This is a genomic window from Pseudomonas californiensis (assembly GCF_021147775.1).
Taxonomy (GTDB): domain Bacteria; phylum Pseudomonadota; class Gammaproteobacteria; order Pseudomonadales; family Pseudomonadaceae; genus Aquipseudomonas; species Aquipseudomonas californiensis.
The window spans coordinates 283,438-341,108 of the sequence record NZ_JAGTPK010000001.1 but is presented as its reverse complement, the minus strand read 5'-3'; the positions used below and the strand labels follow the sequence as shown (position 1 = coordinate 341,108).

The 57,671-nt window shown below is 60.0% G+C and carries 51 protein-coding genes and 2 pseudogenes (2 of these 53 only partly in view); 44 read left to right on the top strand and 9 right to left on the bottom strand.

All coding sequences use genetic code 11. The annotated features are described in order from the left end of the window. From argS to KDX37_RS01585, 9 genes are all read left to right on the top strand, one after another. Window positions 1-347: the end of an arginine--tRNA ligase gene (gene argS / locus KDX37_RS01625; protein WP_231650889.1), read on the top strand. It extends 1,390 nt beyond the left edge of the window; the window shows 347 of its 1,737 coding nt (coding positions 1,391-1,737); the start codon falls outside the window, past its left edge; the stop codon is at window positions 345-347. A 1-nt stretch (window position 348) separates the two neighbouring features. Next, complete coding sequence (locus tag KDX37_RS01620; protein ID WP_231650888.1) at window positions 349-1,044, top strand: SPOR domain-containing protein; 696 nt, start codon at window positions 349-351, stop codon at window positions 1,042-1,044. Window positions 1,045-1,264: 220 nt separating this feature from the next. After that, window positions 1,265-1,795 (top strand): ATP-dependent protease subunit HslV, encoded by a 531-nt coding sequence (hslV, locus tag KDX37_RS01615; RefSeq protein WP_231650887.1) that lies wholly within the window; start codon window positions 1,265-1,267, stop codon window positions 1,793-1,795. A 65-nt stretch (window positions 1,796-1,860) separates the two neighbouring features. After that, window positions 1,861-3,198, top strand: a complete 1,338-nt coding sequence (gene hslU / locus KDX37_RS01610) for an HslU--HslV peptidase ATPase subunit (protein WP_231650886.1) — start codon at window positions 1,861-1,863, stop codon at window positions 3,196-3,198. A gap of 62 nt (window positions 3,199-3,260) precedes the next feature. Continuing rightward, on the top strand, window positions 3,261-3,638 hold the full coding sequence (locus tag KDX37_RS01605; RefSeq protein ID WP_231650885.1) for a gamma-butyrobetaine hydroxylase-like domain-containing protein: 378 nt from the start codon (window positions 3,261-3,263) through the stop codon (window positions 3,636-3,638). A 465-nt stretch (window positions 3,639-4,103) separates the two neighbouring features. Next, the gene (gene phaC, locus KDX37_RS01600) at window positions 4,104-5,783 is read left to right on the top strand and encodes a class II poly(R)-hydroxyalkanoic acid synthase (RefSeq protein ID WP_231650884.1); all 1,680 of its coding nucleotides are present in this window, start codon (window positions 4,104-4,106) and stop codon (window positions 5,781-5,783) included. A 153-nt stretch (window positions 5,784-5,936) separates the two neighbouring features. Continuing rightward, the gene (gene phaZ / locus KDX37_RS01595) at window positions 5,937-6,794 is read left to right on the top strand and encodes a poly(3-hydroxyalkanoate) depolymerase (RefSeq protein WP_231650883.1); all 858 of its coding nucleotides are present in this window, start codon (window positions 5,937-5,939) and stop codon (window positions 6,792-6,794) included. A 164-nt stretch (window positions 6,795-6,958) separates the two neighbouring features. After that, window positions 6,959-8,644: a class II poly(R)-hydroxyalkanoic acid synthase gene (gene phaC / locus KDX37_RS01590; RefSeq protein ID WP_231650881.1), complete on the top strand. Its 1,686-nt coding sequence runs from the start codon at window positions 6,959-6,961 to the stop codon at window positions 8,642-8,644. A 123-nt stretch (window positions 8,645-8,767) separates the two neighbouring features. Beyond that, on the top strand, window positions 8,768-9,382 hold the full coding sequence (locus KDX37_RS01585) for a TetR/AcrR family transcriptional regulator (RefSeq protein ID WP_231650879.1): 615 nt from the start codon (window positions 8,768-8,770) through the stop codon (window positions 9,380-9,382). 78 nt (window positions 9,383-9,460) lie between these two features. Here KDX37_RS01585 and KDX37_RS01580 read toward each other — a convergent pair whose 3' ends face one another. The 3 genes from KDX37_RS01580 to KDX37_RS01570 form a co-directional block, all read right to left on the bottom strand. Then, window positions 9,461-10,267 (bottom strand): phasin family protein, encoded by an 807-nt coding sequence (locus KDX37_RS01580; protein ID WP_231650877.1) that lies wholly within the window; start codon window positions 10,265-10,267, stop codon window positions 9,461-9,463. A gap of 10 nt (window positions 10,268-10,277) precedes the next feature. Continuing rightward, a complete protein-coding gene (locus KDX37_RS01575; protein WP_231650876.1) occupies window positions 10,278-10,751 on the bottom strand; it encodes a phasin family protein in 474 nt (157 codons plus the stop codon). 153 nt (window positions 10,752-10,904) lie between these two features. Then, window positions 10,905-11,183 (bottom strand): polyhydroxyalkanoic acid system family protein, encoded by a 279-nt coding sequence (locus KDX37_RS01570; protein WP_231650875.1) that lies wholly within the window; start codon window positions 11,181-11,183, stop codon window positions 10,905-10,907. 144 nt (window positions 11,184-11,327) lie between these two features. Between KDX37_RS01570 and ubiE the strand changes: the two genes are divergently transcribed. From ubiE to KDX37_RS29640, 13 genes and pseudogenes are all read left to right on the top strand, one after another. Continuing rightward, the gene (ubiE, locus tag KDX37_RS01565; RefSeq protein ID WP_231650874.1) at window positions 11,328-12,098 is read left to right on the top strand and encodes a bifunctional demethylmenaquinone methyltransferase/2-methoxy-6-polyprenyl-1,4-benzoquinol methylase UbiE; all 771 of its coding nucleotides are present in this window, start codon (window positions 11,328-11,330) and stop codon (window positions 12,096-12,098) included. Further along, a complete protein-coding gene (locus KDX37_RS01560) occupies window positions 12,098-12,721 on the top strand; it encodes a ubiquinone biosynthesis accessory factor UbiJ (protein ID WP_231650873.1) in 624 nt (207 codons plus the stop codon). Before ubiE ends, KDX37_RS01560 begins: the two co-directional genes overlap by 1 nt. Next, on the top strand, window positions 12,718-14,337 hold the full coding sequence (gene ubiB, locus KDX37_RS01555) for a ubiquinone biosynthesis regulatory protein kinase UbiB (RefSeq protein WP_231650872.1): 1,620 nt from the start codon (window positions 12,718-12,720) through the stop codon (window positions 14,335-14,337). Before KDX37_RS01560 ends, ubiB begins: the two co-directional genes overlap by 4 nt. Window positions 14,338-14,404: 67 nt before the next feature. Next, window positions 14,405-14,797 (top strand): phosphoribosyl-AMP cyclohydrolase, encoded by a 393-nt coding sequence (gene hisI / locus KDX37_RS01550; protein WP_003414224.1) that lies wholly within the window; start codon window positions 14,405-14,407, stop codon window positions 14,795-14,797. Between the two features lie 2 nt (window positions 14,798-14,799). Beyond that, window positions 14,800-15,132, top strand: a complete 333-nt coding sequence (locus tag KDX37_RS01545) for a phosphoribosyl-ATP diphosphatase (RefSeq protein ID WP_096767103.1) — start codon at window positions 14,800-14,802, stop codon at window positions 15,130-15,132. A 41-nt stretch (window positions 15,133-15,173) separates the two neighbouring features. Then, window positions 15,174-15,449 carry a twin-arginine translocase TatA/TatE family subunit gene (locus KDX37_RS01540; RefSeq protein ID WP_231650870.1) on the top strand — a complete coding sequence of 92 codons (276 nt, stop codon included), beginning with the start codon at window positions 15,174-15,176 and terminating at the stop codon, window positions 15,447-15,449. 4 nt (window positions 15,450-15,453) lie between these two features. Then, window positions 15,454-15,915, top strand: a complete 462-nt coding sequence (gene tatB / locus KDX37_RS01535; protein WP_231650868.1) for a Sec-independent protein translocase protein TatB — start codon at window positions 15,454-15,456, stop codon at window positions 15,913-15,915. Then, window positions 15,912-16,712: a twin-arginine translocase subunit TatC gene (tatC, locus tag KDX37_RS01530; RefSeq protein WP_231650866.1), complete on the top strand. Its 801-nt coding sequence runs from the start codon at window positions 15,912-15,914 to the stop codon at window positions 16,710-16,712. Before tatB ends, tatC begins: the two co-directional genes overlap by 4 nt. Then, entirely contained in the window at window positions 16,709-17,416 is a 708-nt protein-coding gene (locus tag KDX37_RS01525) for a 16S rRNA (uracil(1498)-N(3))-methyltransferase (RefSeq protein ID WP_231650864.1), read from the top strand. Before tatC ends, KDX37_RS01525 begins: the two co-directional genes overlap by 4 nt. An 88-nt stretch (window positions 17,417-17,504) precedes the next feature. Further along, window positions 17,505-18,566 (top strand): annotated as a pseudogene (locus tag KDX37_RS29985) (methyl-accepting chemotaxis protein); the annotation flags it as partial. Beyond that, entirely contained in the window at window positions 18,558-19,421 is an 864-nt protein-coding gene (locus KDX37_RS29980; RefSeq protein WP_455127247.1) for a methyl-accepting chemotaxis protein, read from the top strand. The pseudogene KDX37_RS29985 and the gene KDX37_RS29980, both read left to right, overlap by 9 nt. 137 nt (window positions 19,422-19,558) lie before the next feature. Beyond that, window positions 19,559-20,713: pseudogene (locus KDX37_RS29645) on the top strand (methyl-accepting chemotaxis protein); the annotation flags it as partial. Then, a complete protein-coding gene (locus tag KDX37_RS29640; RefSeq protein ID WP_406641098.1) occupies window positions 20,696-21,571 on the top strand; it encodes a methyl-accepting chemotaxis protein in 876 nt (291 codons plus the stop codon). The pseudogene KDX37_RS29645 and the gene KDX37_RS29640, both read left to right, overlap by 18 nt. 101 nt (window positions 21,572-21,672) lie before the next feature. Here the strand turns inward: KDX37_RS29640 and mdoH are convergent, their stop codons facing one another. The 4 genes from mdoH to pip all read right to left on the bottom strand — a co-directional run bounded on the left by mdoH (window position 21,673) and on the right by pip (window position 27,889). Continuing rightward, on the bottom strand, window positions 21,673-24,255 hold the full coding sequence (gene mdoH, locus KDX37_RS01510; protein ID WP_231650858.1) for a glucans biosynthesis glucosyltransferase MdoH: 2,583 nt from the start codon (window positions 24,253-24,255) through the stop codon (window positions 21,673-21,675). Further along, a complete protein-coding gene (locus KDX37_RS01505; RefSeq protein WP_319941630.1) occupies window positions 24,248-26,185 on the bottom strand; it encodes a glucan biosynthesis protein G in 1,938 nt (645 codons plus the stop codon). The genes mdoH and KDX37_RS01505 overlap by 8 nt, the downstream gene beginning before the upstream one ends. 257 nt (window positions 26,186-26,442) lie before the next feature. Further along, the gene (dtd, locus tag KDX37_RS01500; RefSeq protein ID WP_231650856.1) at window positions 26,443-26,880 is read right to left on the bottom strand and encodes a D-aminoacyl-tRNA deacylase; all 438 of its coding nucleotides are present in this window, start codon (window positions 26,878-26,880) and stop codon (window positions 26,443-26,445) included. 37 nt (window positions 26,881-26,917) lie between these two features. Beyond that, a complete protein-coding gene (gene pip, locus KDX37_RS01495) occupies window positions 26,918-27,889 on the bottom strand; it encodes a prolyl aminopeptidase (protein ID WP_231650855.1) in 972 nt (323 codons plus the stop codon). A 281-nt stretch (window positions 27,890-28,170) separates the two neighbouring features. On the opposite strand from pip, the gene KDX37_RS01490 reads away from it, so the two are divergent. The 7 genes from KDX37_RS01490 (at window position 28,171) to KDX37_RS01460 (ending at window position 37,831) form a co-directional block, all read left to right on the top strand. Continuing rightward, window positions 28,171-30,618 carry a glycogen/starch/alpha-glucan phosphorylase gene (locus tag KDX37_RS01490; RefSeq protein ID WP_231650854.1) on the top strand — a complete coding sequence of 816 codons (2,448 nt, stop codon included), beginning with the start codon at window positions 28,171-28,173 and terminating at the stop codon, window positions 30,616-30,618. A gap of 233 nt (window positions 30,619-30,851) precedes the next feature. After that, window positions 30,852-33,716 carry a DUF2339 domain-containing protein gene (locus KDX37_RS01485; RefSeq protein ID WP_231650853.1) on the top strand — a complete coding sequence of 955 codons (2,865 nt, stop codon included), beginning with the start codon at window positions 30,852-30,854 and terminating at the stop codon, window positions 33,714-33,716. Between the two features lie 26 nt (window positions 33,717-33,742). After that, entirely contained in the window at window positions 33,743-35,092 is a 1,350-nt protein-coding gene (locus tag KDX37_RS01480; protein ID WP_231651012.1) for a DUF3999 domain-containing protein, read from the top strand. A gap of 146 nt (window positions 35,093-35,238) precedes the next feature. Then, window positions 35,239-36,249, top strand: a complete 1,011-nt coding sequence (locus KDX37_RS01475; protein WP_231650852.1) for a class 1 fructose-bisphosphatase — start codon at window positions 35,239-35,241, stop codon at window positions 36,247-36,249. Between the two features lie 6 nt (window positions 36,250-36,255). Further along, the gene (locus tag KDX37_RS01470; RefSeq protein WP_231650850.1) at window positions 36,256-36,858 is read left to right on the top strand and encodes a DUF924 family protein; all 603 of its coding nucleotides are present in this window, start codon (window positions 36,256-36,258) and stop codon (window positions 36,856-36,858) included. Between the two features lie 135 nt (window positions 36,859-36,993). Next, window positions 36,994-37,248, top strand: coding sequence for an outer membrane protein assembly factor BamE domain-containing protein (gene bamE, locus KDX37_RS01465; protein WP_231650849.1), 255 nt, complete (start codon window positions 36,994-36,996; stop codon window positions 37,246-37,248). A 4-nt stretch (window positions 37,249-37,252) separates the two neighbouring features. Continuing rightward, on the top strand, window positions 37,253-37,831 hold the full coding sequence (locus KDX37_RS01460) for a lipocalin family protein (protein ID WP_231650848.1): 579 nt from the start codon (window positions 37,253-37,255) through the stop codon (window positions 37,829-37,831). A gap of 174 nt (window positions 37,832-38,005) precedes the next feature. Here KDX37_RS01460 and KDX37_RS01455 read toward each other — a convergent pair whose 3' ends face one another. Continuing rightward, window positions 38,006-39,370: a formimidoylglutamate deiminase gene (locus KDX37_RS01455; protein ID WP_231650847.1), complete on the bottom strand. Its 1,365-nt coding sequence runs from the start codon at window positions 39,368-39,370 to the stop codon at window positions 38,006-38,008. Between the two features lie 188 nt (window positions 39,371-39,558). On the opposite strand from KDX37_RS01455, the gene hutC reads away from it, so the two are divergent. The 15 genes from hutC to hutG all read left to right on the top strand — a co-directional run bounded on the left by hutC (window position 39,559) and on the right by hutG (window position 55,685). Beyond that, window positions 39,559-40,269, top strand: a complete 711-nt coding sequence (gene hutC / locus KDX37_RS01450; RefSeq protein ID WP_231651010.1) for a histidine utilization repressor — start codon at window positions 39,559-39,561, stop codon at window positions 40,267-40,269. Further along, window positions 40,266-40,862, top strand: coding sequence for a HutD/Ves family protein (locus tag KDX37_RS01445; RefSeq protein ID WP_231650846.1), 597 nt, complete (start codon window positions 40,266-40,268; stop codon window positions 40,860-40,862). The genes hutC and KDX37_RS01445 overlap by 4 nt, the downstream gene beginning before the upstream one ends. 50 nt (window positions 40,863-40,912) lie before the next feature. Continuing rightward, window positions 40,913-42,088 carry a Na+/H+ antiporter NhaA gene (gene nhaA, locus KDX37_RS01440; protein ID WP_231650845.1) on the top strand — a complete coding sequence of 392 codons (1,176 nt, stop codon included), beginning with the start codon at window positions 40,913-40,915 and terminating at the stop codon, window positions 42,086-42,088. 105 nt (window positions 42,089-42,193) lie between these two features. Further along, window positions 42,194-42,727 carry a DUF3455 domain-containing protein gene (locus tag KDX37_RS01435; RefSeq protein WP_231650844.1) on the top strand — a complete coding sequence of 178 codons (534 nt, stop codon included), beginning with the start codon at window positions 42,194-42,196 and terminating at the stop codon, window positions 42,725-42,727. A gap of 103 nt (window positions 42,728-42,830) precedes the next feature. Beyond that, a complete protein-coding gene (locus KDX37_RS01430) occupies window positions 42,831-43,397 on the top strand; it encodes a sigma-70 family RNA polymerase sigma factor (protein ID WP_231650843.1) in 567 nt (188 codons plus the stop codon). Continuing rightward, window positions 43,394-44,098, top strand: coding sequence for an anti-sigma factor (locus tag KDX37_RS01425; protein ID WP_231650841.1), 705 nt, complete (start codon window positions 43,394-43,396; stop codon window positions 44,096-44,098). Before KDX37_RS01430 ends, KDX37_RS01425 begins: the two co-directional genes overlap by 4 nt. Before the next feature lie 359 nt (window positions 44,099-44,457). Further along, window positions 44,458-46,155, top strand: a complete 1,698-nt coding sequence (gene hutU / locus KDX37_RS01420; RefSeq protein WP_231650839.1) for a urocanate hydratase — start codon at window positions 44,458-44,460, stop codon at window positions 46,153-46,155. Window positions 46,156-46,286: 131 nt separating this feature from the next. Next, window positions 46,287-47,255 carry an ABC transporter substrate-binding protein gene (locus KDX37_RS01415; protein ID WP_231650838.1) on the top strand — a complete coding sequence of 323 codons (969 nt, stop codon included), beginning with the start codon at window positions 46,287-46,289 and terminating at the stop codon, window positions 47,253-47,255. Between the two features lie 74 nt (window positions 47,256-47,329). After that, window positions 47,330-48,181, top strand: a complete 852-nt coding sequence (locus KDX37_RS01410) for an ABC transporter permease (RefSeq protein ID WP_231650837.1) — start codon at window positions 47,330-47,332, stop codon at window positions 48,179-48,181. Continuing rightward, window positions 48,178-49,008, top strand: a complete 831-nt coding sequence (locus KDX37_RS01405) for a quaternary amine ABC transporter ATP-binding protein (RefSeq protein ID WP_231650836.1) — start codon at window positions 48,178-48,180, stop codon at window positions 49,006-49,008. Before KDX37_RS01410 ends, KDX37_RS01405 begins: the two co-directional genes overlap by 4 nt. Window positions 49,009-49,020: 12 nt before the next feature. Next, on the top strand, window positions 49,021-50,544 hold the full coding sequence (locus KDX37_RS01400; RefSeq protein ID WP_231650835.1) for an HAL/PAL/TAL family ammonia-lyase: 1,524 nt from the start codon (window positions 49,021-49,023) through the stop codon (window positions 50,542-50,544). 75 nt (window positions 50,545-50,619) lie between these two features. Then, window positions 50,620-52,167, top strand: coding sequence for a histidine ammonia-lyase (gene hutH, locus KDX37_RS01395; protein ID WP_231650834.1), 1,548 nt, complete (start codon window positions 50,620-50,622; stop codon window positions 52,165-52,167). A gap of 103 nt (window positions 52,168-52,270) precedes the next feature. Beyond that, a complete protein-coding gene (locus KDX37_RS01390) occupies window positions 52,271-53,647 on the top strand; it encodes an amino acid permease (protein ID WP_231650833.1) in 1,377 nt (458 codons plus the stop codon). Window positions 53,648-53,662: 15 nt separating this feature from the next. Then, on the top strand, window positions 53,663-54,868 hold the full coding sequence (gene hutI / locus KDX37_RS01385) for an imidazolonepropionase (RefSeq protein ID WP_231650832.1): 1,206 nt from the start codon (window positions 53,663-53,665) through the stop codon (window positions 54,866-54,868). A 13-nt stretch (window positions 54,869-54,881) separates the two neighbouring features. Beyond that, window positions 54,882-55,685 (top strand): N-formylglutamate deformylase, encoded by an 804-nt coding sequence (hutG, locus tag KDX37_RS01380; RefSeq protein ID WP_231650831.1) that lies wholly within the window; start codon window positions 54,882-54,884, stop codon window positions 55,683-55,685. A gap of 83 nt (window positions 55,686-55,768) precedes the next feature. On the opposite strand, the gene KDX37_RS01375 is transcribed toward hutG, so the two are convergent. After that, window positions 55,769-57,671, bottom strand: partial view of a heavy metal translocating P-type ATPase gene (locus KDX37_RS01375; protein WP_231650829.1) — the 3' portion only. The gene runs 401 nt beyond the window's last position; the window shows 1,903 of its 2,304 coding nt (coding positions 402-2,304); the start codon falls outside the window, past its right edge; its stop codon occupies window positions 55,769-55,771.

Genomic DNA, 57,671 nt, shown 5'->3' with positions numbered 1-57,671 from the left:
ATGCCTACACGCGCGTTTCCGGCGTGTTCCGCAAGCTGGGCACGCCCTTCGATGCCAGCAAGGGTCAGATCGTGCTCGACGCGCCTCAGGAGCAGGAACTGGCTGCGCGTCTGGCGCAGTTCACCGAGACACTGAATAACGTGGCCGAAAAAGGCACGCCACACGTGCTGTGTGCTTACCTGTACGACCTTGCGGGCTTGTTTTCCAGCTTCTACGAAAACTGCCCGATCCTCGGTGCCGAAAACCCTGATCAGCAACAAAGCCGCCTGCGTCTGGCAGCATTGACCGGTCGCACCCTCAAGCAAGGCCTGGATTTGTTGGGTCTGGAAACTCTGGAGCGTATGTAAGTTGGCAGTTGCGAAGAAGAAACCGGCTCCCAAGCGCGGCGCCAGCCGTTACCAGGCCCCCGCGAAGAAGCCGATTCCAGGCTGGTTGTGGCTGGCGATTGGCCTCACCGTGGGCGCGTTCGTCGTCTTTCTGATGAAGCTCGAACCCGGCGGTGAAGACGTCAAGCGGGTCAAGGCTGAAGCCAAGGCGGCTAAAATCGCCGAGGCGAACAAGACGCCGCCGAGCCCGACCGCGCCCGTCAAACCCAAGTACGACTTCTACACACTGCTGCCTGAATCTGAAGTGATCGTGCCGAACGAAGCCGTGCCTGAGAAGACGCCGCCGCCAGTGGCTCCGATTGCGCCGGTTTCGCCAGAGCAAGCGGCGAAGATCGACACGGCGCGCGCTCAAGCCGCACTCAGCGGCCTGACGCCTCCGCCAGCGCCGCCTGTCGCGACCACCAAACCGGCCGCAGTGACCACGTTCTTCCTGCAGGCGGGCTCGTTCCGCAAACAGGCTGATGCCGAGAAAGTGCGTGCGCAGATCATCCTGCTGGGCCAGACCTCAACAGTGGAATCGGGCACAGTGAAGGACGAAACCTGGTACCGCGTACTGGTCGGCCCGTTCAGCAACCGTGAACAACTGACGACTGCACAGAAACAATTGGCCGGCGGCGGATTTAGTAACTTGTTGTTGCAGCAGCGTCAGAGCCGATAAAGGCGCAGCCAGCTGCCTGAGTCGCCCGCGGGCGTTGGACGGGCGGCGTTCAGCTTGCTGACGAAGTGGCCCGTACAGGTGCCAGACATTCAATGTCTGGCACCTGACGCAATAATCAGCCGGGCGGCGCTCATTTGCCGCCAAGGTTGAAATACCTTCACCCACCCCCATATGAGTCTGCATCAGGGCATTTTCGCCCCGCTGCGTGGAGACTCTCCCCTTGACCACCATCGTTTCAGTCCGCCGTCACGGCAAAGTCGTCATGGCTGGCGACGGCCAGGTTTCCCTGGGCAACACCGTCATGAAAGGTAACGCGAAAAAAGTGCGCCGCCTGTATCACGGTGAAGTGATCGCCGGGTTCGCAGGTGCCACCGCCGACGCATTCACGCTGTTCGAGCGTTTTGAAGCCCAGCTGGAAAAACACCAGGGCCATCTGGTGCGCGCCGCCGTCGAACTGGCCAAGGACTGGCGCACCGACCGTTCGCTGAGCCGCCTGGAAGCCATGCTCGCGGTTGCCAACAAGGATGCCTCGCTGATCATTACTGGCAATGGCGACGTCGTCGAACCGGAAGACGGTTTGATCGCGATGGGGTCTGGCGGTGCGTTCGCCCAGGCTGCAGCACGCGCCCTGTTGCTCAAGACCGATCTGTCGGCACGCGAAATTTCTGAAACTGCCCTGCACATAGCCGGCGATATTTGCGTGTTCACCAACCACAACATCACCATTGAGGAGCAGGACCTCGCCGAGTAAGTCCTGACTGGCCGCACACGCTGCGGCCGCGCCGACTTCATCGTGCCAGAGGACCGTCAATCATTATGTCCATGACTCCCCGCGAAATCGTCCATGAACTCAACCGCCATATCATCGGCCAGGACGATGCCAAGCGCGCTGTTGCCATTGCCTTGCGCAATCGCTGGCGCCGCATGCAGCTGCCCGAAGAGCTGCGTGTTGAAGTAACCCCCAAGAACATTCTGATGATCGGCCCGACCGGTGTCGGTAAAACCGAAATCGCTCGTCGTCTGGCCAAACTCGCCAATGCGCCGTTCATCAAGGTTGAAGCAACCAAGTTTACCGAAGTGGGCTATGTAGGCCGCGACGTAGAGTCGATCATTCGTGACTTGGCCGATGCGGCGATCAAGCTGCTGCGTGAACAGGAAATCATCAAGGTACGTCACCGCGCCGAAGATGCTGCCGAAGATCGCATCCTCGACGCGCTGTTGCCACCTGCGCGTGTCGGCTTCAACGAAGACCCGGTGCAGAACAACGATTCCAATACCCGTCAGTTGTTCCGCAAGCGCCTGCGCGAAGGCCAACTGGACGACAAGGAAATCGAAATCGAGATCAACGAGACCGTTGGTGTCGATATTTCTGCGCCACCCGGCATGGAAGAGATGACCAACCAGCTGCAAAGCCTGTTTGCCAATATGGGCAAGGGCAAGAAGAAGAGCCGCAAGCTCAAGGTCAAGGAAGCGCTCAAGCTGGTGCGCGAAGAAGAAGCCGGTCGACTGGTCAACGAAGAAGAGCTGAAAGCCAAGGCACTGGAAGCGGTCGAGCAGCATGGCATTGTGTTCATCGACGAAATCGACAAAGTGGCCAAGCGTGGCAACTCCGGTGGCGTAGATGTGTCTCGTGAAGGTGTTCAGCGCGACTTGCTGCCACTGATCGAAGGCTGCACCGTCAATACCAAACTGGGCATGGTCAAGACCGACCACATCCTGTTTATCGCATCCGGTGCGTTCCATCTGAGCAAGCCGAGTGATCTGGTGCCTGAGTTGCAGGGCCGTCTGCCGATCCGTGTCGAGCTCAAGGCCTTGTCGCCGCAGGACTTCGAGCGCATCCTCAGCGAGCCACATGCCTCTCTGACCGAGCAATACCGCGAACTGCTCAAGACCGAAGGCCTCAACATCGAGTTCAAGCCTGACGGTATCAAGCGCCTGGCCGAGATCGCCTGGCAAGTGAACGAGAAGACCGAGAACATCGGTGCTCGTCGTCTGCATACCCTGCTTGAGCGTCTGCTTGAAGAGGTCTCGTTCAGTGCAGGCGATCTGGCAACCAGCCCGGACGCCGCGCCAATCGAAATCAACGCCGAGTACGTCAATAGCCACCTGGGCGAACTGGCGAACGACGAAGACCTGTCGCGTTACATTCTTTAAGCCGCAAGACCTGGGCTGCAAAGGGCAAACCCCTTGCAGCCCATGGTTCGAGACCGCCTCTCATGCACCGTATTCCTGTTGCCATCCAGCTGCACAAAGCGTCAAAGACTCTGACCCTGAAGTACTCGCCTGACGAGGAATATCATCTGCCAGCGGAGTTTTTGCGGGTACATTCGCCATCTGCCGAAGTGCAGGGCCACGGCCGGCCTATCCTGCAATTTGGCAAACTGGGGGTTGGTCTGACCAAGGTTGAACCGGCCGGGCAGTACGCGCTGAAGCTGGCGTTCGATGACGGCCATGACAGCGGATTGTTCACCTGGGATTACCTGCATGAACTGGGCAAGCGTCAGGAATCGCTGTGGGAAGACTATCTGCAGGAGCTGAAGAACGCAGGCAAATCACGCGACCCTTCCGAGCAGATCATCAAGCTGATGCTCTGATTCTCGCCAGAACCGATTCTCGCCAAAACCGCACCAATCTCGACTGACCGCATCGTAAAAACCAACACCTGCGTTCGGCCAGATTTCCTCTTTCCGTTGCCCCCGAACGGCCACCAACCGCTCTGGCACGCCGCCTGCCGTTTTAGGACGCGCTTTCTAATCGATTTTGTTTCAATGTTCCGCGCAGCGGTCAATGAATGACGCTGCTTGCGATTTTTTGAAATCTCGCGTAACCAATGGCTTGAGCAAGTTCCCTGCATCTGATGGATGCACACAGTGGTACACACGGCAGTGGTCGCATGAAGCGCAGCCGTTGAGGCGCACACGCGGTAGTTTGCAGGAATACGGGGATTTACCGCCAAGCCATCTTAGGTCACACGAGCAGTAGTACTGTCTATTCGCCTGTGCCGCTGTAACACAGGGAAGAAGTGTCAGTACTCGTCTCAGGACAATGGAGCGTCGTAGATGAGTAACACGAAAGACGATGACCTGCAGCGCCAGGCCTCTGAACACACCTTGAATCTCAATCCGGTGGTGGGTTTGCGGCGCAAGGATCTATTGACCACAGCCCGTATGGTCATGCGCCAGGCAATCAAGCAACCCATTCACAGCCTCAAGCACGTCGCTCATTTGAGCAGCGAACTCAGGAAGGTGGTTTTTGGCAAATCGGCCTTGCAGCCGACGCCGGATGATCGACGCTTTTCCGATCCGGCGTGGAGCCAGAACCCGCTTTACCGACGTTACCTGCAGACCTATCTGGCCTGGCGCAAAGAGTTGCACGACTGGATTGGCGGCAGCGACCTCACGCCACAAGACATCAGCCGTGCTCACTTTGTGATCAACCTGATGACCGAAGCCATGTCGCCGACCAACTCGGCGGCCAACCCTGCTGCCGTGAAGCGCTTCTTTGAAACCGGCGGCAAAAGCCTGCTGGACGGCCTGTCCCACCTGGCCAAGGACATGGTGCATAACGGCGGGATGCCGAGCCAGGTCAACATGGACGCCTTTGAGGTGGGCAAGAGCCTGGGCACCACCGAAGGCTCAGTAGTGTTTCGCAATAGCGTACTGGAGCTGATCCAGTACAAGCCGATCACCGAGCAGGTCCATGAGCGCCCGCTTCTGGTGATCCCGCCGCAGATCAACAAGTTCTACATCTTCGACCTCAGCCCTGAAAAAAGCCTCGCGCGCTTCTGTCTGCGCAGCAACGTACAGACCTTCATCATCAGTTGGCGCAACCCGACCAAGGCGCAGCGCGAATGGGGGCTTTCGACCTACATCGACGCGCTCAAGGAAGCGGTCGATGTCGTGCTCGCCATCACCGGCAGCAAGGACATCAACATGCTGGGCGCCTGCTCGGGCGGTATCACCTGTACGGCATTGCTCGGCCACTACGCAGCCCTTGGCGAGAAGAAGGTCCACGCCATGACCCTGCTGGTCAGCGTGCTCGATACCACGCTGGACACCGACGTGGCCCTGTTCGTGGACGAGCAGACGCTGGAAACCGCCAAGCGTCATTCCTATCAGGCGGGTGTGCTGGAGGGTCGTGACATGGCGAAAGTATTCGCCTGGATGCGTCCCAATGACCTGATCTGGAATTACTGGGTCAACAACTACCTGCTCGGCAACGAGCCGCCCGTGTTCGACATTCTGTTCTGGAACAACGACACCACGCGCCTGCCCGCTGCGTTCCACGGTGATTTGATCGAGATGTTCAAGAACAACCCGCTGACACGTCCCAATGCACTGGAAGTCTGCGGGACGCCGATTGACCTGAAACAGGTGACGGCCGACGTATTCTGTCTGGCGGGCACCAACGACCACATCACACCGTGGGCCTCGTGCTACAAGTCTGCGCGGCTGTTTGGAGGCAAAACCGAGTTCGTGCTGTCCAGCAGTGGCCATATCCAGAGCATTCTGAACCCGCCCGGCAACCCCAAGTCACGCTACATGACCAACAGCGAACTACCCGCCGATCCGGCCGTATGGCAGGACAACGGCACCAAGCACACCGACTCGTGGTGGCTGCATTGGCAGGTCTGGCAGACCGAGCGGTCCGGCAAGCTCAAGAAAGCCGCCACGACGTTGGGCAACAAGGCGTTCCCGGCCGGTGAGGCTTCGCCGGGGACCTATGTCCACGAACGCTAGACGCGCGACACAGGTGAAGGCGCTGCCGGCCTGAAGGGATGGACGGCAGCAACCGTCAGGCATAACGACAGTCGTAAGCAAGAGGCAACGCCTCGGTCGACCAGGTAAAAGCAGGACAGCTTTCCCAGCGGTTCAACCAACAGGGCTTTGCGTATGCCTCAACCGTTTGTATTTCGCTCCATCGACCTGGACGGTCATACCATCCGTACTGCGGTGCGGCCGGGCAAGAGCCATTTGACGCCGCTGCTGATTTTCAATGGCATCGGCGCCAATCTGGAGCTGGTGTTTCCGTTCGTGGAGGCGCTGGACCCGGACCTCGAGGTGATTGCTTTTGATGTGCCCGGGGTCGGCGGCTCATCCACGCCAAAACGTCCGTATCGCTTTCCGGGCCTCGCCAAGCTGGCGGCGCGCATGCTCGACTATCTGGACTACGGGCAGGTCAATGCGATCGGCGTGTCATGGGGTGGCGCGCTGGCCCAGCAGTTTGCGCACGACTATCCCGAGCGCTGCAAGAAGCTGGTCCTGGCGGCAACCGCCGCAGGCATGGCCATGGTGCCGGGCAAGCCTCGGGTGCTGTGGCTGATGGCAAGCCCACGTCGCTATATTCAGCCGTCCCACGTGATCCGTATCGCCCCTGAGATCTACGGCGGAGCGTTCCGGCGCGACCCCAATCTGGCTGCCAACCATGCGGCCAAAGTCCGCTCGTCCGGCAAGATGGGCTATTACTGGCAGCTGTTCGCGGGCATGGGGTGGACCAGCATTCACTGGCTGCACAAGATTCATCAGCCGACTCTTGTGCTGGCAGGTGATGACGATCCGCTGATTCCGCTGGTAAATATGCGTCTGCTGGCTTGGCGGATACCCAATGCCCAGCTACACATAATCGATGACGGGCATTTGTTCCTGATTACCCGAGCCGAAGCTGTGGCTCCGATCATCATGGGGTTTCTGCAACAGGAGCGACAACGCGCCGTCATGCACCCCCAACCCACACCACCCAGAACGCGTTGAATCCGTCCTTCACGGTCGCAGGTACTGGGCGCTTCGAGAATAAAACCGCTTCACCGACTGCGCCAGAGACAGGAGTGTCGAACCGCGCAGAACGACGCAGGCCGCCAGAACGGAGGCATGCGCCAGCCCATGGGTTGATGGCTTGACGAAGGAGTGTTCGCCTCATGCAAGAAAAACCAGCGAAGGTGGCCGAAATGACATCGGCCGCTTTCATCAACGCGCAAAGCGCGATGACCGGTCTGCGCGGACGGGATCTGCTTTCCACATTGCGCAACGTTGCCGCCCAAGGCTGGCGACACCCTCTTCGCAGTGCACGCCACGCCCTGGCGCTGGGCACTCAGGTGGGCCGCGTGGTGTTGCTGGGCGAAACGCCCCACTCTCCCAACCCGCGAGATACGCGCTTCGCAGACCCGACCTGGAGCCTCAACCCGGTTTATCGCAGAGGGCTGCAGGTTTATCTGAGCTGGCAACACCAGGTCAAACACTGGATCGATGAAAGCGACCTTTGCGCAGATGATCGCGCCAGAGCGCATTTCCTGTTCACGCTGATCAACGACGCCCTGTCTCCGTCCAACAGCCTGCTCAATCCGCTGGCCCTGAAAGAACTCTTCAACTCGGGTGGCTCCAGCCTGATCAAGGGCCTGAGCCACATGGCCGACGATCTGCTGCACAACAACGGGCTGCCCAGCCAGACCACGCGCAACGCCTTCGAAATAGGTAAAACCGTTGCCGCAACCCCTGGCGCGGTGGTGTTTCGCAACGAGATGTTCGAGCTGATCCAATACAAACCGATGAGCGAAAAGCAGTTCAACCGGCCCATGCTGATCGTCCCGCCGCAAATCAACAAGTACTACATCTTCGACCTGAGCCCCACCAACAGCTTTGTTCAATACGCGCTCAAGAATGGTCTGCAGACGTTCGTCATCAGTTGGCGCAACCCGGACGTGCGACATCGGGAATGGGGGCTTTCCAGCTACGTCGAGGCGGCCGAACAGGCCATGAACGTGTGCCGCGCCATTACCGGCGCCCGCGAGGTCAATCTGGTGGGTGCCTGCGCAGGCGGCCTGACCATCGCCGCCTTGCTCGGTCATTTGCAAACCAAGCGTCAGCTGCGTCGGGTGGCCAGCGCAACTTACATGGTCAGCCTGCTGGACAGCCAGATCGAAAGCCCTGCCACGCTGTTCGTGGATGAGGAAGCGCTGGAAGCGGCCAAGCGCCGCTCGTATCAGCGCGGCGTGCTGGAAGGCAGTGAAATGAACCGGGTGTTTTCATGGATGCGTCCCAATGATCTGATCTGGACTTACTGGATCAATAACTACCTGCTGGGCAAAGCGCCTCCGCCATTCGACATCCTGTACTGGAACAATGACACCACACGCCTGCCCGCCGCCTTGCATGGCGACCTGCTGGACTTCTTCAAGCACAACCCACTCACCCATCCGGGCGGGCTGGAGGTATGTGGTACGGCCATCGACCTGCAGAAAGTCAATGTGGACAGCTTCAGCATCGCCGGCATCAACGACCACATCACGCCGTGGGACGCGGTGTACCGATCAACGCTGCTGCTGGGCGGCGAGCGACGCTTTGTGCTGTCCAACAGCGGCCACGTGCAAAGCATCCTTAATCCGCCGGGCAACCCCAAGGCCAACTATGTAGAGAACGGCAAGCTCAGCAGCGATCCGCGGGCCTGGTATTACGATGCGCAGCATCAGGACGGCAGCTGGTGGCCAACCTGGTTGAAATGGCTCCAGGAGCACTCCGGAGCAGAGCGCGAAACCCGAACCGAGCTGGGCAACACGAGCTTTCCGCCGATGGAGGCAGCGCCGGGTACGTATGTCCATGTGCGTTGATACTCAGGCGTTGACGTCGCAGCACGACAGTTCACAGGGGCAGAAAAGGCAGCAGCCACTCGCAGGCGGCCTTGCCTCACGCTTACAGACGCCGAACTTCTGAACCTCAAACAAGTAGACCGGATGAAGACCCGCGACCGTATCCTCGAATGTGCGCTGACACTGTTCAATCAGCAGGGCGAGCCCAATGTCTCGACTCTGGAAATCGCCAATGAAATGGGCATCAGCCCTGGCAACCTCTATTACCACTTCCATGGCAAGGAGCCTCTGATACTGGGCCTGTTCGAGCGTTTTCAGACCGAACTGACGCCCCTGCTCGACCCACCGCCCGATGCAAGGCTCGAAGCCGAAGACTACTGGCTGTTTCTGCACTTGATTGTCGAGCGCCTGTCGCATTACCGGTTCCTGTTTCAGGACCTTTCCAATCTGGCAGGACGCCTGCCCAAGCTGGCTCGCGGAATACGCAACCTGCTCAACGCGCTCAAGCGAACCCTGGCTTCTCTGTTGGCCCGCCTGAAATCACAGGGGCAACTGGTCAGCGAAACCCAGGCCCTGGGGCAACTGGTGGAGCAGATCACCATGACCCTGTTGTTTTCACTGGATTACCAACGAATTCTGGGCCGCGAAGGTGACGTCCGTGTGGTGGTCTACCAGATCATGATGCTGGTCACCCCGCACCTCTTGCCGACCACGCGGCAGGCCTCCGAACAGATGGCGATGCAGTACCTGAGCCGGTAAGTCGCCAAGGAGCGCATTGGCGCGGCGACAAAAAAGCCCGGCGTGCTGGGCAGGCCGGGCTTCTGATTGCAGCCAGTATCAGGACTGGCTGGCAGGTGCTTCAGACACCGGAGTGGAGGTCGGGGCCGGTGCTGGCGCCGAACTGGCTGCCGGGGCCGCGGCTACCGCTGGTTTGGCTACCGGTTTTTTCGCCGCAGGCTTTTTAGGCGCTGCTGCTTTCGGTGCCGCTGCTTTCGTTGCAGTCGGCTTGGCTACGGCCTTGGCCTTGCTGGCGGTCGTTGTAGCAGCCTTGTTGGCTGCAGCAACCGGCTTGGCAGCCGCTTTCTTGACCGCTGGTTTGGCCGCTGCGGTTTTGTCCGCTACCTTGTCAGCCGCTTTGGCGACCGGCTTGGCCGCTGCCTTGACGAGCGGTTTGGCCGCTGTCTTTGGAGCAGGTTTGGCCGCCACTGGACGCGGAGGCACGGGCCTGGTCTTCTCGCCGGTCAAGCGCTCGATGTGCTGGGTCAGTTGGTCGACCTTGGCATGCAACGCCTGGACTTCGTTACGGCTCGGCACACCCAGGCGCGAAATGGCACTGTTCAAGCGCTTGTCGAAAGCGCCTTCCAGTTCATTCCATTTGCCAATGGCGAGGTCTTTCACATCGCCTACGCGCGACTTGCCCGCCTTGGCAGTGTCCTTGACTTCGTCGATCTGCTTTTGCGCTTCGGCCTTGGTCTGCTTCTCGGCCTTTTCGCCGTCTTTCACCAGTGTCTCGAACAGCTTGTTGCCGTCATTGCTTATCTTGGAATACGCGCCCAAACCAGCCAGCCAGATTTGGCGAGAGTATTTCTCGACTTCGCCAATCCAGGAACTGCCGTCTTTATCGATTTTTTTCTTGCCAGCCATCCTGCTCTCCTTATTGTCCAGACTCGGAACGCTCGAGCCGTTTGGTCTCGGAGCGTTCGAACGTTTTAGGCCCGACACGTTCAAGCAATGCCGTCAGCTCATCGAGCTTAGCAGAGAGCGTGTCAACATCATGTTTAGATGGGATACCGATACGGTTCAAGGCTTTTGCGACGCGACGGTCAAAAGCACCTTCGATTCGGTCAAGTTGCGCTTCAACGCGGCCCTTGGCGCCCGAAACTTCGCCCTTGAGCGAATCGATTTCGCTATTGGCGGCTTCAAGCTTTTCGTCGATGGCCTTGCGGGCCTGGTTCTCGGTCTGCTCGCCGGTCTTTATCAGATCCTTGACGTACTGAGTGCCTTCCTCGTTGACCCTGGAATAGGCGCCCAGGCCAGCCAGCCAGATTTTGCGGGCATACAGTCTGACTTCGGAAAAGGTAGAAGCCTGTTGCTCTTCGATGTTGATCTTCGTAGTGACTCTGGCCATGGTGCACCTCATGCTCGAAAGTTGAAGGAACCGCCCTCCTGGGGCATGGGCTCAAGCTACGGAGAAAAATTAGAAAGCTCACCCTAGGGTCAAGAAAAACGTCGCCCGCCAAGGCTGGGGCAGACAGGAGAACAGGCGGGAGTCAGAAAATGGTCAGGCCGCCAGTGCCTTGTCCAGCACGCGCTCGACTTCGGACTTGATCGAGCCGCTCATGGTCGACAGGATGAAGTTCAGGTCGATATTGATTCGGATCAGCGCCTCTTCGACTTCAACCTTGCCCTTGGCGCCCTTGCCTTCCAGCTTGACGGTATCGCCCGCCCACTCATGCGCCAGGCCATACTTGTCGGCCAGTTTCTGCACGAGTTGCTCTGCTCTCTCGCGCGCCTCTTCCCGGCCCAGGGAGTGTGGGCGTTCAACGGTTATCTTCGCCATTGGAGAGTTCCTTGATCATCGGATGAATTGCGGCGCAACTATATACACCCGCCTGCATCCAAGAAAGCGTTGGCAGTGAGCCTTGTCAAGACAAAGCCAGCCTTGGCGATTAGAATGGCCCGCACTCTATTCCGGTGAAGCGATATGAACGATCAGCGCAAAGGCAACGATGCCGAACCTACTACTCACTTCGGTTACAAGAACGTACCGGAAAGCCAGAAGGCTGAGAAAGTCGCTGAGGTTTTCCACTCGGTAGCGGCCAAATACGACTTGATGAACGACCTGCTGTCCGGCGGCATGCACCGGCTGTGGAAGCGGTTCACCATCGAGCTGTCAGGCGTGCGCACCGGTAACCGTGTGCTGGACATCGCCGGCGGTACGGGCGACCTGGCGCGCAAGTTCTCCAATCTGGTCGGTCCTACCGGCCAGGTGGTGTTGGCCGACATCAACGAGTCCATGCTCAAGGTCGGTCGCGACCGCCTGCTGGACCTGGGTGTCTCGGGCAACGTGGAATTCGTCCAGGCGGACGCTGAAAAGCTGCCCTTCCCTGACAACCATTTCGATTGCGTGACCATCGCTTTCGGCCTGCGCAACGTGACGCACAAGGAAGACGCTCTGCGCTCCATGCTGCGCGTGCTCAAGCCCGGCGGTCGCCTGTTGGTGCTGGAGTTCTCCAAACCGACCAATACGTTCATGACCAAGGCTTACGACGCCTACTCGTTCGCCTTCATGCCGTTGATGGGCAAGCTGGTGACCAACGATTCGGAAAGCTACCGCTATCTGGCCGAGTCGATCCGCATGCACCCCAATCAGGAAACGCTGAAGTCAATGATGGTAGAGGCCGGTTTCGACCGCGTGACCTATCACAACATGACGTCCGGGATTGTGGCTCTGCACCGCGGTATCAAACCCTGATGCTGCTTCGGGGGCTGCTCGCCAGCGTCGAGCACGGTATCAATCGCGTGTTGCGCCTGGACAGCACTGCATTGCCGCGTCTGGCTTCGCTGTCAGGCCACGTGATCAAGATCGACTGCCGCGATCCGTCCCTGAAAATCTTTATCCTGCCCAGCGATGAAGGCTTGTTACTGGCTGCCGACTGGGCCGCTGATGCCGACTGCACACTGCGGGCACCAGCATCCAGTCTGTTGCGTCTGGCACTGAGCAAGGACAAGACCGCGATCCTGCACGGCCCGGACGTCGAGCTGGATGGCAACAGCGGCGTGCTGCTGGAACTGTTCGGCATTCTTCAGGATCTCGAGCTGGACTGGGAATACGAGCTGTCCCGCTGGCTCGGACCGGTTGCCAGCCCTTTGCTCACCGGCCATCTGCGAAACAGTGCGCGCTGGACCCGTGACAGTGTCGCGAGCATCAGCCAGAACGCTGCCGACTTCCTGAGTGAAGAATCGCGTACGCTGGTGGGCAAACATGAAGCAGAAGCCCGTTTTGCCGAACTCGATCAGATCAAACTCGATCTTGAACGCCTCGAGGCGCGCTTTGCACGCCTTGCCCACTCCCTCAATACCAGCGATAACGCATGAAGCTGCTTGCCGTCCGCCGTCTGTTTCGCATTCAACGTGTCGTTATCCGCTACCGCCTTGATGACCTGTTGTTCGCCCTGCCTTTGCCGTGGTGGCTGCTGGCCGTGCGCTTCGTGCTGCCCTGGCGCTGGCTGCCGCGCAGCAAGGCTGAGCTGAGCCGCGGCGAACGCTTCCGCCTGGCGCTTCAGGACCTTGGGCCGATTTTCATCAAGTTCGGGCAACTGCTGTCGACCCGACGCGACTTGCTGCCCGAGGACATCGCCGACGAATTGATGCTGCTGCAGGACCGCGTACCGCCCTTCGATCAGAAGCTGGCGATCAAGCTCATCGAAGAACAGCTGGGCGCACGAATCTGTGACGTGTTCAGCCGCTTCGACGAAACACCCCTGGCCTCGGCGTCAGTGGCACAGGTTCACGCTGCGCGGCTGAAAACCGGCGAAGAGGTGGTGGTCAAAGTGGTTCGCCCCGGCCTGAAACCGATCATCGGTCAGGACCTGGCATGGCTGTTCATTCTCGCCCGCACCGCTGAGCGGGTGTCTGCGGACGCACGCCTGTTGCACCCGGTGCAGGTGGTTCTGGATTACGAAAAGACCATCTACGACGAGCTGGACCTGCTGCGCGAGGCGGCGAACTCCAGCCAGCTGCGCCGTAACTTCGAGGGCTCGGACCTGCTCTACGTGCCGCAGGTGTACTGGGACTGGTGCCGCCCCAAGGTACTGGTAATGGAGCGTATCTACGGCGTTCAGGTCACCGACCTGGCGACGCTGGCCGATCAGCGTACCGACATGAAACTGCTGGCTGAGCGTGGCGTGGAAATCTTCTTCACGCAGATCTTTCGCGACAGTTTTTTCCACGCCGACATGCACCCCGGCAATATTTTCGTCAGCACCGTAAACCCGTGGAGCCCCCAGTACATCGCCATCGACTGCGGAATTGTTGGCAGCCTGACACCTGAAGATCAGGATTACCTGGCGCGTAACCTCTTTGCTTTTTTCAAACGCGATTACCGTCGAGTTGCGCAGCTGCACATCGATTCGGGCTGGGTACCTGCCGAAACCAAACTCAATGAGTTCGAAGCCGCGATCCGTACGGTGTGCGAGCCGATCTTCGAAAAACCGCTCAAGGACATTTCCTTCGGCCAGGTGCTGATGCGCCTGTTCCAGACCGCGCGCCGCTTCAACATGGAAGTGCAGCCGCAACTGGTTCTGCTGCAGAAAACCCTGCTCAATATCGAAGGGCTCGGCCGTCAGCTGTACCCGGACCTGGATTTGTGGAGCACTGCCCAGCCGTACCTGGAGCGCTGGATGCGTGAGCGCGTCAGCCCGAAAACCCTGCTGGGCAATCTGCAATCCCAGGTCGAGCAGCTGCCGCACATTGCAGGCATGACGCGTGATCTGCTCGAGCGCATGTCCCGTCCGCACGCCAATGAGCCACCGCCGCCATGGCGCGAACGCAGCGATGGCTGGGCTCTGCGCCTGATAGGCGCGGCCTTGCTGGTCGGCGGCGCTGTCCAGGCTTTGGCGCTGAATGCCACCGGCGAGCCGCTGCTGATCCTTACGGCCTGGCCGTCGGCAATCATGCTGATTTCCGGTCTGTATCTGATCGTTCGCCGATAGCCAGCAGCGCATGGCACTGGCACACTGTTCAATCCGCCGGGCCTGAAGCCTGGCTGCCGGAGTAACTATGAAAGACTGGCTGGACGAGATTCACTGGAACAGCGACGGTCTGGTACCTGCAATCGCTCAGGACCACAAGACTGGACGCGTACTGATGATGGCCTGGATGAACCGCGAGGCCCTGAGCCTGACGGCTTCCGAGAATCGTGCAATCTATTGGTCGCGTTCGCGTGGCAAACTCTGGCGCAAAGGTGAAGAATCAGGTCATGTGCAAAAGCTGCATGAACTGCGCCTCGACTGTGATGCCGACGTCATTATCCTGATGGTCGAGCAGATCGGCGGCATCGCGTGCCACACCGGCCGCGAAAGTTGCTTCTACCGAGTGTATGAAAATTCAGGCTGGAAGACCGTAGACCCGGTCTTGAAAGATCCTGATGCCATTTACCACGCAGGCCACTGAACATGACTGATACGCTGTCCCGCCTGGCCGAGGTGCTGGAATCGCGCAAGGATGCCGCTGCTGACAGTTCTTATGTCGCCAGCCTGTATCACAAGGGTTTGAACAAGATTCTGGAAAAGCTCGGCGAAGAGTCGGTGGAAACGATCATTGCTGCCAAGGACGCCGCCATCAGTGGCGATTGCAGCGATGTCATTTACGAAACGGCTGACCTCTGGTTCCACAGCATGGTAATGCTCGCGGCACTGGGTCAGCATCCACAAGCCGTGCTTGATGAACTGGATCGCCGGTTCGGGCTGTCCGGTCATGCCGAGAAAGCCGCCCGCACAGCTGACTGATATCCCCTTTCGAGCTTGAAATCTTTTACGAGGACCGCTTCATGGGTATTTTTGACTGGAAACACTGGATCGTCATCCTGGTTGTCGTAGTACTGGTGTTCGGCACCAAGAAACTCAAAGGCCTGGGCAGTGATGTCGGCGAGTCGATCAAGGGCTTCCGTAAAGCCATGAACGACGATGAAAAACCGGCCGAGCAGCCCGCGCCTCAACCTCAGCAGGCCCAGACTGCTCCTCCAGGTTCGCCTTTGAATCAGCCGCATACCATCGACGGGCAGGCGCATAAAGTCGAAGAGCCGATCCGCAAAGACCAGGTTTAAGCCCATGTTCGGTATCAGCTTCTCTGAACTGCTGCTTGTCGGCCTGGTGGCCCTGCTGGTACTCGGCCCGGAGCGATTGCCCGGAGCCGCGCGTACAGCAGGCCTGTGGATTGGCCGACTGAAGCGAAGCTTCAATGCGATCAAACAGGAAGTTGAACGTGAAATCGGGGCCGACGAGATTCGTCGGCAACTGCATAACGAGCACATTCTTTCCATGGAAGACGAAGCTCGCAAGATGTTCGCTCAATCCCAGCACCCTGAAGTTGCCTACGAGCCCGTCAGCCCGCAGCCTGCTCCTGCGCACGCTGAACCCGAGGCCGGCGAGCACAACCACATCGGTCCTGCCGAGCCTGCTGCTCCAAAAACCGCGCTGTCTCTGGAAAAAGTCGCGAAACCCGCTGTCGTCAGTACATCCGGCGCTACGCATTCCGTCCACGATTCGTCATTGCCACCGCGAGCACCATGAGCGCTGAAACCCCGGAAAACGATCAGCAGATGCCGCTGATCTCGCACCTCACCGAGTTGCGTACACGCCTGCTGCGCTGTGTCGCGGCAGTGTTTCTGATTTTTGCCGGCCTGTTCTACTTCACGCAGAAGATCTACACGCTGGTGTCCGCACCACTGAGGGTCTATCTGCCTGAAGGGGCAACGATGATTGCCACCGACGTGGCTTCGCCGTTCATCACGCCGTTCAAGCTGACTATGATGGTGGCGTTGTTTCTGTCCATGCCGGTCATCCTGCATCAGATCTGGGGGTTTATTGCTCCGGGCCTGTACAAGCATGAGAAGCGTGTCGCCGTGCCGCTGCTGGTGTCCAGCATCTTTCTGTTCTATGCCGGCATGGCATTCGCTTACTTCCTTGTGTTCCCGCTGATTTTCCACTTCTTCGCCAGCGTTACGCCGGAAGGCGTATCGATGATGACGGACATCGCCAGTTACCTGGACTTCGTCATGACGCTGTTCTTCGCCTTCGGCGTAGCGTTCGAGATCCCGGTGGCGGTTGTATTGCTGGTCTGGATCGGCATCGTCGATGTGAAATACCTGAAGAAAATCCGCCCTTACGTGATCATCGGCTGCTTCGTGGTCGGCATGATTCTCACCCCGCCGGACATCTTCTCGCAGACCCTGCTCGCCGTACCGATGTGGCTGCTGTTCGAACTGGGCGTATTGTGCAGTTCGATGATCAAGAAACGTGGCGAACACCCGGACGATCAGCCGGAGGATGCTGACAAGCAAGACCAGCCGCCTGCGACCACGCCGTGAACCTGCTGCTGCTTGAAGAGGCTGACTTCATTGCGGCCGACAGGGTGATTCTGCGCGACCGTCGCCTCACGCACATGCAAGAGGTGCATCGCGCAGAAGTCGGCGACAGCCTGAGGGTCGGCCAGGTGAATGGCTTGCTGGGCACCGCTGAACTGCTGCGACTGGAACCCCGCGAAGCCGAGCTGCGCGTTTCGCTGAATACAGCGCCACCGGCAAAACTGCCCCTTACGCTACTGCTGGCCCTGCCCCGTCCCAAAATGCTGCGCCGGGTTTTTCAAACCGTCGCAACCATGGGCGTTCCCAAAGTCATCCTGCTCAACAGCTATCGTGTCGAGAAGAGCTTCTGGCAGACGCCTTTCCTGGAGCCTCAGGCGATCAGGGAGCAATTGATTCTCGGGCTCGAGCAGGCGCGCGACAGTGTGCTGCCCGAGATCGTGATCGAAAAACGCTTCAAGCCATTCGTCGAAGACCGGCTGCCACAACTGGCGCTCGATACGCTGGGGCTGGTCGGCCACCCGGGAAATTTTCCAGCCTGCCCGCGTGCGGTTTCAGGTCCGGTTACCTTGGCCATCGGACCTGAAGGTGGCTGGATACCTTACGAAATCGACCTGCTGGGCAAGTCCGGTCTGCAGCCCGTACAGCTCGGTGAACGCATTCTGCGCGTCGAGACCGCCGTAACGGCGTTGCTTGCCCGTCTGTTCTAGGTATTTGTGTCGACTCAATCGCTTCAGTTAGCTGTTTGCTGGCCGATAGGGTTGAACACGTACAAGAAACACACACCTAGGAGTGGTCATGTCACGCGGGTTAACTCAAAGTCTCGCCAACGCGAGTGTCAGCTTGAAATTAGCGGTCGGCTTCGGTCTGGTCCTGTTGATGACCCTGATGATTTCAGCCACTGCCTGGGTCAGTACGCATGGCCTGATCTCCCGCGGTGACCGTGTCACGGCGATTGCCAACATCAATGAACTGACGCTGGAGCTGCGCATCAACCGCATGCGCTACGAAGCGTTGTTCAATGCCGAAACGGCAACCAACGTCGTTGGCACTCTCGACAAGCTGGACAAGGCCCTACAGGGTGCCCGGGGCATGTTGCAGACGCCCGCCAACATCCAGATGATCGACGATCAGCTTCAGTCGGCACGCGACTATCGCCAGTCCTTCTCGGAAATGACCAAGGCCATCGAGGCCCGCGAGGCCAGCCGCAGCTTGATGGGCGACAACGCCGACAAGGCGGTCGAAGCCGCCAACAAGGTTGAAGCCGAGCTGTTAAAGGCAGATAACATTCTGGCCTTCAACAATATCGTCGGGGCCAGCAAGCAGATCCAGCAGGCCCGCTTTCAGGTGCGTGGTTACACCTATAGCGGCAAACCGGAATTCGAGAAGAACGCCAACCAGGCCATCGACGAAGCGATGACCGCCATCAATACCCTGGCAGGCGATCTTCCTGCCGAGTATCTGCCGCAGCTGCAAGCAGCTATCGCGGGCCTGAAAGGCTACCGCGCTGCAGTAGGCCAATATCGTGACACCCAGGCCGCCAGCAAAGCGGCCCTGGAAAAGATGACCACGCTGGGTGTGAAGATGCTGCAAACCAGCAACGACCTAATCGCCAAACAGAACAAAAGCCGGGATGCCGAGAGTGACAACGCCGTCATGATGATTGGTCTGGCGACAGCCCTGGCGCTGGTGTTCAGCATCCTGGCCGCCTGGATCATCACCCGTCAGATCACCACCCCGCTGCAACAGACCCTGGACGCTGTAGAACGCGTCGCGTCCGGCGACCTGAGTCGCAACCTGACCATCGACCGCAAGGACGAGCTGGGCAAGCTGCAAGGCAGTATTCAACGCATGACCGTCAGCCTGCGCGAGCTGATCGGCGGGATCCGCGACGGCGTCACCCAAATCGCCAGCGCTGCCGAAGAACTGTCGGCAGTGACCGAGCAGACCAGTGCAGGCGTCAACAGCCAGAAGGTCGAGACCGATCAGGTTGCGACGGCCATGCACGAGATGACAGCCACCGTACAGGAAGTCGCACGCAACGCCGAGGAAGCCTCTGAAGCCGCTGTGGCGGCCGATCAGCAGGCCCGCGAGGGTGAGCGCGTTGTAAATGAAGCGATTGCTCAGATCGAACGTCTGGCCTCATCTGTCGGCAGTTCCAGCGAAGCCATGGGCGCGCTGAAGCTTGAAAGCGACAAGATCGGCAGCGTGCTGGACGTTATCAAGTCGGTTGCCGAACAGACCAACCTGCTGGCTCTGAACGCAGCGATCGAGGCCGCTCGTGCAGGAGAGGCCGGTCGTGGCTTTGCCGTGGTTGCTGACGAGGTCCGCAGCCTCGCGCAACGCACGCAGAAATCCACTGAAGAAATCGAAGCCTTGATCGCCCGCCTGCAAAGCGGCACCCAGCAGGCTGCTACGGTCATGGACAGCAGCCGCGAACTGAGCGCCAGCAGTGTGGACCTGACCCGCCGTGCCGGTGGCTCGCTGGAGAACATCACCAAGACCGTTTCGGCGATCCAGTCGATGAACCAGCAGATCGCCGCAGCCGCCGAACAGCAGAGCGCGACAGCCGAAGAGATCAATCGCAGCATCATTAACGTTCGCGATGTGTCTGAGCAAACCTCCGCTGCCAGTGAAGAAACCGCCGCTTCCAGCGTCGAGCTGGCACGCCTTGGCAACCACCTTCAAGTGCTGGTCAGCCGCTTCACGGTTTGACGAAAGACCGATCACTCCCGTACGCAGAACAGCCACGGGAGTGATCAACCTTCTGATTAGGTGACCTCCGTCACCTTCCGGCTTTACTCGGAAATATCCTACGACCTTCTCAGGTCACATGCCCGCTTCCCTGGCCGATGCGCTCACAACACAGGTCCTGTGCCCTTCAGGACCTGCTATTTGTTCGCATACGCAGGAGAATCGCAATGTCTGGATGGATCACCACTACGCTGGGCAACATCAGCGTCCGGCTCAAACTCTCGCTGGCCTTCGGCCTGGTGCTGCTGTTGACGCTGGCAATCACCCTTACCGGCTGGTACGGGCTGGATACGCTGATTGACCGATCCGAATCGCTGTCATCCATCGGCCAACTGAGCAATCTGACTAAAGACCTGCGCACCGAGCGCATTCTCTTCCGCGTGGAAAACACGCCACAGAATGCCTCCGCTGTCGTCGACCGGCTCAACGAGCTGGAAGCCCATCTGGCGACACTGCGCACTCAGACCGATGACTCCGACAGCGTGTCATTGCTGACCGGGCAGAGCCAGATCATCAGCCATATGGAAAAGGCCTTCGCCGAGCTGGCCCTTGATCGGGAAGCCCACGACAAGACCCGCAATCAGCTGGATCAGCGCTCGGAACAGGCTGTAAAAGCCGTGGCGCAAGTTGAAGCCGAAGTACTCAAGGCAGTCAGCCAGGAGCAAGACAACGGCGAGCGCATGGAGGAATTCACCAATTTGTCCCAACTCAAGCAGCAGATTCAGATAGCCCGCTATCAGGTGCAGGCTTACACTTTCACCGGCAAGGAGGCCGATGAAACAGCGGCCATCGCCGCTATCGATGAAGCGCTGAAGGAAATGCAGCAGATCTCCCAGGATCAGGCTGACCAGAACATTCAAGGGCTGGTGCCGGCCAGTCAGTCGCTACAAAGCTACCGCGATCAGCTGACCCGGTTCAAAGAGATACAGGTCAAACTGGAAGCGGGCCAGGAAACGCTGGAGGATCTGGGCGACAAGATGCTGAAGTCCGTGGCCGATCTGATCAGCCTGCAAAGCGCGCAACGCGACAGTGAAGCCGATGCATCACGCAAGACACTGATCTGCGTCGCAGGCCTGGCAATGCTCATTGGCCTGCTCGCGGCGTGGATCATGACCCTGCAGATAACAGCACCGCTGCGCCAGACGCTGGTTGCTGCGGCGCGCATCGCTCAAGGCGACCTCAGCCACGACCTGGCAACCGGACGCCGTGATGAAATGGGCGAGTTGCAAACCAGCATGCAGGCCATGACGATCAGCCTGCGTGAATTGATCGGCGGTATCGGCGATGGCGTTTCACAGATCGCCAGCGCGGCCGAACAACTGTCGGCGGTGACCGAGCAAACCTGCATGGGGGTCAATACGCAAAAGGAGGAAACCGATCAGGTCGCCACGGCCATGAACGAGATGGCAGCCACCGTGCAGGAAGTCGCCCGCAACGCGCAACAAGCATCTCAGGCGGCGGCGCAGGCCGACCAGCAAGCGCGGGAGGGGGACGGCATCGTTGGGCAGGCCATTGAAGAAATAGAGCAACTGGCGCGCGAAGTGGTCAATTCGACTCATGCCATGAATCAACTCAAACAGGAAAGCGGCAAGATCGTTGGCGTTCTCGACGTGATCAAATCGGTCTCGCAGCAAACCAACCTGCTCGCCCTGAACGCCGCCATCGAGGCGGCAAGAGCGGGCGAAGCCGGACGCGGGTTCGCGGTTGTCGCCGACGAAGTACGCAGCCTGGCGCAACGTACCCAGAAATCCACAGAAGAGATCGAGGAACTGATAGCTGCTCTGCAGACTGGCACACAGCAGGTGGCGACGACGCTCGACAGCAGTCGCAGCCTGACCGACAACAGCGTCGATCTGAGCCGCAAGGTGGGCAAGGCACTGGAAGAGATCACCCGTACCGTCGGCACCATTCAACACATGAACGAGCAGATCGCCACGGCCAGTGAAGAACAAAGCGTTGTGGCCGAGCAGATAAACCGCAACGTCATCAGCGTGCGCGATATTTCCGAGCAAACGGCATCGGCCAGCGATGAAACCGCAGCGTCCAGCATCGAGCTGGCCAAACTGGGCACCCACCTGAAAGCTCTGGTCGGGAAGTTCAGGGTTCAGTAAACCTGCGCAGCAACCCCGCACGCCATCGGCTGGTAAAAAACCACCATAAAAAAAAGACCCCTGAAGCAATGCTTCAGGGGCCCTTTTCACACCGGATGACCTCAGGCCAGGACCGGCTCCGACGCTTGCCTGAGCGGCTGCAATGGCAGCAGCGGCGCATGCGGATCGGCTTCGATGGACGCTCTCCAGGCCGCCAGCCACTCTTCGTGGCCGTCGCTCCAGACCAGCTCATGCAAGCGGCCCAGCGCCACCGGATCACTCAACAGCATCAGACGTTCATGATTGCTGAGTTTTTCCGGTCCGACTTTCAGAGCCTGATCGACGCGCTCCATACGGACCACCTCAATCGGCTGCGCCTGACGGTGACGCGACGTTGCCAATGCACAGGCCAGGGCGTTCTGCTGTGGATCAACCACGGCGCGAATGAAGCCCTCCTTCAGTGCATGCCAGCGATTTTCGTGGGTGTACTGATCGGTGGAGATCAACTCTTGCGGCGGCTCGAACTCTTCCGGAATCAGGAAGAACTTCTCGTCACGCGCCTTGAGGCCCAGATTGGTACGGCTGGAGATCACCGACACCGGAATCGACAGCATCAACGAACCCACGATAGGCGCCAGCCACCACAGGAAGCTTGGGTTCAGCCAGGCAACCAGCGCAGCCCAGCACGCGCCCAATAACGTCTGCGGACCGTGACGCTTGACGGCTTCGATCCATGGCGTGGAGTCGTCGTCACGTTGCGGAGAGTTCCAGGTCGCCGCCCAGCCCAGGAAAGCAGCCAGTACGAAGCGGGTGTGGAACAGCATGCGCACCGGTGCCAGCAGCACCGAGAACAGCATTTCCATCAGCATCGAGAGCGTGACCTTGAACTTGCCACCGTAGCCTTTCGCGCCTTTGGCCCAGATCAGAATGACACTGAGCAGTTTAGGCAGGAACAGCAGGACGATCGTGGTCGAGAACAGGGCAACGGCTTTTTCCGGGTGCCACTGTGGCCATAGCGGATACAGCTGACGCGGCTCAAGGAAGTAGGTCGGCTCCATGAGTGTGTTCACAGCCAGCAAGGCGGTGGACAACACGAGGAAGAAGAACCACAACGGTGCCGACAGGTAAGACATTACCCCTGTCAGGAATACTGCACGGTGAACCGGGTGCATGCCCTTGACCAGGAACAGCCTGAAGTTCATCAGGTTGCCGTGGCACCAGCGGCGGTCACGCTTGAGTTCGTCCAACAGGTTGGGCGGCAACTCTTCGTAACTGCCCGGCAAGTCATAGGCAATCCAGACACCCCATCCAGCACGGCGCATAAGCGCAGCTTCGACGAAGTCGTGGGACAGAATCGCACCGGCGAATGCGCCTTTACCGGGCAACGGCGCCAGGGCGCAATGCTCGATGAACGGCTTCATGCGGATGATCGCGTTGTGGCCCCAGTAGTGGGATTCACCCAACTGCCAGAAGTGCAGGCCAGCGGTGAACAACGGACCGTAGACGCGGGTCGCGAACTGCTGCATGCGGGCATACAACGTATCCATGCCCGAAGCACGCGGCGCAGTCTGAATGATACCGGCGTCTGGAGTAGCCTCCATCAGGCGGACCAGACTGGTCAGGCATTCGCCACTCATGACGCTGTCAGCATCCAGCACGACCATGTAGCGGTATTCACCGCCCCAGCGACGGCAGAAGTCGTCGAGGTTACCGCTCTTGCGCTTGACGCGACGGCGACGGCGACGATAGAAAATCTTGCCGAAACCACCTGCCTCACGGCAGACGTCGAGCCAGGCTTGCTGCTCGGCAACGGCGATATCCGTGTCGTTGGTATCACTGAGCACGAAGAAGTCGAAACGATCCAGGTCACCCGTGGCCGCTACCGACTCGAACGTTGCACGCAAACCGGCAAACACGCGAGGCACGTCTTCATTGCAGATCGGCATCACCAACGCGGTGCGAGCACCGACTTCGATCGGCTCATTACCGGCGCTGGCACCCGAAATACGATACTTGTCGCGGCCGGTCAGCAGCTCCAGAAAGCCCATCAATGCGGTCCAGAAACCGGCCGACACCCAGCAGAACAGGATGCCGAACAGCAACAGGATGCTGGTCTGCAAGGCATATGGCAGCACCTGCATGACCGTCTGCATGAAGGTCTGGCGCGTGATTTCATCGAGCGAAACCAGCGACCAGCCCTGATACGGCAGAATGCCCTTCATGTACCAGCCAGCAACAATCGTCTGGCCGAGCATGAGAATCAGCAGGATGTAGCGGCGAATCGAACCCACGGTGCGCCAGCGCGACTTGGGCAAGTCACGAGGCAGATCGCTGTGGTCCGGCTTGGGCGGGTTGGTCTTGCCGGTCAGGCGCCTCCAGCCACGCACCAGAATGTTGGTACGCCACGGCTCCGGGACCACCTTGGTCCGGCGAATCGGAGGCGTTGCCTTCAGGCACAGACGACCGCTTGCATCGACGCCGAGCATCTCGGCGTCCTGCAGTTCATCCGCTGTCGCCAGCGTCAGACGGCGACCCACCGAAGCCTGAGCGGCCTCGGCAGGATCGGTGATCGGCTGCGCCGAAAGGCGTTCATGCAACTCGGCGAAGGTCTTGCAGCTGGCAAGTTCTGCCCGCTGCTCGTCGCTCATCGGTAAATGCGCCAGGTACTCGTTCAAGGACACTGGCACCGGTAGAGAATTACTCATCGCTTGGCAACTGATAGCTCCAGGTCTCGGTCATGACTTGCAGCGTCTTGGCCGGTTCCGGATGGGTGGGTGCTGCCTCGGTTTCAGGCTGCTTGGTCTCTTTGGCGTCCTTGTCCTTGTCCTTGGCGGCATCCGCTTTCGCGACGTCAGCCTTGGCGGCATCTTTGGCTGCGTCAGGCTTGGCAGCTTCAGGTTTGGCGGCTTCAGGCTTCGGCGCATCAGGCTTGGCAATCTCTACCTGATCATTGGCGGTGTCTTTGACTTCCGTCGAGGCAGCTGGTTTGGCAGCGTCCTTGGCCAGGGTCTTCTTCTCGATTTCCTTGGTGACGGCTTTCTTCTCTTCGCCCTTGTCGGAAACCAGCAGAGCGGGTTCCTTGCCAGGTTCGGCCGGGATCTCACGCAACAGGTAAGCACGCATTTCAGTCGGCTTGCCAGAATCCTTGACCTTCACACGCAGCGTCAGGCGATAGCCTTTGGTGACCGGGTTGTAGCGCAGGTTGTTCTCGACCAGCTCGACGTTGTCGTCGGTAGTCACCTGGCTGCGAATGGTCTTGTCTTCCGGCAAGGCGGCCAGCACAGGGCCAACGAAGTCGATCAGGAAGGCCAGGCTACCGTCAGGCTGGCGGATCAGGTTGGACTGACGCACGTCACCGATAGAGCGCTGAGTCTGCTTGACCCAACCCAGATCCGGGGAGTGAATCGAATTTTCCTGCATGGTCCAGTGCAGACGGTAATCGAACTGCATCATTTCGCCTGGTGCGGCCAGGGTGTCCGGCTTCCAGAACGCTACGATGTTGTCGTTGGTTTCGTCGGCAGTCGGGATCTCGACGAGATCGACAGTACCTTTACCCCAGTCACCTTTTGGCTCGATCCAGGCGCTTGGGCGCTTGTCGTAGCGGTCGTCCAGGTCTTCATACTGGCTGAAGTCACGGCCACGTTGCAGCAGACCGAAGCCACGCGGGTTTTCAACCGAGAAGCTGCTGACGGAAAGGTGTTTCGGGTTGTTCAACGGACGCCACAGCCACTCACCGTTGGCAGCCTGAATCGACAGGCCGCTCGAATCGTGGAGTTCGCGACGGTAGTTAGGCACACGCGAAGGCTGGTTGGCGCCGAACAGGAACATACTGGTCAACGGTGCAACACCCAGCTTGGTGACCTTGTCACGCAGGAACATGCGCGATTTGACGTCAACGAGTGTGTTGGTGCCCGGGCGCAGCGTCAGCTGATAAGCACCGGTAGCACGAGGCGAATCCAGCAGCGCGAAGATCACCAGATGATTGTCATCCGGGCCTGGCTTCTCGATCCAGAATTCCTTGAAGCGCGGAAACTCTTCGCCCGACGGCAACGCGGTGTCGATGGCCATGCCACGTGCGGACAGGCCATAGACCTGACCCTTGCCGATCACGCGAAAGTAGCTCGCGCCGAGCATGGTCATGATCTCGTCCTGCTTGTCGTCCTTGTTGATCGGGTACAGCACACGGAAACCGGCATAACCCAGTTTTTCAGTGGCTTTAGGGTCGATCTTGAGGTCGCCGAAATCGAAACGACTGGCGTCGTACTTGATTTCCTCGACAGTCGTCGCGGTCACTTCGTTGATTTTGACCGGCGTGTCGAAGTGCATGCCCTGGTGGTAGAACGACAACTTGAACGGAGTCTTGTCGCCTGCCCACTCTGCCTTGTCTTCACGGAAGCGGATCTTTTGATAATCCGCGAACTTCATGTCGCGCAATTCATTGGGCAGGTTGCTCCGCGGAGCCTCAAACTTCTGCCCGGCCATTTCTTTGGCTCTGGCCGCTACATCATCCAGATTGAACGCCCACAGCTGGCCTGCACTAAACAGGCAGACCAGAGCCGAGCTTGCCAAAAGCGCACTACGCAACCGCTTGACAGGTGTTTTTGGAGCATCACAGGGACTAACAATCACGAGCAACCCTCGCCGAAAACAGATGAAAAAACCAACGGCCAGCTATTGAATGCCAGGTTGGCGAGCATTGTTCCGACCCTGAATGGGCTTAATGATTCCCCAACCCAGTGCCAGAACCGCTTTTGTCATACTTGATGGACCCACTCACGCAGGTCCCAGTAGCGCGCGATTATCCAGTAGCGCGCGCCGCAACGCATCAGGTATGACAAAGAATTTAACTCCCTTTGAGCGAATAAATCCGGGGGAGTAGATGAAATCGTAGCTTAAGTATCCAACAGGAATGTAACCGGCCCATCATTGACCAGATGCACCTGCATATCCGCACCAAATTGGCCCGCAGCCACTACTGGATGCGCGATCATGGCCTGATTCAACAAATAGTCAAACAGCTCCGCACCCAAAGCGGGCGGCGCTGCTTTTGAAAAGCTCGGACGCATGCCACTTTTGGTGTCGGCAGCCAGTGTGAATTGCGACACCAGCAACAATCCGCCTGCTACATCGCGCAACGAAAGATTCATCTTTCCATCCGGGTCGCTGAATACCCGGTAGTTGAGCAGCTTATGCAGCAACTTATCGGCACTGGCCCGGGTGTCTTGAGGCTCTATGCCTACCAATACCAGAATGCCCTGATCGATCGACCCTACAACTTCCCCATCCACTTCGACGCGTGCGCCACGCACGCGCTGCAACAAACCTTTCATATCGACGCTTCCAGACCTGCAATGAATGCCGGGAGGCTCACGCCTCTTCCGGCGGAAGATCCAGCAAACGACCGGCAACCTGCGCTGCGGCCCGCACCAGTGCATCGGTGATACCAGGCTCGGACGCCGAGTGCCCGGCCTCGCGAATCACCTGCAGTTCACTGTTGGGCCACGCCTGATGCAGCTCCCAGGCATTATCCAATGGGCAGATGACATCGTAACGACCGTGAACAATGATGCCCGGCAAATGCGCGATCTTCGGCATGTCACGGATCAACTGGTTCTCTTCCAGAAACGCGTTATTGGTGAAGTAATGGCACTCGATACGCGCAATGGACAACGCCCGTTGCGGCTCGGAGAAGCGATCGACAACCTGAGGATTGGGGCGCAAGGTTGCGGTGCGGCCTTCCCAGGTGGACCACGCCTTGGCGGCGTGCATCTGAGCGATCTGGTCCGGTCCAGTGAGGCGTTTGTGAAATGCCGCGAGCAGGTTGTCACGCTCGTCCAGCGGAATAGGCGCAACATAGTCCTGCCAGTAATCCGGGAACAGGCGGCTGGCACCGGCCTGGTAGAACCAGTCGATCTCTTGCTGACGCGCCAGGAAAACCCCGCGCAGAATCAGCGCATGCACGCGGTCCGGATGGGTTTGTGCGTAGGCCAGCGAGAGCGTCGAGCCCCAGGAACCACCAAACAGCACCCACTTTTCAATGCCAAGGTGCTCGCGAATGCGCTCAAGATCCTCTACAAGATGCCAGGTGGTATTGTTTTCAAGGTTCGCATGCGGTGTGGAACGACCGCAGCCGCGCTGATCGAAAGTCACGATGCGGTAAAGGTTGGGGTCGAAGTAACGACGGCTTTGCGCGTCGCAACCCGAACCTGGCCCACCGTGAATAAAGACCACAGGCAAACCTTCGGGCGAACCGCTTTCATCTACATAGAGCACATGCGGTTGTTCCACGGCCAGATCGTGCCGGGCGTAGGGTTTGATCTGCGGGTACAAAGTCTGCATACGTGCTCCATAAGTCCAATTCAGAGGCTTCTATTATTCTGCCGTTGGGCATCATAAACCCGAAACGAGGAATGAGCATGCTGCACGTTGCCGATCCGGATGGAACGATCAATGCAAGCGTTTTGCCAAAGTTGAATGTTCGCGAACCAGAGCCCTCGCGCTGGGTCGAAGCGTGAGTCGTGACCTCAATTATTTCTTATATTTTCAGGAAATAACTGACGACACGCCTACAGTCTAAGAACCCCATCTATTAATTCGTCAGACTACTTGAGGTCGTACCGATGTCTCAGGAACCACTCGTTCGTGACGCTGATGTGGCTGCTTTTCGCGCCGCAGTGCTCGCCAAACTCACCTATTCGGTGGGCAAGGACCCCGACCATGCGTTTGAGCATGACTGGTTCGAAGCCGTTGCCCTCGCTGCTCGCGACCACATGGTCGAGCACTGGATGGACCACACACGGCAAATTTATCGCAAGGTACAGAAACGGGTTTATTACCTGTCGCTGGAGTTTCTGATCGGCCGGCTTCTGTATGACAGCCTGAGCAACCTGGGCCTGCTGGAAATTGCCCGTGAAGCCATGACCGAGCTGGGCGTGGACATCGAGCGTATCCGCTTGCTGGAACCCGATGCCGCACTGGGTAACGGCGGCCTCGGTCGTCTGGCTGCCTGCTTCATGGAAAGCATGTCGACCCTGGGCATTGCAGGCCATGGCTACGGTATCCGTTATGAACACGGGCTGTTTCGCCAGGGCATCGTGGATGGCTGGCAGCAGGAGCAGACCGAAAACTGGCTCGACTTCGGTAACCCCTGGGAGTTCGAACGCCCTGAAGTGGTGTACTCGATCGGTTTCAGCGGTAGCGTAGAAACGGTTCTGGAAGGTGGCGAGTCCCGGCAGGTCTGGCGTCCCGGCGAAACTGTTCGGGCCATCGCCTACGACACGCCCGTGGTTGGCTGGCGCGGGTCAAGTGTGAATACCCTGCGCTTGTGGCGCGCACGTGCCGTCGAAGATCTGCATCTGGAGCGTTTCAACGCCGGTGACCACTTCGGCGCCGTGGCTGAAGTGGTCAGGGCAGAAAGCATCTCCCGCGTGCTGTATCCGAACGATGCCACAGAAGCAGGCCAGGAGCTGCGCTTGCGCCAGGAATACTTCTTCGTGTCGGCTTCGCTGCAGGATTTGCTGCGCCGCCACTTGAACATGCACGCAACGCTGACCGATCTGCCGGAACACGCGGCGATCCAGATGAACGACACGCACCCATCCATCGCGGTCGCAGAGCTGATGCGTCAGCTTATCGACAACCACGGCATCCAGTGGGACACCGCCTGGAAAATCACGGTCGGCACGTTGGGCTACACCAACCACACGCTGCTACCCGAAGCACTGGAAACCTGGTCGGTAGGCCTGATGGAGCGCATGCTGCCGCGCCACATGCAGATCATTTACCTGATCAACGCTCAGCACATCGACACCCTGCGCGCCAAAGGCATTCACGATTTCGAGGTACTGCGTGCGGTATCGCTGATCGAGGAAGACAACGGCCGTCGCGTGCGCATGGGCAACCTGGCGTTCCTCGGCTCGCACAGCGTAAACGGCGTATCAGCCTTGCACACCCAGTTGATGCGCAAGACAGTCTTCGCCGAACTGCACAAGCTCTATCCGGACCGGATCAACAACAAGACCAACGGCATCACGTTCCGCCGCTGGCTGTTCCAGGCCAACCCGAAGCTGACCGAAATGCTGGTCGAAGCGCTGGGCGAGGACGTACTCGATACGGCCGAAACACGCCTGAAAGAACTGGAGCCGTTCGCTGAAAAGTCCTCGTTCCGCAAGCAGATGGCCGATCAACGCCTGCACAGCAAACGTGCGCTGGCTGCGATCATCCACGAGCGACTGGGTATTGTCGTCAACCCGGCTGCAATGTTCGACGTCCAAGTCAAACGTATCCACGAGTACAAACGTCAACTGCTGAACCTGTTCCACACTGTGGCGCTTTATCAGGCGATCCGTGCCGAACCGGGCACCGACTGGGTACCGCGAGTGAAGATTTTCGCGGGCAAGGCGGCGGCCAGTTATCACTCGGCCAAACTGATCATCAAGCTGACCAACGACATCGCCCGCACGGTGAACAACGATCCGACCGTGCGTGGTTTGCTCAAGGTCGTGTTCATGCCCAACTACAACGTCAGCCTGGCGGAGAGCATCATCCCGGCAGCCGACCTGTCGGAGCAGATCTCTACTGCAGGCCTTGAAGCGTCGGGCACCAGTAACATGAAGTTCGGCCTTAATGGCGCACTGACCATCGGTACGCTGGACGGCGCCAACGTGGAGATGAGCGAGCAGATCGGCCTGGAGCACATGTTCATCTTCGGCATGAGTTCGCAGCAGGTTGAAGCCCGCAAGCAGGCTGGCGACTTCAGCGCGCATGCCGATGTGGCAGCGTCCGGAAGGCTCAACGACGTGTTGCAGGCGATTCGTGGCGGGGTGTTCTCGCCGGATGACCCGAATCGCTATGCCGGGCTGATCGATCAGTTGCTGGCCTATGACCGCTTCCTGGTCTGTGCCGACTTCGATTCCTACTGGGCCGCCCAGGCCAAGGTCGAAGAGCGCTGGCACGATTCCAAGGCATGGTGGCGTTCAGCGGTGCTCAACACCGCGCGCATGGGCTGGTTCTCCTCGGACCGGACCATCCGTGAGTACGCTGGCGAGATCTGGAAAGCTTTGGAGTAAATCCACACCCACTCACTCCCGACATCTCATGGGAGTGAGTTTGCTCACAAAGCGGCGTTCTGTTTGCTCACGAAGGCTGAGTAATGGCCGGTACATCTCCAGCAGATGTACCGGCTTTTTTACGGGCGGCGCGCTGTCGGCCATCTCCAGCGCCAAATCGTTACAAATGAAGTCTGCCTGCCCTATATACTGCGCACTGATAACCCTTCACACATCGAAAAGGATGTCGTCGCGTGCTTTGGATTTGTCTGGTGGTGGGCGGTACAGCGCTGGGCTACTCGCTGAGCTACGACGAGTGGGAGGGTGCCCTTATCGGCGCGGCATTTGGCTGGGTGATGTGGGCAGGTATTCGGCTTTACGTGCTGGACAAGCTCACCACCCGCCAGTCACTACAACTGAGCGATACTCGCAAAACCGTCGAGTCGCTGCAGCAGCGTCTGACGATGCTCGAATTCCCGCCAGTTTCCGGCCCGCGCCCGGCACAAACCGCACCGCCAGCCCAGGAAGCCGCGCCCTTGCCGGACGAGGCAATCATTGTTGCCGCTCAAACGCCCGGCCCCGAGCTGATCTGGGACCTGCCCGATGAGGCACAACCCGCTGCGGCGATTGCCGAACCGTTCAAGCCATTCGTCCTGCAACCCAAACCCGCCAAACCTGCCACACCCAACCTGTTGGACAAGGCATTTGCGACCGCCAAAGACTGGCTCATGGGCGGCAATACAGTGCTTCGCGTGGGCGTCGTGGTGTTGTTTCTCGGCCTGGCATTTCTGCTACGTTATGCCACAGAAGGCATGGTAGTTCCGATAGAAGCCCGCTACGCGGGCGTCGCAGCCAGCGCGCTGGGTTTACTCGGACTGGGCTGGTGGCTGCGGTTTCGTAACGCGCCCTACGCACTGATGCTGCAAGGCGCAGGTATCGGCGTGTTGTACCTCACCGTCTTTGCCGCGATGAAGTTGCACACGTTGCTCGACCCGACTCTGGGCTTCGCTCTGCTGGTGGCAATAACCACGTTCTCGGCCATTCTGGCCCTGACCCAAAATTCGCTGGCCCTGGCCTGTGCGGGAGCATTGGGCGGGTTCGCCGCGCCGATTCTGGCCTCCACCGGCCAAGGCAGTCACGTTTCGCTGTTCAGCTATTTCGCTCTGCTGAACGCCGGTATTTTCGCCATCGCGTGGTTCAAGGCATGGCGCGTCCTGAACTTGATCGGCTTTTTCGGCACTTTCGGCATCGGCTTTGCCTGGGGCGTCAAAGCGTATACGCCCGAGATGTTCTGGAGCACCGAGCCCTTTCTGATTCTGTTTTTCCTGATGTATCTGGCTATCGGGCTGCTGTTTGCACGACGAAAACTTCAGGAATCGAGCGCCACGGCGCCCGACGAAGATCGCCAGGCCATGCTGCGCTGGTCAGCCCGCCAGGGCGATTATGTCGATGGCACGCTGCTGTTCGGCACACCCATTGTCGGTTTCGGCCTGCAATACGCACTGGTCGAACACCTGGAGTTCGGCGCAGCACTCAGTGCTCTGGCGCTGGGCCTCATCTACATGGGGCTGGCGAGACTGCTGGCCTGGCGCGCGCCCGACCGCGCGCTGCTGCTCATCGAAACCTGTCTGGCGCTGGGAGTGGTGTTCGCGACTCTGGCGATCCCGCTGGGGCTCGGTTCGCAATGGACCACATGCGCGTGGGCGGTAGAAGGCGCTGCCATTTTCTGGCTGGGCATGCGACAGCAGCGCACGCTGGCCCGGATCTTCGGCCTGCTGCTGCAAGTGGCTGCCGGAGCGACCCTGATCGGCAATATGGACCAGTCCTACTCCTCGTTGCTGCTCAATGGCGATTACTGGACATCAATGATCCTGGCCATTGCCGCCATGGTCAGTGCCTGGTGTATCCATCGTTACAAGCTGCGCACGATGATGGATCAGGAGCTGGCGAGATCACTGCTGATGGTCTGGGGCGCCGCGTGGTGGGCGTTTTCAGTGGTCTGCGCCGTTCAACTGTTCGCCTCTGCCGCCATGCAAGCGAGCACCCTGCTGATTGCCGCGGCGATCAGTGCTGCGCTTTGGGCGCTGCTCGCACGACGACTGCACTGGTCGGACCTCGCGCTGCTGTGCACGGCGCTGACGCCGGTCTGCAGCCTGATACTGCTGGGTTCGCTGGGCAGCAATTACCACCCGGCTGCCGACTGGGGCTGGCTCGCCTGGCCGCTCGTGATCGCCGCGCACTTGCTGACGCTACGTCACGTGGCAGCGTTGCTGCCGACGCTCGCGACCCGGTTCGCTCACACCGTTGGCTGCCTCCTGATCATCAGTGTGCTGGCGCTGGAACTGCGCTTCGGACTGCTGCAACTGTCCGAGCATTACAACGCCTGGCGCTGGCTGGGGTGGGCCATCGTGCCAAGCCTGTATCTGTTGGCAATGACCTCAGAGCGCAAGTGGCCGTGGCCGATAGCCGGCTGTCCGCAGGCGTATCGCATAGGCGCTGCCGCACCGCTGGCCGTATTGATGCTGGCGTGGTTCTGGCTGGCGAATTTTTTCAGCGACGGCGCGGCCGATCCGTTGCCCTACGTGCCGTTGCTCAACCCGCTGGAAATCGGCCTGCTCATCGCACTGAGCGGTGTTTTCCTCTGGGTACGCGCCTGGCTGCCAAGATTGGGCGTGGACGCAGACCGGGCCAGAAAAGGCTCACTGATGATGGCAGGCGGTTCGATATTCGCGCTTGTCACGGCCATGGTCATGCGCACCGCTCATCACTGGAATGATGTGCCATGGCACACCGAAGACTTACTGGAGTCAATGCGTGTGCAGGCTGGGCTTTCGATTGTCTGGACGCTGATGGCACTGGCCCTGATGATCGGGGGTCATGTACGTGCCAAACGCGAGATATGGCTGGCGGGCGCAGTACTGATCGGCGTCGTGGTGATCAAGTTGTTCTTCGTCGAACTGAGCAACCGAGGCGGCATGGAGCGCATTGTCTCGTTCATAGGTGTTGGCATTTTGCTACTGGTGGTGGGATATTTCGCACCATTGCCACCGAAACATCCCGCCAACAGCCTTGGCGAAGAGACAGGGTCCGGCCCGACCGCCGCGCCGAATACCCCATGAGGAAACTGTTCTTGAGTCGTCCCTCCCTGAAAATGGCTGTGCTGGGTCTGGGCCTGTGCACGGCAGTGGCCGCCAGCGCCCAGGACAAGCCTGCCGTTTTTGCCAGCCAGACACCGCTGACGCTCAGCGGCGAAGGCCCTTGGTATCGCATCGAACTGCCCCTGGCCGTACAGCTGAAAGCGCGTCAGACCGACCTTGGTGACCTGCGCGTTTTCAACGCTGACGGAGAGCCGCAAGCCTACGCGCTGAGCCAGCAACAGGCTGCGAACGAGCAGGAGCCCACGCCGATCCCGGTGAAGTGGTTCGCGCTCTACAGCCCTCAGGAAGCAGGCGACGCCGTGCCGGTGATTCGCATCGAGCGCTCCAGCAACGGCACGGTAATCGAGGTTCAGCCACAGAGTGATATCGAAGCTGGCGAGGAAGTGCTGCGCGGCTGGCTGCTGGACACCAGCGCGATCAAGGCGCCGCTGGAGCAACTGATCCTCGACTGGAGCGCGGAGCGCGAAGGTTTCCAGAACTTCAGCATCGAAGCCAGCGACGACTTGCAGCACTGGCGCAATTGGGGCGATGGTCAGGTCGCGCGCCTGTCATTCGCCGACGAGGTGGTCGAACAGCGCGAAGTCGGTCTGCCGGGCCAGAGCGCTCGCTATCTGCGCCTGCTGTGGCGTTCGCCGCACAGCGCCCCGACGTTGATTTCAGCGCACCTGTTGAGCGCCGACAGCGAGGCACCGATGCCGCCGCTGACATGGTCGCCACCGGTCAGCGGCACGGTCGAAACCGCCAACGAATACGTCTGGCAATTGCCTGCCGGGCTACCGGTGGAGCGGGTGAAAATCGACATCACCCAGCCCAACAGCCTTGCGCCTGGCACTCTTTACGGACGCAGCGATGCCAAACAGCCCTGGCAGCCAGTCAGCAGCGGCCTGTTGTACCGGTTATCCCAGAACAGCGGCGAAATGATTCAGGACCAGTTGCAGTTGTCCGGACGTAACGTGCAACAGCTAAAACTGGTCGTCGATGATCGTGGCGGCGGCCTGGGTAATGAAGCCCCCGCCTTGAGCGTCGCAGTGCAGGCCACGGAAGTGGTGTTTCTGGCACGCGGCAAGGGACCGTTCACTCTTGCAGTCGGCAACCCGCAGATGAAAGCGGCCAACCTGTCACTGGCCACGCTGATTCCTGATTTCAGCCCGCAGCGCATGAGCTCGCTCGGCACCGCGAAACCGACCACCGAAACCGTCGCCAACATGGCCGCTCCGGTTCAGGTAGTGGCACAGACCACGGATTACAAACGCCTGGGCCTCTGGGCTGTGCTGGTGTTGGGCGTGGTGTTTCTGGGCTGGATGGCGGTGGGCACCTTGCGCGCCTCAAAACGCTGAAACCGGCGGTCCATCACCGCCCATTTTACAGCTACGCTGAGCGGGCATCTGAACTGAAACCGCCATAACCCAGTCTGATAGCAGTATTACGTCGCCACTCGCGTTAAACTGCGCGGGTTTTCATACCCCTATTTTCGGAGCTATCCATGTCCCGCGTTACACTAAGTCGCTACTTGATTGAGCAGACCCGCAGCAACAACACCCCTGCCGATCTGCGCTTCCTGATCGAAGTGGTGGCGCGAGCATGCAAGGAAATCAGCCACGCCGTCTCCAAGGGCGCGCTGGGCGGCGTTCTCGGCAGCATGGGCACCGAGAACGTGCAGGGTGAAGTGCAGAAAAAGCTCGACGTGATCTCCAACGAAATCCTGCTTGAAGCCAACGAATGGGGCGGTCACCTGGCCGGCATGGCGTCCGAAGAAATGGACAACGCCTACCAGATCCCGGGCAAATACCCGAAAGGCGCGTACCTGCTGGTGTTCGACCCACTGGACGGCTCATCCAACATCGACATCAACGCGCCAGTCGGCACCATCTTCTCGGTATTGCGTTGCCCCAATCAGTACCTGAGCCAGAACGAAGCGCTGAACGAAAAAGCCTTCCTGCAGCCAGGCACCGAGCAGGTAGCTGCCGGTTATGCCATCTACGGTCCGCAAACCATGCTGATCCTGACCCTGGGTGACGGCGTCAAAGGCTTCACGCTGGACCGCGAAATGGGCAGCTTCGTGCTGACTCACGAAGACATCACCATCCCTGAGACCACTCAGGAATTCGCTATCAACATGTCCAACCAGCGTCACTGGGAAGCTCCGGTACAACGTTACGTGGGCGAACTGCTGGCCGGTGAAGACGGTCCGCTGAAAAAGAACTACAACATGCGCTGGGTGGCGGCGATGGTTGCTGACGTGCACCGTATTCTGACCCGTGGCGGTCTGTTCATGTACCCGCGTGACAGCCGTGAGCCTGAGAAACCAGGCAAGCTGCGCCTGATGTACGAAGCCAACCCGATGTCGTTCCTGGTTGAACAAGCCGGCGGCGCGTCGACCGACGGCCATCAGCGCATCCTCGACATCCAGCCTGAAGGCCTGCACCAGCGCGTCGCAGTGTTCCTGGGCTCCAAGCAGGAAGTCGAGCGCGCCACGGCGTATCACAAGGAATAAAAGCTGATGCCTGCACCCTGGTTGTCGCTGCTTGACTGGTGGTTCGGCTCGGCCGATTCCTCGGCAGAAGTGGTGAAAACCAGGAACAGGCTCTGGTTTGGCAAGCACCAGGCAAACGACACCGAAGCCCGCGAACGCTTCGGTGATCAGGTCGAAGAAGCACTGGCAGGCGGTCTTGATGAGTGGGCAGAAAGCCCGAAAGGCTTGCTGGCACTGGTCATCCTGCTTGATCAACTGCCGCGCATGATCCATCGCGATACCCCACACGCCTATGCCGGTGATCAGCGTGCGCAGACGCTGGTACAACATGGGTTGAAGCTGGGCCGCGATCAGCATCTGGCACCGCTTGAACGCACGTTTATCTATCTGGTGCTGGAACACAGCGAAGACCTCGACACGCAGAATCAGGCAATCGCCTGCTTCACCCGCTTGCTTGCCGATGTGCCTGTCACTGAACGCAACTACTTCGTCGGCAGCCTGGATTACGCCGAGCGCCACCAGAAAATCATCGCCCGCTTCGGACGTTTCCCGCATCGCAACGCGATTCTGGGCAGAACGTCGACCGATGAAGAAATCCGCTTTCTCAAAGAGCCCGGCTCAAGCTTCTGATCCTCCGCACAAATCCTTGTGTGCTCCGGGAACCAGATCACCTTTTTCTCTTCTAAGCTTCCGGTACAGCGCCAGTGTCAGGCTGCAATCAGCCCTCGTTGCGACGCGACCCCCTTCCGTTCAGGAGCTACATCCATGTCCCTGCGTTCTGTCGCGTTACTCTCGTTCTGCGTGTTGCTGGCTGCGTGCAGCAAAATCACTCAGGAAAACTACTCCAAACTTTCCGCAGGCATGCCCAAGGCTCAGGTCGAGTCGCTGCTGGGCAGCCCGACCGAATGTTCCGGTGCGCTGGGGATGTCCAGTTGCACGTGGGGCGATCAAAAGTCGTTTATCAGTGTGCAGTACGCGGCTGACAAGGTTCTGATGTTCTCCGGCCAGGGCCTGAAATAACCCCATGATCAAGGTACTGGTACGTTTTGGAATTTTTGTCATGGCCAGCTTCCTGGCGATCGGCTTTGCACACTCTGCCGACAACCTTGAACCGCGAACCGTCGACAGCGTGGACCTTAAGCAATATCAAGGCACCTGGTACGAGTTGGCGCGTCTGCCGATGTTCTTCCAGCGCAATTGCGCGCAGTCCGAAGCACATTATCGACTCAAGGACGACGGCAACATTGCAGTGACCAACCGTTGCCGCACCGTTGAAGGCGAGTGGAACGAAGTAAACGGTACGGCCTCGCCGCAAGTGGCGGGCAAGACCGACAAGCTGTGGGTCGTGTTCGACAACTGGTTCTCACGTTTGCTGCCGGGCGTTGCCAAGGGTGACTACTGGGTACTGAACGTCAGCGACGGTTACAAGACTGCCATTGTCGGCAATCCGAACCGCAAATACCTCTGGTTGCTGTCACGCACGCCGGTTGTGTCAGAGTCGGTCAAACAGCGCATGCTGAGCGACGCCCGCCAACAGGGCTATGACACTTCGCGACTGATCTGGCGCGAAGATGACTCGAAAATCGGCAAGGCAGACAAGTAAAAGGGCTTACGGGAACGCCGTCTGAATGGCTGCCGATACCGGCTGCTTCGCAAGCAAGCTCGCTCCCACTGAAGCCATGTGCACCCTGACAGTCAGCTGACTCAAAGATGCCCGGCACCTGTGGGAGCCAGCTTGCTGGCGAAGGCCAATCGAAGTACAGCGCGTCAGCCTTCCCTACCCCAGCAACGCTTTCAACACCTGCGCAAACTCACGGCTGCTCTGTTCTTCTGCGGCGTGCCGACCTTCGCGTACAACCCAGCGGCCGTTGACCGCGACGTCGCTGATCTGGCGGTCACTGCCTGCAAACAGCCAGCGATTGAGGATTGCGTCGCCAGTCGCGGTAGCGATGTACGGATCGTTGCCATCCAGCACCAGCCAATCAGCGCGTTGGCCGGCTTCCAGTTTGCCAATTGGCTGGCCCAGCGCCTGAGCGCCGCCCGCCAGTGCAGCATCGAACAGCGTCCGACCAACCATGGGCTGATCGCTGCGATACAGCCGGTTGCGGCGCTGATCCCGCAGACGCTGCCCGTACTCAAGCCAACGCAATTCTTCGACCACGCTGAGCGAAACATGGCTGTCAGAACCAATGCCCCAGCGGCCGCCCTGCGCGATGTAATCCACCGCAGGAAAGATACCGTCGCCCAGATTGGCTTCGGTGGTCAGGCACAAACCCGCCACCGCGCCGCTTTGCGCCATCAGGCTGACTTCATCCACTTCGGCATGAGTGGCATGAACCAGACACCAACGGTTATCCACAGGCGCGTTCTCATACAGCCATTGCAACGGGCGTCGGCCGCTCCATGCGAGGCAGTCATCCACCTCCTTCTGTTGCTCGGCAATGTGGATATGCACCGGGCATTGCTGATCGCTGGCCGCCAGCACGTCACTGATCTGCTGCGGCGTCACGGCGCGCAGCGAGTGAAAGCACAGCCCCAGCTGTTGCGTCGGCTGACGCGCCAGCAACGGCTGCAGACGCGCCTGCAATTCCAGGTAACTCTCGGTGCTGTGGATAAATCGGCGCTGCCCTTCGTTCGGTGCTTGCCCGCCAAAACCTGAATGGCTGTAGAGCACCGGCAGCAGCGTCAGACCGATGCCGACCGAGCTTGCAGCCTGGCTGATCTGCAACGCCAGCTCTGCAGGGTCGGCATACGGCTTGCCGTCCGGGTCCTGATGCACGTAATGGAACTCAGCGACAGAGGTGTAACCGCCCTTGAGCATTTCGATGTACAGCTGGCGGGCAATCACACCCAACTGCTGCGGGCTGATCTGCCCCACCAGCCGGTACATGAGGTCGCGCCAGGTCCAGAAGCTGTCGTTCGGATTACCCGCCACTTCGGCCAGGCCAGCCATTGCACGCTGGAACGCATGCGAGTGCAGATTTGGCATGCCGGGCAACAGCGGACCGCTGACGATTTCAGCATCCTGACGCTCGGCATTGGCCTGCACACGCGTCAAGAGCCCTTCCGGGCTGACTTCCAGACGTACGTTACTGGCCCAGCCGTCAGGCAGTAGCGCGCGTTCGGCAAAGAAGGCTGACATTGACTTCACACCCCATCACTGTAATTTATATATACATATACAGACGTTTAACCTGCCGGTAAACCGCAGGCACGCTTGCCGTGCACAGGGATAATGGTTAGCGTGATTGCCGCCAATGCCTGAATCATCCCAACAACAAGGACTCACCTGTGCCGACTACGCCCGCCCCTTCCACCCTGGCAGCCCAGATGGGCGAAAGTCCCGCACCGTTGTATGCCCGCGTCAAACACATGATCGCGCTGCAGATTCAAAATGGCACGTGGCCGCCGCACCATCGGGTACCTTCCGAAAGCGAGCTGGTGACCCAACTGGGCTTCAGCCGGATGACCATCAACCGCGCGCTGCGTGAATTGACCGCAGAGGGTTTGCTGGTCCGCATGCAAGGTGTCGGAACATTCGTGGCCGAACCCAAAAGCCAGTCGGCGCTGTTCGAAATCCATAACATAGCCGATGAAATCGCCTCGCGTGGCCACCGTCATACGTGCCACGTCATCGTCCTGCGTGAAGAAGCCGCCGGCTCCGAACGCGCCCTGGCCCTGGACATGCGTGAGGGCCAGCGGGTCTTTCACTCGCTGATCGTGCACTTTGAAAACGATATTCCGGTGCAGATAGAAGACCGTTTCGTGAATGCGCTGGTGGCGCCGGACTACCTCAGCCAGGACTTCACCCGACAAACGCCCTACGCCTATCTGTCTCAGGTCGCACCGCTGACCGAAGGTGAGCATGTGGTCGAAGCAATTCTGGCCGAGGCCGACGAGTGCCGGCTGTTGCAGATTGAAGCCGGTGAGCCGTGTCTGTTGATTCGCCGCCGCACCTGGTCCGGCCGCCAGCCTGTCACGGCAGCACGTCTGATCCACCCCGGTTCCCGTCATCGCCTGGAAGGACGCTTCACCAAATGACCCAGACCCGTATCCTGCGTGCCGTCGATTACCCCCGCATGCCGTGGAAGAATGGCGGCGGCAGCACTGAAGAAATCACCCGCGATGGCGGTCAGGACCTGGATGGTTTCGGCTGGCGGCTGTCGATAGCCGACATCGAAGCCTCGGGCGGATTTTCCGTGTTTGCCGGATATCAGCGCATCATCACCGTGCTGCAGGGCGCGGGCATGACGCTGGATGTCGATGGCATCACCAGCCGCGAGCTGCTGCCCTCCGACCCGTTTGCCTTCAGCGGCGACAGCACGGTCAGTTGCACCCTGCTCGACGGGCCGATCCGCGACTTCAACCTGATCTACGCAGCACACCGCTACAGCGCGCGCCTGCAATGGATCGATGTGCGACAGCCGCAACGGTTGTTCAGCTCAGCCGATACCCTCCTGCTGTTCAGCGTGGCCGAACAAGTAGCGATCAGCGTCGGCGGCCAGCCATGGGATGTGCTCGGCAAACACGACTGTGCCCAGGTGCAACATGCAGGCGGCCTGCTGGAAATTGAACTGCAATCGCCGCGCATCAGTCGCTGCTGTCTGATTGAGCTGAATGCCACAGGCCAATAAAGGTATGCTTGGCGCTTAATAAAAAATCAGCTCTTCGTTCAAGGACGACCATGACTCAACTTCCCAAAAAGGAAACGCCCCGAGCCATCGCCATTCTCGCCAGCTTTCTGGCTTCCGAATCAGCGGGCGGCATTGTCCTGATGGGCGCCGCGCTGGCGGCCCTGATTGTCGCCAACTCGCCACTGGCCGCCGGTTATTTCTCGATTCTGCATAGCGTCTGGCTGGGCCTGTCGATTGAGCTGTGGATCAACGACGGGCTGATGGCGATCTTCTTTCTGATGGTTGGCCTGGAAATCAAACGCGAAGTGCTGGCGGGTGGTCTCGCCACCTGGGGCCAGCGAGCGCTGCCCGGGTTTGCGGCCGCAGGCGGCATGCTGGTACCTGCGCTGATCTACGTGGCAATCAACTGGGGCAACCCGCAGACCATGAGCGGCTGGGCGATTCCCGCTGCGACCGACATTGCGTTCGCACTGGGCGTGCTCTCGCTGCTGGGCAATCGGGTGCCGACCTCGCTGAAAGTGTTTCTGGCAGCGTTGGCGATTCTCGACGATCTGGGCGCGGTGACCATCATTGCCTTCTTCTACAGCTCCGGCCTGAACCTGCCGATGCTGGCAGCCGCCTTCGTGACGCTGGCCGTGTTGATCGTGCTGAATCGACTGAACGTCCGCAGCCTGCTGCCCTACCTGATCCTCGGCGCGGTGCTGTGGTTTTTTGTGCTGCAATCCGGCGTTCACGCGACGCTGGCCGGTGTCGCGCTGGCCTTGTGCATCCCGATGGGTAAACCCGAAGAGGAAGCGCGCTCGCCGCTGCTGTTTCTCGAAGAGAAAATGCATTACTGGGTGGCGTTCGCAGTGGTGCCGGTGTTCGGCTTTGCCAATGCTGGCGTGTCACTCTCCGGTATCTCGCTGAGCAATCTGGTGGACCCGGTGCCACTTGGGGTTGCACTCGGCCTGTTCGTCGGCAAACAGATTGGCGTGTTTCTGGCAGCAGTGCTGGCGATTCGTGCCGGGCTGGCCGTCCTGCCGGAAGGCAGCAACTGGGTCCAGCTGTATGGCGTGGCGATTCTGTGTGGCATCGGATTCACCATGAGCCTGTTCATCGGCAACCTGGCATTTCCGGGCGCGCCGCATCTGATCGATGAAGTAAAAGTCGGCGTTCTGATGGGGTCCGGCGTCGCGGCGATCGCGGGCATTCTGTTGCTGCGCAGCCGTCTGAGTCGCCACTGAAAAAATATTTTCAAATGACTGCATCCAGATTGTTTTCTCGCGGGTAGTACATACAGCAGCCACTTCGAGTTGCTGAGCGCGGTTAAACAATCTGGAGATTTCTGCATGAACGCAAAACGCTTGCTCTGCCTTGCAGGTACTACCCTGGCTTTCACTTGCCTGTCGTCCGTTGCCATGGCTCAGACTGACCTCCCCGAAAGCGTCCGTGTACCGGCCGGCAACAAGATTGCCCTGCAAACCACCGGCGTCGGCGAGATCACCTACGAGTGCCGCGCCAAAGCCAACATGCCCAGCGAAATGGAATGGGCGTTCGTCGGTCCCAAGGCCGTGCTCAATGACAAGAGCGGCAAACAGGTCGGCACCTACTATGGTCCGCCTGCTACCTGGGAAGCCAAAGACGGCTCGAAAATCACCGGCACTCAGGTTGCTGTAGCCCCGTCGAGCGCAGGCAACCTGCCCTACCAGCTGGTCAAGGCCAACCCGGCTGAAGGCAAAGGCGCCATGACTGGCGTCACCTACATCCAGCGTGTGGCATTGAAAGGCGGCGTGGCACCCTCCACCGCATGCGCGGCCAGCAACAAGGGCGCGAAGGAAGTGGTCAAGTACCAGGCCGACTACCTGTTCTGGGCAAGCAACTGATCGCAGCCGGAATACGCTCACCGCGCAGTCAGTAAGCTATGCTGCTGCGCGGGAACCTCGTGATATCAACGAGGCAGCAGTCTTCCAACGATGGCGGATCACCTTGTCCTCGCACGAATCTCTTTTTGATTACGAAGCTACGTTGCACGCCTGCGCTCGCGGTGAGCGGCAGGCGTTGCAGCGTCTCTATGAACAGGAAAGTGCTCGACTGCTCGGCGTGGTCCAACGGCTGGTGCGTGACAGGGACTTGGCTGAAGACATCGTGCATGACGCGTTTCTGAAGATATGGACCCGCGCGGCCAGTTTCGATGCCTCACGCGGCTCGGCACGCGGCTGGATTTTCAGCGTGACCCGGCATCTGGCGCTCAACACGCTGCGCAACACGGCCCGCGAAGTGCGCGTCGAGGATGACGGCAGTGAAGACCACCACGAACAAGCGACCCTGGAAGGCTGGCAGGAAACCGGCGATGCCTTCGATTGGCGGGTCAACCCCGGGCGGATCACCTCCTGCCTGGAGCAACTTGAACCGGTGCGCCGCAACTGTGTGTTTCACGCCTATGTAGACGGTTATTCGCATCAGGAAATCGCGCAGAAAATCGGCGCGCCATTAGGTACGGTCAAAGCCTGGATCAAGCGCAGCCTGACGGCTTTGCGGGAGTGCATGGGATGACCCGACCTTCACACGAAAACATTCACGACCTGGCAGGCGAGTACGTGCTCGGCACCCTGTCGGCAGAACAAAGGCTGGACGTTCAGCGGCGCCTCGACCACGAGCCTGACTTGCAGGCTGCCGTTCAAGCCTGGGAAGCACGCTTGCTGCCGCTTACCGAACTGGCCGAACCGGTGGCGCCTTCACCCGGTCTGTGGGCGCGCATCGAGCGTAACCTGCCGGACTTTACAGCGCCCCGCACTCAGCGCCAGCCACCTGTGCGCTGGTGGGACAACCTGGCCATATGGCGCGGCCTGGCCGGTGCAGGGCTGGCAGCCTCGCTGGTGCTGGGCATGACGCTGCTTACCCAGGCGCCCCCACCGCCTTCTTATGTAGTGGTGCTCGTAGGCCCGCAAGACAAGGCGCCCGGCTGGGTCGTGCAAGCCAGCAACCCGCACGAAGTCCAGCTTATCCCGCTGGGGGCATTCGAAGTTCCAGCCGACAAGGCGCTGGAATTCTGGACCAAGGGCGATGACTGGCAGGGGCCGGTTTCTCTGGGGCTGGTCAAGCCCGGACAAAGCCTGAACATCCCGCTCGACAAGCTGCCACCGCTGCAACCCAATCAGCTGTTCGAGCTGACGCTGGAAAAATCCACCGGCTCGCCGATCGGCAAACCGACTGGCCCGATCCAGTTCATCGGGCGCGCAGTGAAGGTCATCTAAAGGCCATTCGGACACCTGCTACGTGCGCTGTTGCCAGCGCACATTTACTGCACAGCCCTGTTACCCGACGCCCCAAAACCGCGCAAATCACCTTTGCGGTAACAGCCCTCGCCCCTTTTCAATCAACACCTCCCGTTGCAGCACATTCATTCCAGGCCGCTATCCACAAGGCGTTGCGTTTTATTTAAAACGCGGTTTTCGACAGCCAGGCAAAGTTGGTCCTTTGATTGCATATGCTTGTATGTACAAGTAGAGACAGGCTAACCATCCTGCGCTCTACCGGACTGAATTGGCCTGCCTGGTCAGGCGCTGCTCGCCCCGCAACGGGCTGGTTTGGATTGATCGCCGAGGATTTGTTTGTGACCCAGAATAATCAAGACCTGAAGCAAAACTGGACCCGCCATCGCGAAGGTGAAGTACGTGCCGCCCGCGGGACTCAGCTCACCGCCAAAAGCTGGCTGACCGAAGCGCCGCTGCGCATGCTGATGAACAACCTCGACCCTGAAGTTGCCGAGAACCCCAACGAACTGGTGGTGTACGGCGGCATTGGCCGGGCAGCACGCAACTGGGAGTGCTACGACAAGATCGTAGAGAGCCTGACAAACCTCAATGACGACGAAACCCTGCTGGTGCAGTCCGGCAAACCGGTCGGCGTGTTCAAGACCCACAGCAATGCGCCGCGCGTACTGATCGCCAACTCCAATCTGGTGCCGCACTGGGCCAGCTGGGAACACTTCAACGAACTGGATGCCAAGGGCCTGGCGATGTACGGCCAGATGACCGCAGGCAGCTGGATCTACATCGGCAGCCAGGGCATCGTGCAAGGCACCTACGAAACCTTCGTCGAGGCCGGTCGCCAGCACTACGACGGCAACCTCAAAGGTCGCTGGGTACTGACCGCTGGCCTGGGCGGCATGGGCGGCGCGCAACCGCTGGCTGCAACGCTGGCCGGGGCCTGCTCGCTGAACATCGAATGTCAGCAAAGCCGCATCGACTTCCGCATCAAGACCCGCTATGTCGACGAGCAGGCCGTCGATCTGGACGATGCGCTCGCTCGCATCGCCAAATACACCGCCGAAGGCAAGGCCATCTCCATCGCACTGTGCGGCAACGCTGCCGACATTCTCCCGGAAATGGTCCGCCGTGGCGTGCGCCCGGACATGGTCACTGACCAGACCAGCGCCCACGACCCGCTCAACGGCTACCTGCCAAAAGGCTGGACCTGGGAGGAATACCGCGCCCGCTCGGCCAGTGAACCTGCCAATGTGGTCAAAGCCGCCAAGCAGTCGATGGCCGAACACGTCGAAGCCATGCTCGCGTTCCAGAAAGCAGGCATTCCGACCTTTGACTATGGCAACAACATTCGTCAGATGGCCAAGGAAGTCGGCGTTGCCAATGCCTTCGATTTCCCCGGTTTCGTTCCGGCCTATATCCGTCCGCTGTTCTGCCGTGGCATCGGCCCGTTCCGCTGGGCGGCCTTGTCGGGCGACCCGCAAGACATCTACAAGACCGACGCCAAGGTCAAAGAGCTGATCCCGGACGACGAACACCTGCACAACTGGCTGGACATGGCCCGCGAACGCATCAGCTTTCAGGGCTTGCCAGCGCGTATCTGCTGGGTCGGCCTGGGTCAGCGCGCCAAACTGGGGCTGGCCTTCAACGAGATGGTCCGCAGCGGTGAGCTGTCCGCACCCGTGGTCATCGGCCGTGACCACCTGGACTCCGGCTCGGTGTCCAGCCCCAACCGCGAAACCGAATCCATGCGTGACGGCTCTGACGCCGTTTCCGACTGGCCGTTGCTCAATGCACTGCTGAACACCGCGAGCGGCGCGACCTGGGTGTCGCTGCATCACGGCGGCGGCGTGGGCATGGGCTTCTCGCAGCATTCCGGCATGGTAATCGTCTGTGATGGCACCGACGAAGCGGCCGAGCGCATTGCACGCGTGCTGCACAACGATCCGGCCACTGGCGTGATGCGTCATGCGGACGCCGGTTACGACATCGCAATCGAATGTGCCAAAGAGCAGGGCCTCAACCTGCCAATGATTGGACGATAAGGGTCGACGCCGGTCGTTGTGGCTCAGCCATCGACGGCCGGCATCCCTCAGGAAAGAGCATGCACATGCTCACGGGCCGGATGCCTGTTTTGAAGCTGCCGTCATCCATTTCAGGCGTAGGAGCATCAACAATGAAAATGAACAAGGCCCTGTTGACCACTTTGGTATCCGCAGGATTGCTCGCCAGTGCAGGTGCCAGTCAGGCCGCCAGTTGGTGTGAATCAGGCAAGCCCGTGAAATTCGCCGGTCTGAACTGGGAAAGCGCCATGCTGCTGACCGATGTTCTGCAGATCGTCCTGAACAAGGGTTATGGCTGCACGGTAGACGCCCTGCCCGGCAATTCCATCGCCATGGAAAACGCCCTGAGCACCAACGACATTCAGATTTTCGCCGAGGAGTGGGTAGGCCGAAGCGAAGTCTGGAACAAGGCTGCGGCGGCCGGCAAAGTGGTGGGGGTCGGGGCACCGATAGTTGGCGCGGTTGAAGGCTGGTACGTGCCGCGCTACGTCATCGAAGGCGACGCCAAGCGCAAACTGGAGGCCAAGGCACCGAACCTGAAATCCATCAGCGACCTGGCCGAGTACTCGGCGGTGTTCAAGGATCAGGAAGAGCCTGGCAAAGGCCGCTTCTACAATTGCCCGGCCGGCTGGACCTGCGAGCTTGAAAACAGCGAAATGCTCAAGAGCTACGGCCTTGAAAACAAATACACCAACTTTCGTCCCGGCACCGGTCCGGCGCTGGACGCGGCTATTCTCTCCAGCTACAAACGTGGCGAGCCGATCCTGACGTATTACTGGTCGCCCACGCCGCTGATGGGCCAGGTGGACCTGGTGCGTCTGGAAGAAAAAGCCGGGGTCAACAAGACGATCGATATCAAGGTCGGCGTGTCCAAAGTGTTCCACGAGCAGGCCCCCGAACTGGTCGCGGTACTGGAGAAGGTCAACCTGCCAATCGACCTGCTCAACCAGAACCTGGGGCGCATGGCCAAGGAACGCATCGATTCGCCAAAACTTGCCCGGATTTTCCTGAAAGAACACCCGGAAGTCTGGCATCAGTGGGTCAGCGAGGACGCCGCGAAAAAGGTGGACGCTTCGCTGTAAACGACGGGCCAGCCCGGCCATGAGGCTTGACTGGCCCGCCCGTTGACCCGACACACCTTATTTGAGAGCCGCTTATGTTCCCGGAAAGCTTCACTTTTTCCATCGCCAACTGGGTCAACGACGGGGTCGACTCGCTGGTGACGCAATACGGCGACGTGTTTCGGCATATCTCCGACACCCTGCTGTGGGCCATCGTCAATCTGGAAGGCCTGCTGCGCATGGCGCCGTGGTGGCTGATGCTGATCATCGTCGGCGGCATCGCCTGGCATGCAACACGCAAGATCGTCACCACACTGGTGATTGTCGGCCTGCTGTTTCTGGTCGGCGCGGTCGGGCTGTGGGACAAGCTGATGCAGACTCTGGCGCTGATGCTGGTCGCAACGGTTATCGCGGTGTTGATCGGCATTCCGCTGGGCATTCTGTCGGCACGCAGCAATCGTCTGCGCTCGGTGCTGATGCCGTTGCTGGACATCATGCAGACCATGCCCAGCTTCGTGTACCTGATCCCGGTGCTGATGCTGTTCGGCCTGGGCAAGGTCCCGGCTATTTTCGCTACCGTCATCTACGCCGCACCGCCGTTGATTCGCCTGACTGACCTTGGCATCCGCCAAGTGGACGGCGAAGTGATGGAAGCCATCAACGCCTTTGGTGCCAACCGCTGGCAGCAACTGTTTGGCGTGCAACTGCCGCTGGCCATGCCGAGCATCATGGCCGGTATCAACCAGACCACCATGATGGCGCTGTCGATGGTGGTCATCGCCTCGATGATTGGTGCGCGTGGGCTGGGTGAAGACGTGCTGGTGGGTATTCAGACGCTTAACGTCGGGCGTGGACTGGAAGCCGGTCTGGCCATCGTCATTCTGGCGGTTGTCATCGACCGCATCACGCAGGCCTATGGCCGACCACGGCACGAGGCGAACAAATGATGAGCACGGAACCCAACAAGATCGTCGTCAAGAACGTGTTCAAGATTTTCGGCAACCGGTCCAAAGAAGCGCTGGCCATGGTTCAGCAGAACCAGAGCAAGGACCAGGTCTTGGCGAAGACCGGCTGCGTGGTCGGCGTGAACGACTTGTCGCTGTCGATCGGCAGCGGCGAGATCTTCGTGATCATGGGCCTGTCCGGCTCGGGCAAGTCGACGCTGGTACGCCACTTCAATCGGTTGATCGACCCTACCAGCGGCGAGATTCTGGTCGATGGCGAAGACATCCTGCGCTACGACATGGAAGCGCTGCGCCAGTTTCGGCGGCACAAGATCAGCATGGTGTTCCAGAGCTTCGGTCTGTTGCCACACAAGACCGTGCTGGCCAATGTGGCGTACGGCCTGAAAGTGCGCGGCGAAAGCAAAGCGCTCTGTCAGGAACGCGCCCAGCACTGGGTCACGACTGTTGGCCTGAAAGGCTACGAGAACAAATACCCGCACCAGCTTTCTGGCGGCATGCGTCAGCGCGTCGGCCTGGCCCGTGCTCTGGCGGCGGACACCGACATCATTCTGATGGACGAAGCGTTCAGTGCACTCGACCCGCTGATCCGCGCCGAAGTGCAGGACCAGTTGCTGGAGCTGCAAGCCAGCCTGCACAAGACCATCGTGTTCATTACCCATGACCTGGACGAGGCCGTGCGCATCGGCAATCGCATTGCGATTCTCAAGGACGGGCGCTTGATTCAGGTCGGGACACCGAAAGAAATCCTTCACTCGCCTGCCGACGATTACGTGGACCGTTTCGTTCAGCGCCGCGTGGCCACACTTTAAGGACCGTTGCAGATGTCGCGAGCAGAACAGATCGTTATCGGCGAGGCCAAAACAAGTTGGCGCGATGTGGTGGCCGTGGCCCGGCATGGCGCACAGCTCGAACTGTCGGAAAGTGCCTGGGCGCGGATCGACAATGCGCAAGCCATCGTGCAGCGCATCGTCGAGAGCGGCGAGCGGGCCTACGGCGTCAACACCGGTCTCGGCGCGCTGTGCAATGTCTCGCTGCAAGGCGAGCAACTCAGCCGCCTGTCGCGCAACACCCTGCTCAGCCATGCGTGCGGAGTGGGCGTGCCGTTGCCGGACGAACAGACCCGGGCCATCATCTGCGCCGCGATTCTCAATTACAGCCAGGGCAAGTCCGGCATCCATCGACACGTGGTCGAAGCACTGCTGGCGCTGCTCAACCGAGGCATCACGCCGCAGGTGCCATCGCAGGGCTCGGTGGGATATCTGACCCATATGGCCCACGTCGGCGTCGCGTTGCTGGGCGTGGGTCAGGTCAGCTATCGCGGGCACATCGTCCCGGCGCAGCAGGCCCTTACCGAGGAAGGCCTGGCGCCCGTGACGCTGGGCGCCAAGGACGGGCTGTGTCTGGTCAACGGCACGCCGTGCATGACCGGTCTGAGCTGCCTGGCCATCGCCGATACCGAGCGCCTGGCTCAGTGGGCCGACGTCATCGGCGCGATGACCTTCGAAGCCCTGCGCGGCCAGCTGGATGCGTTCGATGAAACCATTCTCGCCCTTAAGCCGCATCCGGGCATGCAGCAGGTCGGCCGCAACCTGCGCAGCCTGCTGTCGGGCAGCGAAGTGCTCGCCAGCAGCCAAGGCATCCGGACCCAGGACGCGTTGAGCATTCGCTCGATCCCTCAAGTGCACGGCGCTACCCGTGACCAGTTGGCGCATGCCGTCCAACAGATCGAAACCGAGCTGAATGCCGTCACCGACAACCCGATACTGCTCGGCACCCCGGACGCCTATCGCGTCGTGTCACAAGCCAACCCGCACGGTCAGTCCGTGGCCATGGCGGCCGACCTGCTGTGCATGGCCGTGGCCGAGCTGGGCTCGATTGCCGAGCGGCGTCTGGATCGGCTGATCAACCCGATGGTCAGCGGCCTGCCTGCGTTTCTGGTCAGCCAGCCGGGCGTCAACTCGGGGATGATGATCGTCCAGTACGTGGCTGCATCGCTGTGCGCAGAAAACCGCCAGATGGCGCAGCCGGCGGTGGTCGACAACTACGTCACCTCAGGCCTGCAGGAAGATCACCTGAGCCTGGGCACCAGCGCCGCACTGAAGCTGCACAAGGTGCTGGCCAATGCCACGCAGATTCTGGCCATCGAATACCTGCTGGCAGCCCAGGCCTTCGAATTTCTCAAGACCCAGCGCTTCGGCGCTGGCACTGACCTCGCCTGGCGGCTGCTGCGCGAGCGGGTCCCGGCCTACGACGAAGACCGCTGGCTGGCCCCGGACATCGCCATCAGCGCGGCGTTACTCAAAGAAGAACAGACATCGGAACGGATTTTCCGGCACTGCCGCTAACACGCGACAGGCCAATAAAAATAGCGGTCAACGCCCACGGGCCGTTGCCGACAACACTCAAGGAGTAGCTGCATCGTGACCACTTCATCTGCCAAGACGCTGAACCTGATCCCTGGCCAACTGACCCTGGCGCAGTTGCGCGCTATTTATCAGCAGCCCGTGGCCCTGACGCTCGACAGCAGCGCCGACCAGCAGATCGACGACAGCGTGGCCTGCGTCGAGCGCATTCTGGCCGAGAACCGCACCGCCTACGGCATCAACACCGGTTTTGGTCTGCTGGCCTCGACACGCATCGCCAGCGAAGACCTGGAAAACCTGCAACGGTCGCTGGTCCTGTCACACGCCGCCGGTGTCGGCCAGCCGATCAGCGACGAACTGGTGCGCCTGGTCATGGTGCTCAAGGTCAACAGCCTGAGCCGGGGCTTCTCGGGTATTCGCCGCGTGGTGATCGACGCGTTGATCGCGCTGATCAACGCCGAGGTCTATCCGCATATCCCGCTCAAGGGCTCGGTCGGCGCGTCCGGTGATCTCGCGCCGCTGGCTCACATGTCGCTGGTGCTGCTTGGCGAAGGCAAGGCGCGTTACAAGGGCGAATGGCTGAATGCGGTGGATGCACTAAGTGTTGCGGGCCTTGCGCCATTGACGCTGGCGGCCAAGGAAGGGCTGGCCTTGCTGAACGGTACGCAGGTGTCCACGGCCTACGCACTGCGCGGCTTGTTCGAGGGCGAAGACCTGTTCGCCGCAGCCTTGACCTGTGGCTCGCTCACCGTTGAAGCGGTGCTGGGCTCGCGCTCGCCATTCGATGCGCGTATTCATGCGGCGCGCGGCCAGCGGGGTCAGATCGACGCGGCCGCCTGTTACCGCGACCTGCTGGGCGAAAGCAGCCAGGTGTCTGAATCCCATCGCAACTGCGACAAGGTTCAGGACCCGTACTCCCTGCGCTGCCAGCCACAAGTCATGGGCGCGTGCCTGACCCAGCTGCGTCAGGCCGCCGAGGTGCTGGAAATCGAATCCAACGCGGTTTCCGATAACCCGCTGGTGTTTGCCGCTGAAAACGATGTGATCTCCGGCGGCAACTTCCACGCCGAGCCGGTCGCCATGGCGGCGGACAATCTCGCGTTGGCCATCGCAGAAATCGGTTCGCTGAGCGAACGCCGCATTTCGTTGATGATGGACAAGCACATGTCGCAGTTGCCGCCGTTTCTGGTGGCCAACGGTGGGGTCAATTCCGGCTTCATGATTGCCCAGGTCACGGCGGCCGCGCTGGCCAGCGAGAACAAGGCGCTGGCCCACCCGCACAGCGTCGACAGCCTGCCGACTTCCGCCAATCAGGAGGACCATGTGTCGATGGCGCCGGCCGCTGGCAAGCGGTTATGGGAAATGGCAGAAAACGTTCGCGGGATTCTTGCCGTAGAATGGCTGGCTGCGTGTCAGGGTCTGGACTTGCGTAACGGTCTCAAGACCTCTCCGAAACTGGAGCAAGCCCGGAGCCTGCTGCGCAGCAAGGTCCCGATGTATGACAAGGACCGCTTTTTCGCACCGGACATCGAAGCTGCCAGCCAGCTGTTGTCCTCCACTTGCCTGAACCCGTTGGTTCCTGCACGTCTGCTACCCAGTCTGTGATGCACCGCGAGCCTGGCAGGGCTCGCACAGGTGAATCGCTGCGGGAAGCCGAGCGCAGGCGTTCTCGCAGCTATTGCCTTACCCGTAATGAAATGGACCTGAAATGACGTCACAAGATGGTTTGAAACGTGGGCTATCCGCCCGCCACATTCGCTTCATGGCCCTGGGCTCTGCCATCGGCACAGGGTTGTTCTACGGCTCGGCTGCGGCCATCCAGCAGGCTGGCCCCGCTGTGTTGCTGGCGTACCTGATCGGCGGCGCGGCGGTGTTCATGGTCATGCGCGCACTGGGCGAAATGGCGGTACACGACCCGGTGGCCGGTTCGTTCAGCCACTACGCCACCCGCTACCTCGGCCCGCTGGCTGGCTTTGTACTGGGCTGGACCTATGCGTTCGAGATGATCATTGTCTGCCTGGCCGACGTGACGGCATTCGGCATCTACATGGGTTTCTGGTTTCCGGAAGTGCCGCGCTGGATCTGGGTGCTGGGCATCGTGTTCCTGATCGGCGCGCTCAACCTGTGCAATGTGAAAGTCTTCGGCGAAACCGAGTTCTGGCTGTCACTGCTCAAGGTCAGCGCCATTGTGGCGATGATCGTCGCAGGCTTCGGCATCATGCTGTTCGGCATCGGCACCTCGACCAGCGGCACTGACATAGGCATCAGCAACCTGTGGGAGCACGGCGGCTTCATGCCCAACGGCATTGGCGGCCTGATTGCCTCGCTGGCGGTGGTAATGTTCGCGTTCGGCGGCATCGAAATCATCGGCATCACGGCAGGCGAAGCAAAAGACCCGCAACGCAGCCTGCCGCAGGCAATCAACGCAGTGCCGCTGCGCATTCTGCTGTTCTATGTACTGACGCTGTTCGTGCTGATGTCCATTTACCCATGGCCACAGATCGGTACGCAGGGCAGCCCGTTCGTGCAGATTTTCGACAACCTGGGCATCGCGTCAGCAGCAACCATCCTCAACATCGTGGTGATCTCCGCCGCGGTCTCGGCCATCAACAGTGACATCTTCGGCGCAGGCCGCATGATGTACGGTCTGGCCCGCGACGGTCAGGCACCTGCAAGCTTTGCGCGCCTGTCGCGCCAGGGCGTGCCGTGGATGACCGTGCTGGTGATGGGCGTGACGTTGCTCGGCGGCGTGCTGCTCAACTACCTGATTCCGAAAAACGTATTCCTGCTGATCGCTTCGCTGGCGACCTTCGCCACGGTCTGGGTGTGGCTGATGATTTTGCTGACTCAGGTTGCGATGCGCCGCTCGATGAGCCGCGAAGAAGCTGCCCAACTGAAATTTGCAGTGCCGTTCTGGCCGTATGGTCCGGCGGCAGCCATCGTCTTCATGCTGTTTATTTTCGGCGTACTGGGCTACTTCCCGGACAACCGCGCAGCACTGATCGTCGGCGCCGTCTGGATTGTATTGCTGCTTGTCGCCTACCGTTTGTGGGTCAAGCCAAAGCTGCCCAAGACCATTCACTGACCTCGGAGGCCCGGGATGAAAACACTCTGGAAGAACTGTCACATCGCAAGCATGGCGCAAGGCAAGTACTCGATCATCGAAGATGCCGCCATCGTGACCTCTGGAGCACTCATCAAATGGATCGGGCCTCAGGCACATCTGACCGAGTCGGATTTTGACAGCCACGTGGACCTCTGCGGGGCGTGGGTTACGCCCGGTCTGATTGACTGCCACACGCACACAGTGTTCGGTGGCAACCGCAGCGGCGAATTCGAGCAGCGCCTGCAAGGCGTGAGCTACGCCGAGATCGCGGCGGCGGGCGGCGGCATCGCCAGCACCGTGCGCGCTACGCGTGCAGCAACTGAAGACGAGTTGTACGCCAGCGCCGAGCGTCGTCTGCGCCGCCTGCTTCAGGACGGTGTCACCACCGTCGAGATGAAGTCGGGCTATGGGCTGGATCTCGAAAACGAGCGCAAGATCCTGCGGGTCATCCGCCGTTTGGGCAACACCCAGCCGGTCACCGTACGCAGCACCTGTCTGGCGGCTCACGCGTTGCCACCGGAATACGCCGATCGCGCTGACGATTTCATCAACCACATCTGCCAGGACATGCTCCCGGCGCTGGCCGCCGAAGGGCTGGTGGATGCGGTGGACGCGTTCTGTGAATACCTGGCGTTTTCGCCAGAGCAGGTCGAGCAGGTCTTCATCACCGCAGGCCAGTTGGGGCTGCCGGTCAAGCTGCACGCCGAACAGCTGTCATCGCTGGGCGGCTCAAGCCTGGCGGCGCGCTACAAGGCACTGTCAGCGGACCATCTGGAGTTCATGACCGAAGACGATGCCATCGCCATGGCGGCGGCCGGAACAGTCGCAGTACTGCTGCCGGGCGCCTATTACTTCCTGCGCGAGACCCAATTGCCGCCGATGGACGCCCTGCGCCGTCACGGTGTGGCGATGGCCATTGCTACCGATCTGAACCCTGGCACCTCGCCCGGTCTGTCGTTGCGGCTGATGCTCAACATGGCTTGCACGCTATTTCGCATGACGCCCGAAGAAGCGCTGGCAGGGGTGACCTTCAATGCTGCAAAAGCCTTGGGCATGAGCGACACGCATGGCTCGCTGGAAGTCGGCAAGGTGGCGGACTTTGTCGCCTGGGATATCGAACGACCGGCTGACCTGGCGTACTGGCTGGGCGGCGATCTGGACAAACGCGTCGTGCGCCACGGCGTCGAATCATCGTTCTGAAGGGGAGAGAATTGTGGATAACGTTCTGACATTCACGCGCGGGCGTATCCCGCTGCTGATCAGCATGCCGCACGCGGGCTTGAAGCTGACGCCTGTCGTCGAAGCCGGGCTGGTCGACGAAGCACTGAGCCTGCCCGACACCGACTGGCACATCCCGCGTCTGTACGACTTCGCTGCCGAGCTGGGTGCCAGCACCCTTGCGGCCGAATATTCCCGATTCGTCATCGACCTCAACCGCCCGGCTGACGACACGCCCATGTATGCCGGAGCGACCACCGGCCTGTTCCCGTCGATCCTGTTTGACGGCGTGCCGCTGTTCAAGGAAGGCCAGACGCCGAGCTCGCAAGAGCGGGCGCGCTATCTGCAGCAGATCTGGACGCCCTATCATCAGACGCTCGAACAGGAACTGCAGCGCCTGCGTGACGAATTTGGCTACGCGCTGCTGTTCGATGCGCATTCGATTCGTGGCCATGTACCGCACCTGTTCGACGGTCGCCTGCCGGATTTCAATCTGGGAACGTTCAACGGCGCCAGTTGCGATGCCGAACTGGCCAGCAGGCTGGATCAGGTCTGCGCTGCGGCCAAACACTACAGCCACGTGCTGAACGGGCGCTTCAAAGGCGGCCACATCACTCGCCACTACGGCGATCCGGCCAACAATGTCCATGCCGTGCAGCTGGAACTGGCGCAAAGCACCTACATGGACGAATTCGCCCCGTTCCACTACCGCCCCGACCTCGCAGCCCCCACCCGCGAAGTGCTGAAGCCGCTGCTGGAAACCTTCATCGCCTGGGGAAAAGAACGGTTCGGCCGCTGAATATCGACATTATGGTGTCCGCCCGGTAGAAGTCAGCCGGGCGGAGTTCCGCTTGCTGACGAATAGGCCGGTGTGAGCACTGATCATTTCTTGAGCAGTCTCAGCCCGTTGAACACCACCAGCAGGCTCACGCCCATGTCGGCAAACACTGCCATCCACATGGTTGCCAGGCCTGCAAAGGTGATCCCTATGAACAGCACTTTGGTGACGATGGCCAGCACAATGTTCTGCCTGAGCACTTGCGAGGTGCGACGCGATAACTTGATGAATGCAGGGATCTTGCGCAGATCGTCGTCCATCAAGGCTACATCGGCCGTTTCGATAGCGGTGTCCGTACCCGCAGCCGCCATCGCGAAGCCGATCTCGGCCCGCGCCAGCGCCGGTGCGTCGTTGATGCCGTCACCGACCATGCCGACACGGTGGTTGCTGGCGTAAAGGCCTTCGATAGCAGCCAGCTTGTCGGCAGGCAACAGGTTGCCCTGCGCCTGATCAATCCCTACCTGATCTGCAATCGCCTTGGCCGTGTGTGGGTTGTCGCCCGTCAGCATCAGGGTCTTGATACCCAGTTCGTGCAGCTGAGCAATAGCCTCGCGGCTGCTTTCCTTGACCGTATCGGCAACGGCAAACAGCGCAATTGGCCCGGAGGCATTCAGCAACAGCACTACCGTCTTGCCCTGCATTTCCAGCGCGTCCAATCGTGCTTCCAGCTCTGGAGAGCAAAGCCCCAGCTCTTCGACCAGACGGTGATTGCCTAAATGGTACAACTGCCCGTTGATTTCGCCCTTCACGCCGCGCCCGCCCAGCGCTTCGAACAAAGCGACCTCATGCAGAGACAGCGACAGGTCCGCTGCCTTGGCAATGGCCTGGGACACTGGGTGATCGGAACGGCTGGCCAGACTGGCGGCAATCGTCGGCGCGCTGTCGGCCAACGCCATGTCGAGCGGCACGAAATCGGTCTGCACTGGCTTGCCGTGGGTCAGGGTGCCGGTTTTGTCGAGTGCCAGGTAATCGAGCTTTTCGCCCATCTCCAGGTACACGCCGCCCTTGATCAAAATACCCTTGCGCGCCGCTGCCGCCAGGCCGCTGACGATGGTCACGGGTGTGGAAATAACCAAGGCACACGGGCATGCGACCACCAGCAGCACCAGTGCGCGGTAGATCCAGTCGAACCACGCACCGCCGAAGAACAGCGGTGCGACCAGCGCGACAGCCAGTGCAACGATGAACACCACCGGGGTGTAAATGCGCGAGAAGCTGTCGACGAAGCGCTGAGTCGGCGCACGTGAACCTTGCGCGGCTTCGACCGCATGGATAATCCGCGCCAGTGTGGAATTGTTCGCCGCAGCGGTCACACGGTATTCCAAAGAACCGGCCTGATTGATCGTCCCGGCAAAGACCTTATCGCCGAGTGTCTTCTCGACCGGCAGGCTCTCACCCGTAATAGGCGCCTGATCAATGCTCGACTGCCCGGCCACCACTTCACCGTCCAGGCCAATACGCTCGCCGGGTTTTACGCGCACGATGGCGGCAATCTCGACACTTTTAGCTTCCAGCTCAAGCCAACTGCCGTCTGCTTGCTTGACGGTGGCCAATTCCGGCGTCAGCTGCATCAGCCCGCTGATAGCGTTGCGCGCGCGGTCCAGCGATTTGGCTTCGATCAGTTCGGCAATCGTGAACAGAAACATCACCATCGCTGCTTCAGGCCATTGGCCGATCAGAATTGCGCCGGTTACTGCGATGCTCATCAGGGCATTGATGTTGAGGTTGAAGTTCTTGAGCGCGATCCAGCCCTTCTTATAGGTCGACAGACCGCAGCTGAAGATCGACACCAGCGCCAGCAACGCAACGACCCAGGTCGGCCCCAGCGCAGCGAAATGCACAACTTCAGCGCCCAGCGCGGCAACACCGGACAACGCCAGCGGCCACCAATGTTTCTTCGGCACAGGTGCAGCTGCCGCTTCAGAAGCCGCGCCCTCTTCGATCGGC

Coding starts and splice junctions, on each gene's coding strand:
- KDX37_RS01475 (WP_231650852.1), top strand. CDS start 35,239: ATGTCCCGCGTTACACTAAGTCGCTACTTGATTGAGCAGACCCGCAGC.
- KDX37_RS01585 (WP_231650879.1), top strand. CDS start 8,768: ATGAAGACCCGCGACCGTATCCTCGAATGTGCGCTGACACTGTTCAAT.
- KDX37_RS01490 (WP_231650854.1), top strand. CDS start 28,171: ATGTCTCAGGAACCACTCGTTCGTGACGCTGATGTGGCTGCTTTTCGC.
- hslU (WP_231650886.1), top strand. CDS start 1,861: ATGTCCATGACTCCCCGCGAAATCGTCCATGAACTCAACCGCCATATC.
- pip (WP_231650855.1), bottom strand. CDS start 27,889: ATGCAGACTTTGTACCCGCAGATCAAACCCTACGCCCGGCACGATCTG.
- KDX37_RS01560 (WP_231650873.1), top strand. CDS start 12,098: ATGCTGCTTCGGGGGCTGCTCGCCAGCGTCGAGCACGGTATCAATCGC.
- tatB (WP_231650868.1), top strand. CDS start 15,454: ATGTTCGGTATCAGCTTCTCTGAACTGCTGCTTGTCGGCCTGGTGGCC.
- KDX37_RS01540 (WP_231650870.1), top strand. CDS start 15,174: ATGGGTATTTTTGACTGGAAACACTGGATCGTCATCCTGGTTGTCGTA.
- KDX37_RS01545 (WP_096767103.1), top strand. CDS start 14,800: ATGACTGATACGCTGTCCCGCCTGGCCGAGGTGCTGGAATCGCGCAAG.
- KDX37_RS01410 (WP_231650837.1), top strand. CDS start 47,330: ATGTTCCCGGAAAGCTTCACTTTTTCCATCGCCAACTGGGTCAACGAC.
- dtd (WP_231650856.1), bottom strand. CDS start 26,880: ATGAAAGGTTTGTTGCAGCGCGTGCGTGGCGCACGCGTCGAAGTGGAT.
- KDX37_RS01425 (WP_231650841.1), top strand. CDS start 43,394: ATGACCCGACCTTCACACGAAAACATTCACGACCTGGCAGGCGAGTAC.
- KDX37_RS01415 (WP_231650838.1), top strand. CDS start 46,287: ATGAAAATGAACAAGGCCCTGTTGACCACTTTGGTATCCGCAGGATTG.
- KDX37_RS01575 (WP_231650876.1), bottom strand. CDS start 10,751: ATGGCCAGAGTCACTACGAAGATCAACATCGAAGAGCAACAGGCTTCT.
- tatC (WP_231650866.1), top strand. CDS start 15,912: ATGAGCGCTGAAACCCCGGAAAACGATCAGCAGATGCCGCTGATCTCG.
- KDX37_RS29980 (WP_455127247.1), top strand. CDS start 18,558: ATGACCGTCAGCCTGCGCGAGCTGATCGGCGGGATCCGCGACGGCGTC.
- nhaA (WP_231650845.1), top strand. CDS start 40,913: ATGACTCAACTTCCCAAAAAGGAAACGCCCCGAGCCATCGCCATTCTC.
- hutC (WP_231651010.1), top strand. CDS start 39,559: ATGGGCGAAAGTCCCGCACCGTTGTATGCCCGCGTCAAACACATGATC.
- phaC (WP_231650884.1), top strand. CDS start 4,104: ATGAGTAACACGAAAGACGATGACCTGCAGCGCCAGGCCTCTGAACAC.
- ubiB (WP_231650872.1), top strand. CDS start 12,718: ATGAAGCTGCTTGCCGTCCGCCGTCTGTTTCGCATTCAACGTGTCGTT.
- hisI (WP_003414224.1), top strand. CDS start 14,405: ATGAAAGACTGGCTGGACGAGATTCACTGGAACAGCGACGGTCTGGTA.
- phaZ (WP_231650883.1), top strand. CDS start 5,937: ATGCCTCAACCGTTTGTATTTCGCTCCATCGACCTGGACGGTCATACC.
- KDX37_RS01435 (WP_231650844.1), top strand. CDS start 42,194: ATGAACGCAAAACGCTTGCTCTGCCTTGCAGGTACTACCCTGGCTTTC.
- KDX37_RS01460 (WP_231650848.1), top strand. CDS start 37,253: ATGATCAAGGTACTGGTACGTTTTGGAATTTTTGTCATGGCCAGCTTC.
- KDX37_RS01580 (WP_231650877.1), bottom strand. CDS start 10,267: ATGGCTGGCAAGAAAAAAATCGATAAAGACGGCAGTTCCTGGATTGGC.
- hutI (WP_231650832.1), top strand. CDS start 53,663: ATGAAAACACTCTGGAAGAACTGTCACATCGCAAGCATGGCGCAAGGC.
- KDX37_RS01445 (WP_231650846.1), top strand. CDS start 40,266: ATGACCCAGACCCGTATCCTGCGTGCCGTCGATTACCCCCGCATGCCG.
- KDX37_RS01470 (WP_231650850.1), top strand. CDS start 36,256: ATGCCTGCACCCTGGTTGTCGCTGCTTGACTGGTGGTTCGGCTCGGCC.
- KDX37_RS29640 (WP_406641098.1), top strand. CDS start 20,696: ATGCAGGCCATGACGATCAGCCTGCGTGAATTGATCGGCGGTATCGGC.
- KDX37_RS01400 (WP_231650835.1), top strand. CDS start 49,021: ATGTCGCGAGCAGAACAGATCGTTATCGGCGAGGCCAAAACAAGTTGG.
- mdoH (WP_231650858.1), bottom strand. CDS start 24,255: ATGAGTAATTCTCTACCGGTGCCAGTGTCCTTGAACGAGTACCTGGCG.
- KDX37_RS01605 (WP_231650885.1), top strand. CDS start 3,261: ATGCACCGTATTCCTGTTGCCATCCAGCTGCACAAAGCGTCAAAGACT.
- KDX37_RS01455 (WP_231650847.1), bottom strand. CDS start 39,370: ATGTCAGCCTTCTTTGCCGAACGCGCGCTACTGCCTGACGGCTGGGCC.
- KDX37_RS01405 (WP_231650836.1), top strand. CDS start 48,178: ATGATGAGCACGGAACCCAACAAGATCGTCGTCAAGAACGTGTTCAAG.
- KDX37_RS01570 (WP_231650875.1), bottom strand. CDS start 11,183: ATGGCGAAGATAACCGTTGAACGCCCACACTCCCTGGGCCGGGAAGAG.
- KDX37_RS01390 (WP_231650833.1), top strand. CDS start 52,271: ATGACGTCACAAGATGGTTTGAAACGTGGGCTATCCGCCCGCCACATT.
- ubiE (WP_231650874.1), top strand. CDS start 11,328: ATGAACGATCAGCGCAAAGGCAACGATGCCGAACCTACTACTCACTTC.
- phaC (WP_231650881.1), top strand. CDS start 6,959: ATGCAAGAAAAACCAGCGAAGGTGGCCGAAATGACATCGGCCGCTTTC.
- bamE (WP_231650849.1), top strand. CDS start 36,994: ATGTCCCTGCGTTCTGTCGCGTTACTCTCGTTCTGCGTGTTGCTGGCT.